This is a genomic window from Pseudomonas sp. E45-MNA-CIBAN-0222 (assembly GCF_040310405.1).
GTDB lineage: Bacteria > Pseudomonadota > Gammaproteobacteria > Pseudomonadales > Pseudomonadaceae > Stutzerimonas > Stutzerimonas stutzeri_AC.
The window spans coordinates 458267-515937 of record NZ_JBEOPU010000001.1 but is presented as its reverse complement, the minus strand read 5'-3'; the positions used below and the strand labels follow the sequence as shown (position 1 = coordinate 515937).

Sequence of the window (57671 nt, the reverse complement as noted above, 5' to 3'; positions counted from 1 at the left end):
GCGTCGGTGATCACACTGCGTTTCTCGCTGGACGTGGCGCTGGACGTGGCCGAGCAGGAGGTGCAAGCGGCCATCAATGGGGCAAACAATCTGTTGCCCAACGATTTGCCCGCGCCACCGGTGTACAACAAGGTCAACCCTGCGGACACGCCGGTACTGACACTGGCTGTCACGTCCGAGTCGCTGCCGCTGCCAAAGCTGCATGACCTGGTCGACACGCGAATGGCGCAGAAACTGGCGCAGATCAGCGGTGTCGGCATGGTCAGCATTGCCGGCGGCCAGCGCCCGGCAGTGCGCATCCGCACCAATCCCGAGGCGCTGGCGGCCTATGGGCTGTCGCTGGCAGACGTGCGTTCGCTGATCACCAGCTCCAACGTCAACCAGCCAAAAGGCAACTTCGATGGCCCGACCCGGGTGTCGATGCTCGATGCCAACGACCAGCTGAAGACGCCAGAGGAATACGCCGAGCTGATTCTCACCTATCAGGACGGTGCGGCCCTGCGCCTGAAGGATGTAGCCGACATTGTCGACGGCGCCGAAAACGAGCGCCTTGCCGCCTGGGCCAACGAGAGCCAGGCGGTGCTGCTCAATGTTCAGCGCCAGCCCGGAGCCAACGTCATCGACGTGGTCGAACGCATCCAGGCGCTTTTGCCTGAAGTGACCGCCAGCATGCCGGCCGGGCTCGACGTGGTGGTTCTAACCGACCGCACCCAAACCATCCGCGCCGCCGTCACCGATGTGCAGCATGAATTGATGCTCGCCACCTTTCTGGTGGTAATGGTGACCTTCGTCTTCCTAAAGAAGCTATCGGCCACGGTGATCCCGTCGATCGCTGTGCCGCTGTCGCTGGTCGGCACCTTTGCGGTGATGTACGTCTGCGGCTTCTCCCTGAACAACCTGACATTGATGGCGCTGACCATCGCCACCGGCTTCGTGGTGGACGATGCCATCGTCATGCTGGAGAACATCGCGCGGCACCTGGAGGAGGGCGAGACGCCGCTCAACGCGGCGCTCAAGGGCGCGCGACAGATCGGCTTCACGCTGATCTCTCTGACGTTCTCGCTGATCGCCGTATTGATCCCGCTGCTGTTCATGCAGGATGTGGTCGGCCGGCTGTTCCGCGAGTTCGCCATCACCCTGGCGGTAGCGATTCTGATCTCGCTGGTGGTCTCGTTGACGCTGACGCCGATGATGTGCGCCAAGCTGCTCAAGCCGCAAACCGCCGCTGAGGCCAAGCCGGACTGGGTCGAGCGATTGATTGGCGGTTACTCGCGTTGGCTGACCTGGGTATTGCGTCACCAGACGTTGACGCTGCTGGTCGCTGTGGCGACGCTTGGCCTGACCGTCGTGCTCTATCTCGCCGTGCCCAAGGGTTTCTTCCCGGTTCAGGACACAGGGGTGATTCAGGGCATCAGCGAGGCGCCGCAGTCGATTTCCTTCCGCGCCATGAGCGAGCGTCAGCAGGCGTTGGCGCGAGTGATCCTAGCCGACCCTGCGGTGGATAGCCTGTCGTCCTACATCGGCGTGGATGGCGATAACGTCACGCTCAACAGTGGCCGTCTGCTGATCAACCTCAAGGCTCACGGCGAACGCGACCTCACCGCCAGCCAGATCATCGACCGTTTGCGCCCGGAACTGGCGAAGGTGCCGGGCATCGAGCTGTATCTGCAGCCGGTGCAGGACCTGTCCATCGAGGATCGCGTCAGCCGTACGCAATTTCAGTTCAGCCTGGAAACGCCGGACAGCGAGTTGCTGCAGGAGTGGACGCCGCGCCTGGTCGAGGCCCTGCGTGAACGGCCGGAACTGACCGACGTGGCCAGCGACCTGCAGAGCAACGGTCTGCAGATATACCTGGACATCGACCGCGACGCTGCGGCGCGCCTCGGTATTCAGGTCGCGGACATCACCGATGCGCTGTACGACGCCTTCGGCCAGCGGCAGATATCCACCATCTTCACCCAGGCCAGCCAGTACCGTGTGGTGCTGGAAGCAGAAGCGGGCAATCGCCTCGGTCCGCAGGCGCTGGAGCAACTGTTCGTGCAGAGCGAAGGCGGCACGCCGGTGCGGTTATCGAGCCTGGCAAATATCGAGCAACGCAACGCACCGCTGCTGATCAACCATATCGGCCAGTTTCCGGCGGTGACGTTGTCATTCAATCTCGCTACTGGCGTATCGCTGGGTGAGGCAGTGGAGGTCATCGAAGCGGTGGAGCAGGAGATCGGCCTGCCAGCAGGTATTCAGACGCGCTTCCAGGGCGCTGCAGAGGCATTCCGCGCCTCGCTGTCGAGTACGCTGCTGCTGATTCTCGCTGCGGTGGTGACGATGTACATCGTGCTGGGGGTGCTCTACGAGAGCTATATCCATCCGATCACCATCCTCTCAACGCTGCCTTCGGCGGCGGTCGGTGCCTTGCTGGCCTTGCTGCTGACCGGTAACGACCTGGGGCTGATTGCGATCATCGGCATCATCCTGCTGATCGGCATCGTCAAGAAGAACGCGATCATGATGATCGACTTCGCCCTGGAGGCCGAACGACATCAGGGCATGAGCCCACAGGATGCGATCTACCGTGCGGCACTGCTGCGTTTCCGACCGATCCTGATGACCACATTGGCGGCGCTGTTCGGCGCGATCCCATTGATGCTGGCCTCCGGTTCGGGTGCCGAGTTGCGCCAGCCGCTGGGCCTGGTGCTGGTCGGTGGACTGTTGCTCAGCCAGTTGCTGACTCTGTTCACCACGCCGGTGATCTACCTGTTCTTCGATCGGCTGGGGCAGCGCTTCGGTCGTCGTCGCGAGCCGCTGCTGGAGGCCGAAGCGTGAGCTGGCCGTTGATAGCGCGGAGGGGCGCATGAACCTGTCGGCACCCTTCATTGCCCGGCCTGTGGCGACGATGTTGATGAGCCTGGCGATCCTGTTGCTGGGCGGCGTCAGCTTTGGTCTGCTGCCGGTCTCCCCGTTGCCGAACATGGATTTTCCGGTAATCACCGTGCAGGCCAGCCTGCCTGGCGCCAGCCCGGAGATCATGGCGTCCAGCGTAGCGACACCGCTGGAGCGCTCGCTGGGCAGCATTGCGGGGGTGAGCCAGATGACCAGCCGCAGCAGCCAGGGGTCGACGCGGATCATCATCCAGTTCGACCTCGAGCGTGACATCAACGGTGCGGCCCGCGATGTGCAGGCCGCCATCAATGCCGCGCGCAACCTGCTGCCCAGCGGTATGCGCAGCATGCCCACCTACCGCAAGATCAATCCGTCGCAAGCGCCGATCATGGTGCTTTCGCTCACCTCTGACGTATTGGATAAGGCCGAGCTCTATGACCTTGGCTCCACCATCCTGGCGCAGAAGCTGTCGCAGGTGTCCGGTGTCGGCGAGATCCAGGTTGGCGGTAGTTCGCTGCCGGCGGTACGGGTGGAGTTGCAGCCGCAGCAGCTGGAGCAGTACGGCGTATCCCTGGATGAAGTGCGCCAGACCATCGCCAATGGCAATGTCCGCCGACCCAAGGGCATGGTCGAAACCGATGACCAGCACTGGCAGGTCCGCGCCAACGACCAGCTGCACCAGGCGGCTGACTACACGCCGCTGATCATCCGCTACCAGGATGGTGCCGCGCTGCGTCTCGGTGACGTGGCGCGGGTACGGGATTCAGTGGAGGATCGCTACAACAGCGGTTTTTTCAACAACGAACAGGCCGTGCTACTGATCGTCAATCGCCAGGCCGGCGCCAACATCATCGAGACCATCGAAGGCATTCGCCGAGAGCTTCCCGCACTGCAGGCAATCATGCCGGGCAGCGTCGATCTGAACGTTGCCATGGACCGCTCGCCGGTGATCCGCGCCACGTTGCACGAGGCCGAGCGCACCCTGCTGATCGCAGTGGGCCTGGTCATCGTGCTGGTGTTCCTTTTCCTTGGCCGCCTGCGCACGGCGCTGATCCCTGCGCTGGCCGTACCGGTTTCGCTGGTGGGCACCTTTGCTGTCATGTACCTGTTCGGATTTTCCCTGAACATTCTGTCGCTGATGGCGCTGATTCTTGCTGCGGGTCTGGTGGTGGATGACGCCATCGTGGTGCTGGAGAACATCGCACGGCATATCGATGATGGTGTGCCACCGCTGCAGGCTGCCTACATCGGCACCCGCGAGGTCGGCTTCACCTTGCTGTCGATGAACCTCTCGCTAGTGGTGGTGTTCGTTTCGATTCTGTACATGGGCGGCATCGTCGAGCGGTTGTTCCGGGAGTTTTCCATCACCTTGGCCGCGGCGATCCTGGTATCGCTGCTGGTTTCGCTGACGCTTACGCCGATGCTCTGCGCGCGCTGGCTGAAACCAAACGAGCCCGAGAAGGACGGGCGCCTGCAGCGCTGGAGCCATCAGGCGCATCAGTGGTTGCTGCGCCATTACGACCGGTCGCTGAGTTGGGCGCTGCGCCATCGTCGCATCACCCTGTTGAGCCTGCTGGCGACCATTGCGCTGAACGTGGTGCTGTATGTGCAAGTGCCCAAGACGTTTCTGCCGCAGCAGGATACCGGGCAGCTCACCGGCTTCATTCGTGGTGACGACGGCATGTCCTTTCAGGTCATGCAGCCGAAAATGGAGATCTTCCGCAAGGCGGTCCTGGCCGATCCGGCAGTTGAGAGCGTTGCCGGCTTCATCGGAGGGCAGGGCGGCATCAACAATGCGTTCATGATCGTCCGGCTCAAACCCTTGGCCGAGCGCGGTATCTCAGCGCAGAAAGTCATCGAACGGATTCGCAGCGCTCAGCCCAAGGTACCCGGCGGGCGAATGTTCCTCATGGCCGATCAGGACTTGCAGTTCGGTGGCGGACGGCAAAGCAGCTCGGCCTATGCTTACACATTGCTGGCCAGCGACTTGGCCGACCTGCGCACCTGGGTGCCGCGCGTTACCCAAGCGCTGTCAGCGTTGCCAGAGCTGACCAGCATTGATGCCAACGACGGTGAGGGCGCGCAACAGATCAGCCTCAAGGTTGACCGCGATGCAGCCAAGCGGCTGGGCATCGATATGAGCACTGTGACAACGCTGCTCAACAACGCCTTCAGCCAGCGGCAGATTTCGACGATCTATGAGTCGCTGAACCAGTATCAGGTGGTCATGGAAATCGACCCGAGCTACGCGCAATACCCGGAGGTGCTGGAGCAGATTCATGTGGTAACCGCTGATGGCCGCCGCGTGCCGCTGGCTGCTTTCGCCCGCTACGAGCGTAGCCTGGAGGAAGATCGCGTTAGCCACGATGGACAGTTCGCTGCCGAGAACATCGATTTCGACCTCGCTCCCGGGGTCAGTCTCGACCAGGCAACGCTGGCTATCGAGCGCGCCATCGCCGCGATCGGGATGCCGAGTGAGGTACAGGGCCGCCTCGGCGGTACCGGCAGTGCATTCGAGAGCACCCAGCAAGGGCAGCCGCTTATGATTCTCGGCGCTTTGCTACTGGTTTACATCGTTCTCGGCATCCTCTACGAGAGTTACATCCACCCGTTGACCATTCTCTCGACACTGCCGTCGGCAGGCGTGGGCGCCTTGCTGGCAATCATTCTTACTGGCGACCAGTTCAGTTTGATCTCGCTGCTTGGGTTGTTCCTGCTGATCGGCGTGGTGAAGAAGAACGCCATTCTGATGATCGACCTGGCGTTGCAGTTCGAGCGCCAGGACAAGCTGTCGCCCGCCGATTCGATCCACCGCGCCTGCCTGCTGCGTTTCCGGCCGATCCTGATGACCACCATGGCGGCGATCCTCGGTGCGTTGCCGCTACTGCTCGGCGGTGCGGAAGGGGCCGAGATGCGCCAGCCGCTGGGTCTGACTATCATCGGCGGTTTGCTGCTGAGCCAGATCCTCACGCTCTACACCACGCCGGTGGTCTATCTGTACCTGGATCGTCTGCGTCATCGTTTCAACAGCTGGCGCGGTGTGCGCACCGACGCCGCCCTGGAAAACTCGCTATGAACCCGTTGTCGCTGAATTTTGCATTGCGCCCCCTCGCTGTTGTCGCACTGGCCCTCTCGCTGGGTGCCTGCACGCTCGGGCCCGACTATCAACGGCCGGACCTGCCTTCGTCGGCAGCTTTCAAGCAGGCCGAAGGTTGGAAGCCCGCTGCGCCAGCCGATGCACTGCAACGCGGTGAATGGTGGCGACTGTACGGCGATGCCGAACTGGATGCGCTGGTCGGGCGGCTGAACGTTTCCAACCAGAATCTAGCTGCTGCCGAGGCGCAGTTTCGTCAGGCGCGCGCACTGGTTCGCGGCGCTCGCTCGCAGCTGTTTCCGATCCTTTCCGGCAGCGCAGGGGTGACCCGTTCTGCACAGGGTGGCGGCGGGTCCAATTCCACCACCAGTACCTACAGCAGCGGCGTGGGTGAGAGCTATGAAGCTGGGCTCAGTGCGTCGTGGGAGGCGGATATCTGGGGCCGCCTGCGGCGCAATCTGGAGGCTAACCGGGCGAACATGCAGGCCAGTGCCGCGGACCTCGCTGCGGTTCGGCTGAGCCTGCAGGCGGAATTGGTGCAAACCTATCTGCAGCTTCGGGTGATCGACGAACATCAGCGCCTGCTGGACCAGACGGTCGACGCCTACGCACGCTCGCTTCGGCTTACGGAGAATCAGTACCGGGCGGGCATCGCACCCAAGTCCGACGTCAGTCAGGCGCAGACGCAGCTCAAGAGCACTCAGGCCCAGGCCATCGATCTCAGGTGGCAGCGGGCGCAGATGGAGCACGCAATCGCGGTGCTCATCGGCGTGGCGCCATCGGAGCTGGGCATCGCTGTACGCGATGACATCCCGCCACTGCCGGCGATACCGCTCGCTGTGCCGTCGCAGTTGCTGGAGCGTCGGCCCGATATCGCTTCGGCCGAGCGCCAGGTGATGGCAGCCAATGCCAATATTGGTGTTGCGCAGGCCGCGTGGTATCCGGACCTGACCCTGTCGGCCAGCGGTGGCTACCGAAATAGCAGCTTCAGCGATCTGTTCAGTGTGCCCAACCGGTTCTGGTCACTCGGTCCGCAACTTGCGCTGACGCTGCTTGATTTCGGCGGCCGGCGCGCGGAGCTGGAGCGCGTAGAGGCGGGCTATGACCAGACCGTGGCAACCTATCGGCAAACCGTGCTCGACAGCTTCCGCGAAGTCGAGGATTACCTGGTGCAATTGCGGGTGCTTGAAGAGGAGGCCGTTGTGCAGCGTGAAGCACTGGAGTCCGCTCAGGAGTCGCTGCGGTTGATCGAAAACCAGTACCGGGCCGGCATGGTCGACTTTCTTAGCGTAGCCACGGTACAGACCACGGCGTTGAACAATGAGCGAACCAATTTGACGCTGCTGGGTGATCGGCTGACCGCCAGCGTGTTGTTGATTGCCGCATTGGGCGGTGGCTGGGACAGCCAGCAGCTGGATCAGGAGCCGGTGCTGTCGACAACGCCACCCGCGCGCTGAGCGTTTCAGCGAGCCTCATGCAGTTGAGCGAAAAAAGCCCCGCCAAATTGGCGGGGCTTTTCGTTATGCCGGGTAGGCCGTTCAGTTGTGTTGCTTGCGATTGACGGTTTCAGCAGCGTTGACGATATCCGCGCCGATAACGGGTTCGAACTCTTTCCATACCGGGCGCATTGCATCGCGCCAGCGCTGGCGTTCTTCGGGCGTCAGCGTGATGATCTCCGATGTGCCAGCCTGACGAATCCGCTCGCGATCCGCTTTGTTCAGCGCTTCGGCCTCCTGGTTCACCATGAAGGTAACCTCATCGACGATGGCTTCGAGCTCGGACCGAACCCTGTGCGGCATCCCCATCCAGAAGCGGGTGTTGCTCACCAGCATGTAGTCGACGACGCCGTGGTCGCTTTCGATGATGTACGGCTGAACGGTATGCATCTTCTTGCTGTAAATGTTCGACCAGGGGTTCTCCGCGCCCTGCACGGTACCGGAGCGCAATGCGTCGTAGACATTGGCGAACGGAATCTTCTGGGTGCTGGCGCCGACTGCACCGAACTGTGCTTCGAGCACAGCCGACGGCTGAATTCTGAAGCTCAACCCCGACGCATCGCTCGGCTGGCGCAGCATGCGCGTCGCCGATAGCTGCTTCATGCCGTTGTGCCAATAGGCCAGGCCCGTAATGTTCTTGTCTTCCATCGAGCGCAGCAGCTGGCGACCCTTGGAGCGTTTCTGGAAGCGATCGACGGCGTCGAGATCATCGAATAAGAAGGGCAGGTCGAATACCTGCAGCTGCTTGGTGTACTGCTCGAATTTGGCAAGCGAGGGAGCGAGCAACTGGACTTCATCGTTGCGCAGCGCTTCAAGCTCGTTGGCATCGCCGAATAGTGTCGAGTTGGGGTAGACCTCAACCCGCACCTGACCGGGCAGACGCTCTTCTGCAAGGCGCTTGAACATCAGCGCACCCTTGCCCTTGGGGGTGTCTTCGGCCACTACATGGGAAAACTTGATGACGATGGGCTCCGCATGGGCACAGGCGCTGGCGACCGCCAGCACAAGCCCAGCAAGAGTAATGATCGGCTTCATGAAAGACTCTTTGTTCTGGTTGGTTGGCAGTGCATCCGTGCGGACCGACCGCGAGGATACTTCTAGGCTTTCAGCCGCTCCTTATGCCAAAGATAAGTGACGACTGAAAGCGCTTTCCCGAACCAACCCGACGGGAGCAAGACCGTGTCACATTTTTGCTTGGCGAACCTCCAATTGCGCCCGCTCTGACGCTGTTGCGCCGCGTCTGCCACGGCAGATTACACAAGCGTTTTAGGGTTTCGCCGCGAAAACCGAGGACGGCGAACATCTTTTCGCCCGCATCGAAAAACCGCGGGTCATCAGCGGGGCAAATGAACCAAGGAGGGGAGGCGTTCAGGTCAGAATCAGTGTTGCGTTCCGCTCATGAACTAGGCAGTCGATCCGGTTGCGTGCCGCCGAGCAGGCAAAAAAATGCCCCGTGGCGATGCCATACCCGGGGCAGAAGAGATCAACCAGAAAGTCGATCCAACGAGAGGTAGGTATCAGGCGCTTGGCTTCCAGCCGCCGCCGAGGGCTTTGTAGATGGCAACCACGCCACGATAGAGCTCGACTTCAGCCTGCGCCTGGGCGTCCTCGGCCACTAGCCGTTCGCGCTCGGCATCCAGCAACACGAGGAAGTCCGCAGTGCCTTCGCGATAGCGAATCCCCGCCTGCTGTGCGGCGGCGCGGCTGGCCGTGGACTGTCGCAGCAATGAGAGCAGGCGCTGCTGGGCGTTGGCGTAATCACTGAATGCGTTCTCTGACTCTTCCAGTGCCAGCAATACCTGTTGCTCATAGCTGGCCAGCGCCGCATCGGCGTCCGCTTCGGCACCGCGCAAACGGGCACGCACGCTACCCAGATCGAACGCTGCCCAGCTGATGCTCGGCGCCACGCCCCAGGCCCGTGCCGCGCTGGAGCCGATCTGCGAGCCGCGCCCGGCAACGAAGCCGAGAAAGCCCGACAGACTCACCCGCGGAAACAGATCGGCCGTCGCCACACCTACATCGGCCGTGGCCGCGGCCAGCTGGCGTTCCGCCGCACGAATGTCCGGGCGCCGACGCAGCAGCTCGCCGGGATCGCCAATCGGTAGCGCCTTGGCGATTGCCGGCAGTTCGCGGGGCGAGAGGTCGACGCTGAGCTGATCGGCGCGCTGGCCGAGCAGGGTGGCGATGCGGTTGCGCGCACGCGCCTGCTGCGCCCTGAGCTGCGGCAGGCTGGCCTCGGTGGCCGCCAGACGGGCATCGGCACGCAGAACGTCGAGTTCGCTGCCGACGCCCGCTTCGCGCAGCTGTTCGGTCAGCTCATGGGAATTGCGCTGGTTGGCCAGGTTGTCGCGGGCGATGCGCTCACGCAGCTGGGCACCGCGCAGCTGACCGTAGGCATCTACCAGCTCGGCAATCAGGCTGACCTGGAGTTGGTATAGGTCAGCCTCGACGGCTTCGGCCTGCGCTTCGCTGGCTTCCAGGCGGCGCTGGATGCGGCCGAACAGGTCCAGCTCCCAGGCCATGTCCAGCCCCAGGTCATAGCGTTCGGCATTCACGCGCTGTTCGGTCACGCCCGGTTGCTGGGCCTTGCCGATATCGGCGCTGGCGCCCGCGGTGACAGTGGGCAGACGATCATTGCTGACGTCGTCTCGAATCGCCCGTGCCGACCGCAGGCGGGCATAGGCGATGCGCAGTTCGCGGTTCTCGGCCAGCGCTTCGCCGACCAGGGCGTCCAGCGTCGGGTCGTCGAACTGCTGCCACCAAGCCGCCTCGAAACGCGTGCGGTCGTAGTCGCCAGCCGAAGTACCGCCGATACGCGCCGGTTCCGGTTGCGGCGCCCGGTAATCCGGGCCAACCGCACAGGCGCTCAATGCCAGAGTGAGCAGGGAAAGGGCGAAGAACTTCATGCACGGACCTCCTTGTAAACCGCTTTGCGGGCTTCGCGTTTCTCGACGAAGGCACGAATCACCAGATAGAACACCGGGGTCAGCAGCAGACCGAAGAAGGTCACCCCGAGCATGCCGCTGAACACCGCGACCCCCATGGCGTGGCGCATCTCGGCGCCAGCTCCGCTGGAGAGCACCAGCGGCACCACGCCCATGATGAAGGCGAAGCTGGTCATCAGAATCGGCCGCAGACGCAGGCGACAGGCTTCGAGAATTGCGGCCAGCCGGTCCATGCCTTCCTCCTGCTTGTCCTTGGCGAACTCGACGATAAGGATCGCGTTCTTGCACGCCAGGCCCACCAACACGATCAGGCCGATCTGGGTGAACACGTTATTGTCGCCACCGGCCAGGATCACTCCGGTGATGGCGGACAGCAGCGTCATCGGCACGATCAGGATCACCGCCAGCGGCAGGCTCCAGCTCTCGTACTGCGCGGCCAGCACCAGGAAGGCCAGCAGCACGCAGAGCGGGAAGACGAATATCGCGGTGTTGCCGGCGAGGATCTGCTGGTAGGTCAGCTCGGTCCATTCGTAGCTCATGCCATTCGGCAACTCAGCCTTGAGCAGACGCTCCATGGCCGCCTCGGCCTGACCGGAGCTGTATCCCGGTGCGGCGGCACCGTTGATCTCTGCGGTGAGGAAGCCGTTGTAGTGCATCACCCGATCCGGACCGGCGCTGTCCGTGACGTTGACGAAGGTCGACAGCGGGACCATCTCGCCGCGGTTGTTGCGCACCTTCAGCTGGCCGATCTGCTCCGGTGCCAGGCGGAACTTCTGGTCCGCCTGGACGTTGACCTGATAGGTACGGCCGAAGCGGTTGAAGTCGTTGGCATACAGCGAGCCGAGATAGACCTGCATGGTGTCGAAGATCTCGTCGATCGGCACACCGTGGGTCTTGGCCTTCTCGCGGTCGATGTCGGCATCCACCTGCGGCACGTTGACCTGGTAACTGGTGAACAGGCCGGCCAGCTCCGGATAGTCGGCGCTCTTGGCGATGACGTTCTGCACCTGGGTGTACAGCTCCTCGTAGCCGAGGTTGCCGCGGTCCTGCACCTGCACGCGGAAGCCGCCGATGGTGCCCAGGCCCTGTACGGGTGGCGGCGGGAAGATCGCCAGGAAGGCCTCCTGAATGACGCCGAACTGACCGTTGAGCTCAGCGGCGATGGCACCCGCGGACAGGCTCTGGTCCCTGCGCTCGCTGAAGTCCTTCAGCGCGACGAAGACGATGCCGCTGTTGGGGCTGTTGGTGAAACCGTTGATCGACAGCCCCGGAAAGGCCACGGTGTTCTCCACGCCCGGGTGCTTGCCGGCGATTTCCGACATGCGCTTAATCACGTCCTCGGTGCGGTCCAGCGTGGCGGCGTCCGGCAGCTGGGCGAAGGCGACCAGGTACTGCTTGTCCTGCGGCGGCACGAAACCGGTCGGCGTGCTGGCGAAGCCCATGTAACCGAGGCCGACCAGGCCGACATAGACCACCAGCGCAATGCCGCTGCCGCGCAGGATGCGCCGCACCAGGCCGACGTAGCCATGGCTGGCGCGGTCGAACATGCGGTTGAACGGCGCGAACAGCCAGCCACCAAAAATTCGATCGAGAAGACGCGAGAAGCCGTCCTTTGGTGCGTCGTGCGACCTGAGGAGTGCGGCGGCCAGTGCCGGCGACAGGGTCAGCGAGTTGAAGGCCGAGATCACCGTGGAAATGGCGATGGTCAGCGCGAACTGCTGGTAGAACTGCCCGGTGAGGCCGGAAATGAACGCCGTCGGGATGAACACCGCGCAGAGCACCAGCGCCGTGGCGATGATCGGGCCGGTCACTTCCTTCATGGCCTGACGGGTCGCTTCCTCCGGCGACTTGCCGAGGCCGATGTTGCGCTCGACGTTTTCCACCACGACGATGGCGTCGTCCACCACAATGCCGATGGCCAGCACCAGGCCGAACAGCGACAGCGCGTTGAGCGAGAAACCGAGCAGGTGCATGACCGCGAAGGTGCCGATCAGCGACACCGGCACCGCGGCCAACGGAATGATCGAGGCGCGCCAGGTCTGCAGGAACAGAATCACCACCAGCACCACCAGCACGATGGCCTCGAGCAGGGTGTGCACCACCGCTTCGATGGAGCCGCGCACGAAGATGGTCGGGTCGTAGACGATCTCGTAGTCCACGCCTTCCGGGAAGTCGCGTTTCAGCTCTGCCATGCGTGCCCGTACCGAATCGGAGATTTCGATGGCGTTCGAACCCGGGCGCTGGAATACCGGAATGGCGACGGCGGGCTGGTTGTTCAGCAGCGAACGCAGCGCGTACTGGCTGGAGCCTAGCTCGACACGGGCGATATCCCTCAGGCGGGTGATCGAGCCGTCTTCACCGGCGCGGATGATGATGTTCTCGAATTCCTCCTCGGTGACCAGGCGGCCCTGGGTGTTGATCGACAGCTGGAAGTCCGTCGCGCCCGGTGCCGGCGGTGCGCCCAGAGAACCTGCAGCGACCTGGCGGTTCTGCTCGCAAATCGCGTTGACCACGTCCGATGCGGTGAGGTTGCGCGAGGCGACCTTCTCCGGGTCGAGCCAGACGCGCAGGGAGTAATCGCCCATGCCGAACAGCTGCACATCGCCGATGCCATCCAGCCGCGCCAGCTCGTCCTTGACGTTGAGTGCGGCGTAGTTGGACAGGTAGAGCATGTCGTAGCGCTGATCCGGCGAGGTCAGGTGCACCACCATGGTCAAGTCCGGCGAGGCCTTGTCCACGGTCACGCCGAGGCGCTGCACCTCGGTGGGCAAGGTCGGCATGGTGCGCGTGACGCGGTTCTGCACCTGCACCTGGGCGTTGTCGAGATCAGTGCCCAGGCCAAAGGTGATGGTCAGGGTCAGCTTTCCGTCGGCGGTCGCCTGGGACGACATGTAGAGCATGCCCTCGACGCCGGTGATGGCCTGCTCCAGCGGGGATGCGACGGTTTCGCCAATCACCTTGGGGTTGGCGCCGGGGAAGTTGGCGCGTACCACCACGGTGGGCGGGACGACTTCGGGGTATTCGCTGATCGGCAGCTGGAACAGCGAGATGGCCCCGCCGATGAGGATCACCAGCGACAGCACGGCGGCGAAAATCGGCCGCTTGATGAAGAATTGCGAGAAATTCATGGCGCACTCCGGGGTAGGGCGCGCGTCTGGCGCCCTGGCGGATCGATCGGATTGGCGCGGCAGGCGCGCCGGAGTTCAGGTCAGTTGGGGGAGAAGCTCAGCTGCTAGGACGCTGAGCCAGGCTACGCTCGACGACCTGCGGTTTCATCGCTTCGCTGATCGCACGGTTCTGCTGGCGCAATGTGGCCAGGGTCTCCGCGTCGGCCATCGGTACCGACTCCGGCTGCACCGGGCTGCCCGGGCGCACACGCTGCAGACCGTTCACCACGATGCTTTCGCCCTTGGCAAGGCCGCTGCGGACGATGCGCAGCCCTTCGAGCTTGGGACCGAGCTCGACCGGGCGGTAGGCGACAGTGCCGTCTTCAGCCAGTACCAGGACGAACTTCTTGCCCAGATCCGTACCGACGGCGACGTCCTTGATCAGCACGGCGTCGTAGGTGGCGCTGCCGACCAGCTTCAGGCGTGCATACAGGCCGGGGGTGAAGCTGCCGTCGCGGTTGTCGAACACGGCGCGACCGCGGATGGTGCCGGTGCGCGGGTCGACCTGGTTGTCGACGAAGTCCATGTGGCCCAGGTGCGGGTGACCGTCCTCGCTGGACAGGCCGAGGTAGACCGGGGTCGCCTCGCCGCGGTCGCCGTTGCGCGCCAGCTCGCGGTACTTGAGGTAGGTACGCTCATCGGCCTCGAAATAGGCATAGACCTTGTCGGTGGAGACCAGCGTGGTCAGCAGCGCCTCGCCGGCGTTGACCAGGTTGCCGGCGGTGATCAGCGCCCGGCCGACGCGGCCGTCGATGGGCGCGGTCACGCGGGTGAAGGAGAGATCCAGCTGCGCGCGGTCCAGTTGCGCCTGAATCGCCGCGGTTGCCGAGCGGGCTTCGCTGGCGGCACTGACACGGGCGTCGGCGAGCTCGTCGGAAATCGCGTTCTTCTTGCGCAGGCGCTCACCGCGTTCGGCTTCGGCGACGGTGCGTTGCTGGTTGGCACGAGCCTGTTGCAGCTGCGCCTGCAGGCGCTTGACCTCAGCCTGGAACGGGCGCGGGTCGATCTGGAACAAGAGGTCGCCTTTCTTCACCAGCGCGCCTTCCTCAAAGGCCACCTTGTCGATGAAACCGGACACGCGCGGGCGGATCTCCACCGACTCCGGCGCTTCCAGGCGGCCAGTGAGTTCATCCCACTCGGTCACCTGTTGCTCGATGACTTCCGCGACGCTGACGGCGGGCGGCGGCATGCCCGACTGGGTGGCCTCCGGTGCCTTGCCACAAGCGGCGGTGATCAGCACCGTCAGGGCGATAAGGGGAAAACGCAAGGCGTTGAACGAACGTTCCATGCTTGACTCCGCAAGTCGGATTTGTTGATGGCAGGAGTCTGCGTGGTCAAGCCGTTCAGCAAAAATCGAACGAGGCGAAGGTGAATATCATTGGCGGTGATGGTTGCGCATTCGTTATCAGCGCAGCGCGAGGATATTGCTCACCTTTGCGTGGGAGCGGTATTGGCCGCGAATGAACCCTGCCGCGGCCGAAGCCTCGACGCGGCATTCCCGAGCGACCACGCTTGAAACCACGAAAAACGGTTAGCGCATCACTGGCGGGAGCAGGCCTGTCTACCCGGCACGCGCTGCGAAGCCCCAGGCGTCGGGCCTGTCAGAGACTATCCGGATCGCCGACGAACATCTGGATGCGCGAGCGCAGCCAGCGCTCGGCGGGGTCGTTGTCCTGGGCGCCGCGCCAGGCCATGGACAGCTCGAAATCCTGGCTGGTCTGAAAGGGCAGCGGTTCGGCGCGCACGCCACCGTTGGCCGCCAGCGCCGCGGCGGCGTAGTCCGGGACGGTGGCGATGATGTCGGTGCCGGCAAGCAGGCTGGCCAGGCCGTTGAACTGCGGCACCGCCAGGACCACCTTGCGCTTGCAGCCGTGCAGCGCCAGTTCCTCGTCGATATAGCCGTTGAGATCGCCGGCAAAGGAGACCATCGCATGCGGACGGCTGCAGTAGTCCTCCATGCTCAGCCGGCCGGGAATGCTGTCGGCACGCAGCAGCATCGGCTTGGGCCGGCGCAGTACCTTGCGTTTGGCATTGGCCGGCAGCTCCTCGGTGTAGCAGACGCCCACCGAGATCTCACCGGACGCCAGCAGGCCGGGCATCAACAGATAGTTGGCGCGGCGCACCACCAGCACCACGTCCGGCGCTTCGGCGCGCAGGCGGCGCAGCAGCGGCGGTAGCAGGGCGAACTCGACTTCATCGGTCAGGCCGATACGAAACACCTGGGTGCTGGTCGCCGGGTCGAAGGTCGAGGCGCGGCTAACGGCGGTGGAGATCGAGTCCAGCGCCGGTGAAAGCAGTTGGGCGATCTCCAGCGCGCGGGCGGTCGGCTCCATGCTGCGGCCGGTACGGACGAAGAGCGGATCGTCGAACAGCGTGCGCAGTCGTGCCAGGGCGGCACTGATCGCCGGCTGGCCGAGAAACAGCTTTTCCGCTGCGCGGGTCACGCTGCGCTCGTGCATCAGCGTTTCGAAGACGATCAGCAGATTGAGGTCAACACGGCGAAGGTCGTTGCGATTCATACCTGGTTCACGTCGAGCCTGCAGCCGGACCAGGAGGCGTCCGGCTCTGGAGGGTGGTCTGCATTCTAGACAGCTTCGGCTGCCAACGGCATGCCCGATCCCGCTTTCGAAATGCACAAAGCTGCAATGCGCCGGCAAGCATACATACGTAGTTCCATCATTACCGCGCATGGGAACTATCGATGGGAATCCACGCCGTTCACTGGAGTTGTGACGATACTGACGATAGAGTCCGTTCGCACAGTAGTAAGTGAGGGGTCGAAATGTCCCGCATCATCCGTTTTCATCAGTTCGGCCCGGCCGACGTGTTGCGCCACGAGGAACGCGCAATGCCGGTTGCCGGCCCAGGCGAGGTGCTGATTGGCGTGCGCGCCATCGGCGTCAGCTGGAATGACGTGCTCTGGCGCCAGGACCTCGCGCCACGACACGCGCGTCTGCCTGCCGGGCTCGGCAGCGAGGTGGCGGGCGAGGTGCTGGCGGTGGGTGAGGGCGTTCAGGGCTTCAGTGTCGGCGATCATGTTGCCGGCTTCCCGGCCCACGATCTCAATCAGTATCCGCTCTACGCCGAGCATGCGCTGTTGCCGCAGCAGGCGCTGGTGCGTTACCCGGACATGCTCAGTGCCAGTGAGGCGGCGATCCACTACACGCCGATGCTGGTCAGCTATTTCGCGCTGGTCGAACTGGCCCAGCTGGAACCCGGCCAGTACGTGCTGATCAACCAGGCGGCTCACTGTACCGGGCCGGCAGCCGTACAGCTGGCCAAGGCGTTGGGCGGCCGGGTGATCGCCACCTGCGACACCAGCGAGGACCGCGACTACCTGCGCGAGCTGGGCGCGGAGACGGTGATCGTCACCGAAGAGGAAGACCTGGTCGGCCGCCTGCAGAAGGTGACCGAAGGCCGCGGCGTCGACGTGGTGCTGGATGCCTGTGGCGGTTCGCAGATGAAACTGCTCGGCGACGTCATGGCGCCGCTGGGCAAGCTGATCCTCTATGGCATGAACGGCGGCAACGAAACGGCCCTGCCGGTGTGTGCGGCCTTCAAGAAGAACTTCAAGTTCTTCCTGCACTGCCTGTGCGACTTCACCGGGCAGCCGGAGCTGGGCATTGAGCAGAACCGTGAAGCCGTGGAGCGTGCGCTGCAGCATATCAACCAGCTCACCGTGGATCGGCTGATCTGGCCGCAGCTCGACCGCCAGTTCCCGTTCGAGCAGGCAGTCGAAGCCCACCAGTATGTCGAAAGCGGCGTACCCCGCGGCCGCGTCGTGCTGACGCTGAACTGACCCTTCGAGGGCCCTGTACAGGGCCCTCTCATCGCCCCGTAGAAACTTTTCTCGCGCCGTTCAAGTCCTCCGAAGACAGGCTCATAACCTTGACGGAGGATTTTCCATGGCTGAAGACAATCAGACCCTACCGCCGCAGGAGCAGCCCGAGCCCGGCAAGGAAGGGCTGATGAACCCGCGCCCGGAATACGGCGGCGAAGACTACAAGGCGGCGGGCAAGCTCGAAGGCAAGGTGGCGATCATCACCGGTGGTGACAGCGGCATCGGCCGCTCGGTGGCCGTGCTCTACGCCCGTGAGGGCGCCGACGTGGCAATTCTCTACCTCGACCAGCATCAGGACGCCGAGGAAACCCGCACTGTGGTCGAACAGTACGGCCGTCGCTGCCTGACCTTCGCCGGCGATGTGGCCGATCGCGACGTCTGCCGCAAGGTCATCGACGAGACCCTCGCCGCGTTCGGCAAGCTCGACATCCTGGTCAACAACGCCGCCGAGCAGCACCCGCAGGAAAAGCTCGAAGACATCAGCGAAGAGCAGTGGGAGAAGACCTTCCGCACCAACATCTTCGGCATGTTTCAGATGACCAAGGCGGCGCTACCGCATCTCGGTAAGGGCGCTTCGATCATCAACACCACATCGGTGACTGCCTACAAGGGCAGCCCGCAACTGCTGGACTATTCGGCCACCAAGGGCGCAATCACGGCCTTCACCCGTTCGCTGTCGTTGAACCTCGCCGAGCGCGGCATTCGTGTCAACGGCGTCGCGCCCGGACCGATCTGGACACCGTTGATTCCGTCGACCTTCGATGCCGACGAGGTCGCCGAATTCGGCTCCAACACGCCGATGAAGCGCCCCGGCCAGCCCGATGAAGTGGCGCCGGCGTATGTCTACCTGGCCAGTAGCGATGCAGCCTACGTGAGCGGCCAGGTGATCCACGTCAACGGCGGCACCGTGGTCAACGGCTGACCCATTGCCGGGCCAACGAATTGGCTCGGCCACATCAACGCTTGGAGAACGACCATGCCACGCACGATCTGGAAAGGCGCAGTCAGTTTCGGACTGGTACACATCCCGGTGGCGCTGGTACCGGCCACCACCCGCCAGGGCATCGACTTCGACTGGCTGGACAAACGCAGCATGGACCGGGTCGGCTACAAGCGCATCAACAAGACCACCGGCGAGGACATCGACAGCGAGAACATCGTCAAGGGCGTCGAGTACGAGAAGGGGCACTACGTCGTGATCAGTGACGACGAGATCAAGTCAGCGCATCCCAAGGCGACCCAGACCGTGGATATCGTCGCCTTTGTCGATGCCAAGGACATTTCCTTTCTCTACATCGACACGCCGTACTACCTGACGCCGGACCGCCGCGGCGAAAAGGTCTACGCCTTGCTGCGCGAGACGCTGATCCAGACTGGCAAGGTCGGTATCGCCAACGTGGTGCTGCGCAACAAGCAGCATCTGGCGGTGGTGATGCCGCTGGGCAAGGCGCTGGTGATGAACACCCTGCGCTGGGCCGATGAGGTGCGCGGGGTCGAATACCTGGAGCTGAAGGACGAAGCGCTCGATCCGGACCTGGCTGAGCGTGAGCTGGACATGGCCAAGCGCCTGGTCGAGGACATGACCGAGAAGTGGAAGCCGGAACAGTACAAGGACACCTTCCAGGATCAGATCATGGAGCTGGTGGAGAAGAAGGCCCGCGAAGGCAAGCTGGAAGCGGTCGGCGGACCGGAGGAAGCGGTGGATCGTCGTTCGGCGGATGTCATCGACCTTACCGAACTGCTCAAGCGCAGCCTCGCTGCCAAGCCGGGCAAGGCCAGCAAAGAGGACGACCACGAGGAGGAGGAAAAGGCGCCGGCCAAGCCCAAGACTGCGAGCAAGGCCAAAACGAGCAAATCTTCCTCGGCGGCTTCGCGCACGCGCAAGGCGCCAGCGGCGGGCAGCAAATCCAGCAAAAAGGCGAGCTGATCGGGGTAGCCCATGCCAGAGCAGCGCAAGAGCGCCGGCCGCCCGCTGGTGGGCGGCGTCGGCATCAGTAATCCGCAGCGAGTGATCGACAAGGCCAGCGGCGCGAGCAAGCTTGCGCTGGCCGAGTACTACCTGGCGGTCGCCGACCGATTGGTGCCGCAATTGGCTGGCAGGCCACTGTCCATCGTTCGTGCACCTGAAGGCGTCGACGGCGAAAGCTTTTTCCAACGCCATTGCGGTCGGTTGAAGATGCCGCACATGCGCGCACTGCCGAAAAACCTCGATCCCGAGCATGCGCGGCTGATCCAGGCGGACAACATCACCGCGGTCATCGAGGCCGTGCAGATGGGTACCGTCGAGTTCCACACCTGGAACGCGCGCAGTGATCGCGTCGAGCGGCCCGATCGAGTCATTTTCGATCTCGACCCCGATCCCGCGTTGCCCTGGTCGAGCATGGTGGAAGCGACCGAGCTGACGCTGCGGCTGCTGGACGACCTGGGATTGCAGGCCTTCCTCAAGACCAGCGGAGGCCGCGGCATGCATGTCGTGATGCCGCTCGATCGTCGGCACGACTGGGACCTGGCCCGGCAGTTCGCTCGCTCGGTCACCGAGCGGCTGGCGCGCGAGGCGCCGGAGCTGATCGTCGACAAGATGGGCCCGCAGAATCGGGTCGGGCGAATTTTCGTGGACTACCTGCGCAACCAGCGCGGGGCGAGCACCGTTGCCGCCTATTCGGTCAGGGCGCGTCCGGGGCTGGCGGTATCCGTGCCTGTCGAGCGTGAGGAGCTGGCGCAGCTGGAGAGAGCCGATCGCTGGAACATCGGCAACCTGGATGAGCGTTTGCGGGCATTACGCAGCGACCCGTGGGCCCGCTACGGCGCCGTTCGACAGGGGCTGACGCAGGCACTGCTCAAGCGCCTGGAGAAAGGTTGAGACATCAGTGTGGCGGCGAGCGATCAGGTCGTCTGGGGATCGTCGGTATCCGCCACGGTCTGGTTTCCATATGGCGCGCCGGGCTTGTGTTCGTCCAGCTCCTCGGCACAAGGCACCTGCGGCACATCGCCCGGCTTGTCATGCACGATCGGGTCGGGTTGCGGCACATCGGGTCGCACGTGAGTCATCGTCGTTCTCCTGGTGTTAGCCAGCTCAGCCTTGGCGGCCGTTCTGCATTGATCGGCTTACATGGGCGAGGTTCCGGCCAATCGTCGCTGCTCGCGGCGCTGGCGACATTCGGCGTGGTCGGGTTCGGCACCCGCTCACGGGGGGCTTGAAACCGGCAACTGCCGTATTGCGCTCCACCAGGCTCGACCGGTCGCCGGACGGGCTGGCTAACGGCCGCCCGGGGCTGAACTTTCCAGGGTCCCTTGGCTCGGAAGAAAGAGCCGACGAAAACCGTACCGGTCGCCTCCCGAACCGCACGTTGACGCGTCCAGAGGCGGCTCGGGCAGACCGAACCCACGCCCCAGGAGCCCCTTTCGATGAGTGATGCAAAGCCTACCGCGACGATTCACCCTCGACTCGAAGAAGCCCTGCAGATGCCGCGCATCGCCATCGAATCCACCTTGCCGGTGTTGGATGAAGGGCGCTTTGCTGCCAAGGCGGTCATCGGCCAGCCGGTAGTCGTAACCAGCAAGATTTTCGCCGACGGGCATGACCAGCTTGCCGCCGCCGTGTGCTGGCGTGAGAAGGGCGAAACCAGTTGGCGTCGCGCGCGACTGAAGCTGCTCGGCAATGACGCCTGGCAAGGCCAGTTCACCCCGACCCAGGTGGCCGAGCATGAGTTCGTCATCGAGGCCTGGTGGGATGTTTTCGAAACCTATCGCTACGAGTTGTCGAAAAAACACACCGCTGGCGTGCCGGTGCATCTGGAACTGGAAGAAGGGCGGCTGTTGCTGGAAAAGGCCACGGCCCGCGCCCAAGGTGAAAACCGCGCGGTGCTCGACGATCTGGTGCACCGCCTCGGTATAACCCACACCGACGATGAGCGCGTTTCGCTGTTGCTTGCGCCGGACACGGCTGCTGCGATGGCCACGGCGGATCCTCGCGAACATTGCAGTCGCAGTGCTGTGTATCCGCTGGATGTCGAGCGCCCGCTGGCGCAGTTCGCCAGCTGGTATGAGTTGTTCCCGCGCTCTGAAACCGACGACCCGAATCGCCACGGCACCTTCCGCGACGTGCACAAGCGCCTGCCCGCCATTCGCGACATGGGCTTCGACGTGCTGTATTTCCCCCCGATCCACCCGATCGGGCGCCAGCACCGCAAGGGGCCGAACAACAGCCTGCTGGCCGGTCCGAACGATCCGGGCAGCCCCTATGCCATCGGCAGCGAGGATGGCGGGCACGACGCCATTCATCCCGAACTGGGCACACTGGACGACTTCCATGAGCTGGTTGCAGCGGCGCGTGAACACGGCCTGGAAATCGCCCTCGATTTCGCCATCCAGTGCTCGCAGGATCACCCCTGGCTCAAGGAACACCCAGGCTGGTTCTCCTGGCGCCCGGACGGCACCATCAAATATGCGGAGAACCCTCCGAAGAAGTATCAGGACATCGTCAACGTCGACTTCTATGCCGAGGATGCCAAGCCGGCTCTGTGGCTGGCGCTGCGCGATGTGGTCTGGCACTGGGTTGAGCAGGGCGTGAAGATATTCCGGGTCGACAACCCGCACACCAAGCCGCTGCCGTTCTGGGAGTGGCTGATTGCCGATATCCGCGAGCGCGACCGCGACGTGATGTTCCTCTCCGAAGCGTTCACACGCCCCGGCATGATGGCGCGGCTGGGCAAGATCGGTTACAGCCAGAGCTACACCTATTTCACCTGGCGCAACACCAAGGCCGAGCTGAGCGAGTACCTCACCGAGCTGAACGAGCCGCCGCTGCGCGACTGCTACCGACCGAATTTTTTCGTCAATACACCGGATATCAATCCATTTTTCCTGCACGACTCTGGCCGTGCGGGCTTCCTGATTCGTGCCGCGCTGGCCACCATGGGTTCGGGCCTGTGGGGCATGTACTCGGGCTTTGAGCTGTGCGAGTCGGCGGCGATTCCGGGCAAGGAAGAGTATCTGGATTCCGAGAAGTACCAGATCCGTGTTCGCGACTATCACGCGCCGGGCAACATCGTTGCCGAGATCGCCCAGCTCAATCGCATCCGCCGGATGAATCCGGCGCTGCAAACGCACCTTGGCTTCAAGGCGTACGTCGCCTACAACGACAACATTCTCTACTTCGGTAAGCGCACCGCGGACCTGTCGAACTTCATTCTGGTGGCTATCAGCCTCGACCCGCACAACGCTCAGGAAGCGCATTTCGAACTGCCGCTGTGGGAACTCGGGCTGCCGGACGACGCGCATACCCAGGGTGAGGACTTGATGAATGGCCATCGCTGGACCTGGTACGGCAAGACTCAATGGATGCGTATCGATCCGGCGCACTTGCCATTCGGGATCTGGCGCCTAACGGCTCAACAGCCAGATCCGGACCTCAAGTAAATTCTAGGTTGCAGCTATTAATCCATATTGATCAATTAGTTATGTTGCTCTCTTAATGTGGATTCAGCTGCGGCTCCGCCGTTGCCCGCCGATTGCCCGCGGGCCTTCACACCGCTACAGGAATGAAGCACATGGCAAAACCGCGCAAACCCGCCGCCTTCATCAAGGACCCGCTCTGGTACAAGGATGCGGTGGTGTATCAGGTACACCTCAAGTCCTTCTACGATTCGAATGACGATGGGGTCGGTGACTTCGTTGGGTTGATCGAAAAGCTGGATTACATCGCCGACCTTGGCGTGAATACCATCTGGCTGCTGCCGTTCTACCCGTCACCGCGACGTGATGATGGTTACGACATTGCCGATTATCGCGGCGTGCATCCTGACTACGGAAACATGGCTGATGCCCGGCGTTTCATCGCTGAGGCGCACAAGCGTGGTCTGCGGGTAATTACCGAGTTGGTCATCAACCACACGTCGGATCAGCACCCCTGGTTCCAGCGCGCGCGCAAGGCCAAGAAGGGTTCTGCTGCTAGGGATTTCTACGTTTGGTCCGATACCGATAAGAAGTACGACGGCACGCGGATTATCTTCCTTGATACCGAAAGCTCCAATTGGACCTGGGACCCGGTAGCCAAACAGTATTTCTGGCACCGTTTCTATTCACACCAGCCGGATTTGAATTTCGACAATCCGCAGGTCATGAAAGCGGTATTGGCGGTAATGCGTTACTGGCTGGACATGGGTATCGACGGTCTTCGCCTGGACGCGATTCCCTATTTGGTCGAGCGCGACGGCACCAACAACGAGAACCTGCCGGAAACTCACGCGGTGCTCAAGGCGATCCGCGCCGAGATCGACGCCAACTATCCCGACCGCATGCTGCTGGCCGAAGCCAACCAGTGGCCCGAAGACACGCAGCTGTATTTCGGCGGAGAAGACGGCGGCCCGGGTGACGAATGCCACATGGCCTTCCACTTCCCGCTGATGCCGCGCATGTACATGGCCATCGCCCAGGAGGACCGCTTCCCGATCACCGACATCCTGCGCCAGACCCCGGACATCCCGGAGAACTGCCAGTGGGCGATCTTCCTGCGCAACCACGACGAGCTGACGCTGGAGATGGTGACCGACAAGGAGCGCGACTACCTGTGGAACTACTATGCCTCGGACAAGCGCGCACGGATCAACCTGGGCATACGCCGGCGCCTGGCGCCACTGCTGGAGCGGGATCGCCGGCGGATCGAGTTGCTCAACAGCCTGCTGCTCTCCATGCCCGGTACGCCGGTGATCTACTACGGCGACGAGATCGGCATGGGCGACAACATCTTCCTCGGCGACCGCGACGGCGTACGCACGCCGATGCAGTGGTCGGTGGACCGCAACGGCGGCTTCTCCCGCGCCGATCCACCGAACCTGGTTTTGCCGCCGGTGATGGACCCGCTCTACGGCTACTACACGATCAACGTCGAGGCCCAGCAGCGCGATCCGCATTCGCTGCTCAACTGGACGCGGCGGATGCTGACCATCCGCAAGCAGTTCAAGGCCTTCGGCCGCGGCACCCTGAAGATGCTCGCGCCGAGCAACCGCCGCATCCTCGCCTATATGCGTGAGTTCACCGGGGCGAATGGTGAATCGGAAATTATCTTCTGCGTGGCCAACGTTTCGCGATCTGCCCAGGCGGCGGAGCTGGAAATGTCGCAGTACGCCGGGATGGTGCCGGTGGAGATGGTCGGCGGCAGTGCATTCCCTCCGATCGGACAGTTGCCGTATCTACTGACCTTGCCGCCGTACGGCTTTTACTGGTTCCAGCTGGCGCCAACCAACCAGATGCCGAGCTGGCACCAGGAGCCGGTGGATACCATGCCGGACTTCCAGACGCTGGTGCTCAAGCGCCTGGATACCCTTACTGCCGCCAACCGGCGTATTCTGGAAACCGAATCGCTGCCGGCTTACCTCCCCAAACGGCGCTGGTTCGCCGCCAAGGATGTTGCGATCGAGTCGGTCCGTATCAGCTACTGCGTGCCATTCGGCGATCCGAACCGCCCGGTGCTGCTCAGCGAGCTGTGCGTGGAATCCGCCGGACGCAGCGATCTGTACCAGCTGCCGCTGGGTTTTCTTGCCGAGACCGATTTCGAAGCTGCTTTGCCGCAGCAACTGGCTCTGGCCCGCGTGCGGCGGGGACCGCAGGTCGGCTTGATGACGGACGCCTTCGCGCTGGAGCAGTTCAGCGCCGCAGTCATTCAGGGCCTGCGCGACGAGCTGGTACTGCCTTGCAACGACGGTGAGATCCGCTTCGTGCCGATGCCGCAACTGGCCGACCTGCAATTGCCGGGGCACCCCGAGGTGCGCTTTATCTCTGCGGAGCAGTCGAACAGCTCGGCGATCATCGACAACAAGGTGATGATCAAATTGCTCCGTCGCGTGGCACCGGGCGTCCACCCTGAACTGGAAATGGGCGGTTTCCTCACTGAACGCGGTTTCGCCCACATCTCCGGCATGCTCGGTCAGGTCAGCCGCATCAACAAGCAGGGCGAGCCGGTTGCCCTGATGGTGATCCAGCATTTCCTCGACAGCCAGGGCGATGCCTGGGTGTGGACGCTGAACAACCTCGACCGCGCGGTGCGTGACGAAATCGCCGGTGGCGTGTCGATGCACGAGAACCAGTTCAGCGCCCTCGACGAACTACAGGCCTTCAACCGCCTGCTCGGTCAGCAGCTCGGCGAGATGCACATGGCGCTTGCCACGCAGACCGAAGATCCGGCCTTCGCCTACGAAAGCACCAGCAAAGCCGACACCAAGCAGTGGGAGCAGAGCGTCAGCGCGCAGCTGGAACAGGCCCTGCAGCGCCTCGAGGAACATCGCTCGAGCTTCGATCGCAAGGAGGCTACCGCGCTCGGCCAACTGCTGGCGCGGCGCGACAAGCTGCTCGAACAAGTGCAACGTCTGGCTGCTAGAACCGTTGGTGGCGTGCGGACCCGTGTCCACGGCGACCTGCACCTCGGCCAGGTGCTGGTGGTGCAGGGTGATGCCTACTTCATCGACTTCGAAGGGGAGCCGGCCCGCTCGCTGGATGAGCGGCGCGCCAAACATAGTCCGTTCAGGGATGTCTCAGGCCTGCTGCGTTCGTTCGAGTACGCCGCTGCCATGACCATCCGCGGTGCGCAGGTCAGCGACAGCACGCCCGAGGCCGATCAGGCGCGGCAGCGTATCGCGGCGAGTTACCAGAGCAGTGCGCAGGCGGCCTTCCTCGAAGCCTACCGCGAGGCCACCGCCGAGTTGCCGCACGACTGGCGCGACGCGGATGGCGCGAATGCTGCACTGCTGCTGTTCAGCCTGGAAAAATGCGCTTACGAGATCGTTTACGAAGCGGAGAACCGACCAACCTGGTTGCCCGTCCCGCTACAGGGATTGCTGGCCCTGGCACAACAGCTTTTCGATGGAGGCTCCAATGACTGATCGTCCGGTTCTGACCATGCCAGGGGAAACCCTGATGCCCAGCGACGCCGATGTAGACGCCCTGGTGCGAGCCGAGCATGGCAACCCGTTTTCCATTCTCGGGCCGCATCCTGACGGCGGGGGAATCGTGATACGCGCCTACCTGCCCAATGCCCTGGGTGCCGAAGTGCTTGATCGCGATGAGCAACTGCTTGCCGTGATGGAGCAGGGGCAGGTGCCCGGATTCTTCTTTATCCGCCTGCCACATCAGCAACCCTACCTGCTGAAGATTCGCTGGGCCGGCGGCGAGCAGATCACTGAAGACCCCTACAGCTTCGGTCCGCAACTGGGCGAGCTGGACATGCACCTGTTTTCCGAAGGCAATCACCGGCAGATCGGCCGGGTATTCGGCTCGCAGGTGCTGGAAGTGGACGGTGTGCAGGGCGTGCGCTTCGCCGTGTGGGCGCCCAACGCGCGCCGAGTGTCGATAGTCGGCAGCTTCAATGGTTGGGACGGTCGCCGTCATCCGATGCGGCTGCGCTTTCCGTCCGGCGTGTGGGAGTTGTTCATCCCGCGACTGCAGCCGGGCGATACCTACAAATACGAGATTCTCGGGCCGAACGGCATCCTGCCGCTCAAGGCCGACCCGATCGCCCTGGCAACCGAGCACCCGCCGGGCACCGCTTCGGTCATCGCCCGGCCGCTGGACTACCAGTGGAAGGACCATTGCTGGTTGCAGCAGCGCGCCGCGCGCCAGTCGGTCAAGGCGCCGATGAGCATCTACGAGCTGCATGCGGGCTCCTGGCGACGTGACGGTGGTGACGATGGCCGCCTGTACGACTGGCACGAACTGGCCGAGCGCCTGATCCCCTACGTAGTGGACATGGGTTTCACCCACATCGAGCTGATGCCGATCATGGAGCATCCCTTCGGCGGCTCCTGGGGTTACCAGCTGCTCTCGCAGTTCGCGCCAAGTGCGCGCTACGGCAACGCTCATGATTTCGCCGAGTTCGTCGACGCCTGCCATAACGCCGGCATCGGTGTGATCCTCGACTGGGTGCCGGCGCACTTTCCCACCGACGCCCATGGCCTGGGCGAATTCGACGGCACCGCGCTGTACGAATACGCGCACCCGTTCGAGGGCTTCCATCAGGACTGGGATACCTACATCTACAACCTCGGCCGCACCGAGGTGCACGGCTTCATGCTCGCTTCGGCGCTGCACTGGCTGCGCGAATTCCACGTCGATGCCCTGCGTGTCGATGCGGTGGCGTCGATGCTCTATCGCGACTATTCGCGCAAGGACGGCGAGTGGATTCCCAACCGCCATGGCGGGCGCGAGAACCTCGAGGCGATCGACTTCCTGCGCCATCTGAACGACGTAGTGGCCACGGAAACCCCTGGCGCGCTGGTGATCGCCGAGGAATCGACAGCCTTTCCGGGCGTCAGCAAGCCCACCAGCGAAGGTGGCCTCGGCTTCTCCTACAAGTGGAACATGGGCTGGATGCACGACTCGCTGAAGTACATCCAGGAAGACCCGATCAATCGGCAGTACCACCACGACAAGATGACCTTCAGCATGGTCTACGCCTATTCCGAGCACTTCGTCCTGCCGATTTCCCACGACGAAGTGGTCCACGGCAAAGGCTCGCTGGTCGACAAGATGCCCGGGGATCGATGGCAGAAGTTCGCCAACCTGCGCGCCTACTTGTCGTTCATGTGGACGCACCCGGGCAAGAAGCTGCTGTTCATGGGCAGCGAGTTCGGCCAGTGGCGCGAGTGGAACCATGACCGCGAGCTGGACTGGCATCTGCTCGAAGAGGCCGATCACCGTGGCGTGCAGAACCTGGTGCGCGATCTGAACCGGCTGTACAGCCAGGAACCGGCGTTGCACGAATTGGACAGCGACCCGCAGGGCTTTCAGTGGCTGATCGGCGATGATCGCGCCAACAGCGTGTTCGCCTGGCTGCGCAAGAGCTCGACCGGGCATCCGCTGCTGGTGGTTGCCAACTTCACGCCGGTGGTACGTGAGGCCTACCGCATCGGCGTTCCGGTGGACGCCAAGTGGCTGGAGGTCTTCAACAGCGATGCAGGTTGCTACGGCGGCTCCAATACCGGAAACGGTGGCGGCATGCTCGCCGAGCCGATCGAGAGTCATGGCGAGAAGGTTTCGCTGTCGCTGACCTTACCCCCCCTTGGTGTACTGGTGTTGCGACCGCAGGTCTAGGGATACAAGCCAGGCCTAGAGACTGATAGCCAGGCAGGACGCAAGACGCCGCTCGGATGCTTCGAGCGGCGTCTTTGCGTTTGCGGGTAGTCATTTGCACGTCGGCATGCGCCATCGAGCAGCGTGTGGTTCGCAGCCGGGGCTGGGTAAGGCTAGCGACTTGCTGCTCGCATCCACGCAATCGGTGGGCTGAAGCCCACCCTACAGGGGGGCGTTGCGGGCTAGGCGGTTTGTAGAGTGGGTTTAGTCGGATAAGGGTGCAGCTTCGCTCCGCACCGGGGCGTTCGTAGGGTGGGCTCCAGCCCACCGATAAGGCTGACTACGTCGCCACAGGCGCCGCAACCGCTCGCTTAACCCGCTTCCTGCGACGCCGGCTGCTGCTCACCTGTCTGGTTGCTGCTGCGGAGCTTTTTCGCTCTCGCCTCTAGAACCACATAGACCAGCGTCGCCAGCAATAGAGGAATCAGGAAGTACACCACCCGATAGCCGATCAGACCGCCAACGATGGCGCCCTTGCTCATTTCGTCGGCGAGCATGGCGACGAACACGGCTTCGATTACCCCGAGCCCGGCAGGGATATGGGCTACCACGCCGGCAATGCTGCTGATCATTAGAATCCCGAGCACCTCGGGGTAGTCCGCCTTCTGAGAGAGCATGAAGTACACCACGAGCGCCATCAGTGACCAGTTCGCCGCCCCCAGAACCAACTGCACCAGCGCCAGACGCAGCGACGGCAGATGTATTTCGTGGCCGCGCACGGTCCAGGAGCGCTGCTTGGAAAATCCGCAGAGGCCCAGATAGACGACGCACGCCACGAGCAGCCCGGCGCCGACTATACGCAACGCGGTAAAGCCGATATCCCAGCTCGCCGGAGGCTCTATCCAGCCCATCAAGAAAATCATCCCGGCCAGCCACATGTAGCCCAGCCAGTTGGTGAGCACACTCAGCGTAAATACCCGGGTGATTTGCGACGGTCGCAACCCTAGCCTGGAGTACAAGCGGAAACGCAGGGCGATGCCGCCGACCCATGCGCTGAGGTTCAGGTTGAACGCGTAACAGACGAAGGTCACCGGGAGGATCTGTCGCACCGGTAGATCGTGGCGCGCATATCCTTTACCCAGCACGTCGAAAAAGCAGTACACGACATAGCTGCCCACAGCCGCGGCGCCCGCCATCCACAGCGTTTCTGCGCGATAGTTTCGCAGCGTACTGTAGACCTCCTGCCAGTCGAGGTTGCGCGCCAGACCGATCAGTAGAGCCGCCACTAGAGCGAAGAACACGTAGGTGAGGATTTTCTTGATCAGCGGCCAGCGCCGACGCCAACCGCTTTTCGCCTCGCCCTGGCTAGTCTGGGTCATGGCTGTTCTCGTTGAATGGGAGAGGGCACTGGATCCAGCGGCGGCGTTTCGACGTCGATCAGTTCCAGGCGTGGCTTGTGCTCGGGGAAAAGGCTTACCAACCCCGGGAAGTGCCGCAGGAAGTGGAAGATCAGAAACGCCAAGGGCGCTCGCCACCAGAAGCCACGAATGATTCGCTCCAGAGGAATGCGTTTGCAGTCGGCCTGCAGAAGGTGGTCAAGCCGCTCATGCAGCTGGCGGTTGAACACGTGGTCGCGAATGATCAGGTTCGCTTCCAGATTAAGTGACAGGCTCAGCGGATCGAGGTTGCTCGAACCGACAGTCGACCACTCGTAATCGGTCAGTGCGACCTTGCCGTGCAGCGGTCGGCGGCAGTATTCGTGAATCTCCACTCCGTCGCGCATCAGATAGTTGTAAAGCATTCGCGCACCGAACTTGGCGATCGGCATGTCCGGCTCGCCTTGCAGGATCAGGCGTACCCGTACTCCGCGCCTAGCTGCATTGCGTATTTCTCTCAATACGCGGTAGCCGGGGAAGAAATAAGCGTTAGCAATCAATAGCCTGGAGCGTGCATCTCGAATTGCTTGAAGGTAGTGCTCTTCGATGTCGTTGCGATGCTGGTCGTTGTCGCGGGTGACGAACAATGCTCGTGCCTCGCCGCGGCTGATGCCGCCATAGCCAGGTGTTTGCTGGCGCAGCCGGCGACGCCACCAGCGATGTGTCGGTTTGTCCGGCGCGATCTGGCTCAGGGCGAAATGATGGATATCCCGCACTACGGGACCTTCCACCTGCAGGGCATAGTCCTGCTTGGCGGCCGGGCCGAAGTCGCCCAGGTGATCGGCGGAAAAGTTGATGCCGCCAATGAAGGCAGTCTCGCCATCGACGACCACGATCTTGCGATGCATGCGGCGGAACACATTGAGCCGCCGCCCCAGCAGACGCTTGCCTGGGTCGAACATGTGAATGCGTACGCCGACCTGGGTCATGGCGGTGACGAAGTCGCCGGACAGGTCCGCCGAACCATAACCATCGACAGTGACATCGACGCTGGCACCGTTTTCGGCGGCCGCTATCAACGCCTTCTGCAGTTCGGTGCCTACCTTGTCCTGAAACAGGATGAAGGTTTCCAGCAGCACCTCTTTCTTGGCCTGGGCGATCACCTCGAACACTCGAGGAAAGAACTCTTCGCCGTTTTCCAGTAACTGAAGGCGATTACCGTCTCTCCAGTGGTAACTCATATATGTATCTCCACCGCTAGGGGCAGATGATCGGACAAGTGTGTCCAGGGTTTGTTACCAAGTATTTGTGGATTGTGGCTGCTGGCATTGCGCACATAAATTCGGTCCAGACGTAGCATTGGCCAACGCGCCGGGAAGGTTTTGGCCACCTGGCCGTGGGACACGGCGAACACTTCGTGCAGCCCTGCACAGCGATCCAGCGTTTGGGTGGCTTTCAGCCGCCAGTCGTTGAAATCACCGGCGACCACCACAGGCGCACCTTTTGGTAGCGAGTCGAGCAGGTCGCAAAGTAGCGCCAACTGCTGCTGGCGATGCGCCTCGCGCAGGCCGAGATGCACGCAGATGGCGTGAAATTCATCGTGCCCGGGCACTTGCAGCACGCTGTGCAGCAGCCCGCGCCGCTCCGGTCCGGCGATGGAGATGTCGAGGTTCTCATAGCGAATGATCGGGAATTTGGATAGCAGGGCGTTGCCGTGGTCGCCGTCGGGGTAGACCGCATTACGACCGTAGGCGAAATCGGTCCAGATGCTGTCGGCCAGAAACTCGTATTGCGGTGTGGAGGGCCAGTTATGAAAGCGCATCGCGTGCTTATCGTGGGTGCCAAGTACCTCCTGCAGGAACACCACGTCCGCTGAAACGCTACGCACGGCTTCACGCAGTTCCGGCAAAATGAACCGGCGGTTCAGGGCCGTGAAACCCTTGTGGGTGTTTACGGTGAGGAGGCGGATCGAGTTGACCGCCGTAGCCATGTGGGCATCGAGATCGGCACTTTCGATTGGGTGGTCTTTGTCCAGAGTCAAACTTCAGCTCCTTCTAGTTGGCCGGGCGTGGCCTGCAGGTGTTCATCCAGGCCGAGCCGGTGCAGCAGTTGCCGCGCGTCATAGGGTGCGCGGACCTTCACGTCGTTATCGAAATAGCAGTACACCTCACGGGAGCGGCGCGCCCGTGGTGTTTTCTTGCTGATCAGACGGGCATCGTCAGGCTGACGGCCTTCGCTCCAAAGCTGGATGCGATGGCTCCAGCTGGCCAAAGCCTCATCGGTGTAACCGCTGGTATAGAGCTCCTCGGCGCCATGCAGGCGGATGTAGATGAAATCGCTGGTGAGGTCTTCATAGTTGGGCCACTTGCCGGCGGTATCGGCCACCACCAGTGCGACCCGATACTTGCGCAGCAGGGCGATGAATTCGGGGTCGACGAAGCTTGTGTTGCGTATTTCGACGGCGTGCCGCATGCGCCGCTTGCGGTCGATGGACAGATAACTGCGGCCTTCCATGCGTGGCTCGCACTGTTTGGCGATTGCCAGCGCTGCTTCGGTGTCGTGGGGCAGCTGACGGAGAAACGTCCCGAACAGTTCTGCATCGAACTTGAACGACGGCGGAAACTGCCAGAGGATCGGGCCGAGCTTTTCCTTGAGCTGGAAAATGCCCGAGGCGAAGAAATTGGCGAGTGCTTTTTCAACCTCCTGGAGCCTGCGCACGTGGGTGATGTAGCGCGGTCCCTTGATGCTGAAGACAAAGCCTCTGGGCGTGTCGGCATACCAGTCGGCATAGCGCTCGGGCGTTTGCAGCGAGTAGAACGAGCCATTGATCTCTATGCTGCTCACCGCCCGCGAGGCAAAGCACAGCTCTTTCTTCTGCGTCAGCCCCTTGGGATAGAAGTCGCCACGCCATGGGGCATAGCGCCAGCCGGACATGCCGATATGAATGCTCGCCATACTGCCGCCCTACGTGAGGATCTGCTGGGTGAAGAGGGCGCTCGCCGCTGCGCCTTTTTCTTCGAGAAAAACGAGGTTGACCGCGTTCATAAACACTCCTAATCGCCGATGCGCGCATGAAAAACTCCGACGCACGAAGCGGCAGTGCGACCGGTGATGCACCGGTGTCCCGGCTTCAATCAGAGCGTCCCGCGAATAGCGGAAGCTCGATAAAGCGCGGCAACAATGCCTACGCGCCCATCTGTTCCGACTTTTGCGCGCTGCAGCGGTTCATCTTTTCTCGGGAGGCTGGGGGAGATTCGGCACGGCAGGCGCGAGTGCGATGGTGATCAGTAGGGCGCTGAACGTGCCCTGCAGGCGAAGGGCAAAGCTAGTCTGCTGTCAGGCTCCACGGCAGGTCGCCAGAAAATGCATCGACCAGATAATCGATCATTACCCGAACCTTGGCTGGTGGACGGCGATCGGGTGGGTAGACCACGTGAATCCCGCCGAGCTCGACGCAAGGCTGGTCCAGTTCAAGGGCAACCAACTCACCACTGCGCAGGGCTTTGGCGACAATGAACTGCGGCTTGTAGATCACGCCCTGGCCACCGACCGCGGCGGCCACCAGGGCTTCACCGTTATTGGCCACCAGGTCGCCGCTGACTGCGATCCGCACCTCGCCGTTGCGGCCAAAGGGCCAGACCTTGCCTGCGGCGAGGTTCGGCAGGCTGTAACCCAGGCAGTTGTGCTGCCCCAGATCGGCGACGCTGCGCGGCACTCCACGTTCGTCCAGGTAGCGCGGCGAGGCACAGACCAGCAACGGGCAGTCTGCAAGCCGCCGTGCCTGCATGGAGCTGTCCTGCAGCTGGCCGATACGAACGGCCATGTCCCAGCCGCCGTCGATCAGGTCGACCCGGCTGTCGGTTAGGCCTAGCTCCACTTTCACTGCCGGATGGCGGCGGCTGAACTCCGGAATGAGTGGGGCGATGAAGTGCGTGCCGAACGTCAGCGGCACATTCATTCGCAGCAGCCCGGTGGCCTCGATCCGTTGCGACGCTACGCTGGCTTCGGCTTCCTCGATCTCCGGCAGGATGCGCTGACAGGCCTCCAGATAGTTGCTGCCGGCCTCGGTCAGGCTCAGGCGACGCGTACTGCGGTGGAATAGCTTGACCCCAAGGCGCGCCTCCAGTGCGTCAACGTGCTTGCTGGCCATTGCCGGCGACATGTCCAGATGGCGCGCTGCCGCCGAGAGGCTGCCTGCCGTGGCAGCGCGAACGAATACGCGCATGCCGGTAATTCTATCGAGCATCGCGGCTCCTACTCAGAGTAAAAACTGTCTGTGCTTCTTAATGGGTTCTCTCACCCTTGAGTGTAGGTCATGCTTTGTCCCATGTCCTTCCCGGAGCCCGATCATGCCTGCCAGTGCCCAAGCTGCCGACCAAACCATGCCGACGCTGTTCGTGCCTCATGGCGCCGGGCCTTGCTTCTTCATGGACTGGAACCCGCCGACCGCCTGGAATGCCACGGCCGAGTTTCTCAATGGGATTGCTGCGACGCTACCGACAAAGCCCACGGCCATCGTGCTGGTATCCGGTCACTGGTTGCAGCCAACTTTCAGCGTAACCAGCGCTGCGCGACCCGGGTTGATCTACGACTATCACGGCTTTCCAGCGCATACCTATGAACTGCGCTACCCGGCATCAGGCGATCCGCAGCTTGCTACGCGCATCACAGCCTTGCTCGAAGGTACTTCGCTATGCGCCCACGAAGATCAACAGCGTGGCTTTGACCACGGCACGTTCATCCCGCTGAAACTCATGTTTCCCAATGCGGATATCCCGGTGGTGCAGCTCTCGTTGCGCAACGATCTCGATCCTCTCGCGCATATCCAGGCTGGCCGCGCGCTGCAGCCGCTGCGCGATGAAGGCGTACTGATCGTCGGTAGCGGTATGAGTTTTCACAACATGCGCGGCTATGGCGATCCACGCTTCGCTTCGATTTCCGATGAGTTCGATAACTGGCTTAGCGCAGCGGTGGAATCCACCCCGCAGCAGCGTGATGACGCTCTGCAGCACTGGGAAGCAGCACCCGCAGCAAGGCTATGTCATCCGTCTCGTGCCGAGGAGCATCTGATCCCGCTACTGGTGGCTGCGGGCGCCGCGGCGAACTCGAAAGGGCGCAGGGTCTTCAGCGACCGCGTCATGCATACCACGCTCTCGGCCTACCGGTTTGGCTGACGCGTATCCATCCAACAGGAGAAACGATCCATGTATCAGGCCCATGCCCGCATCGCTGCGCAAAACCCCGAGCGGCTGATCAAGCGCCTATGTAACCACTGGCGGCACAAATTTCCCGTGCAGCTGGACGAGCAGGGCGGAGTGATCGAACTGCCGCTCGGTCGCTGCAGTCTGCACGCCAGCGAGGGCTATCTGGACGCGCAGTTGGAGACTGCCGATCAAGCCAAGCTGCAGCAGTTGCAGAAGGTGGTCGCCGATCACCTGGAGCGCATGGCCGGCGACGAATCGCTGGTTATCGCCTGGAAAGCCGAGGCCGGTGTGCAGCCCGCTGCCGGGCGGGCGGAGAGCCGTACGCTCGATTCGCCAAGTCGCTACGGCACCGTTTCGCGGGTATTTCACTGGCTGATGGCGCTGCTGATCGTCTGGCAGTTTCTCAAACTGGGCGACCGCATCGCCGAAGGTGAGCACTGGGTCGGCGAGACGCTCGTGCCCTGGCACGTTTCCCTGGGCGCCGTGCTGATGGTTCTGGTAGTGCTGCGCATCGTCTGGTCACTGAGTCAGCTCAGGCAACGCCCGCAGCATGATCCGGCCACCGCGTGGCTGGTCAAGGGCGGCCATCTGGCTCTCTATGCCTGCATGCTGCTGATGCCGATTACCGGTGTGCTGTATCTGGTCGGCAATGGCTACGGCCTTAAGGTGTTTGGCCAGCAGCTGGTAGAGAAGGGCCCGGAAATCGCCTGGGCGGCTTCGGTTGGCGGAGTCCATTCACCACTGGCTTGGCTGACCGTTCTATTGGTGATCGGTCACATCGCCGCGGCGCTTTACCACCGCCTGGTCAAGCGAGACGACATCATGCAGCGCATGCTCTGACGCTTGCCCCGATTACTGGCTGCTCAGCGCAAAGTTGGGCAGCGATTCCACCGGCTGGGTGAAGCGGAAAGGAATCGACAACATCGAGCTGCCGTAGGGCTTCTGCACCACGAAGTGCAGGTGCGGACCGGTGCTGCGGCCGGTATTGCCGGACTTGCCGAGCAGCGTGCCGACTTTGACCTTCTGTCCTGGGCTGACCCGTACCGAACCGCGGCTCAGGTGCAGGTAGGCGCTGTGCGTGCCGTCATCATGTTCAATGCGTACGTAGTTGCCAGCCGGGTCGGGCAAGCGCCCACCCTGACCGTTGCGGACTTTCACCACGGTGCCCGCCCGTGCCGCCACGATGGGTGTGCCTACGGGCATGGCGATGTCCACTGCGTATCGGCCACTAGGCGAGTTGTGGCTGAAGTCGCCGCCAGCCCCTTGAGAAATTCGGAACGGCCCACCTTGCCAGGGCAGTGCATAGGCCGGCCCGGCAACTGATCCTGGCCGATCCGGTTCTGGCGAGAAGATCAGCGCGTAACTGAACGAATGCTTGAACATGATGGGCCCGCCAGCCTGGCGTTTGCTGAGCGTCGCCACCCGCACTCTGCTGTTGGCCGGCACAGTCTTGCGGATCACGCCTTTGCCGACGCCAGCGACGTTGACCATCCGGGTCAGTCGCAAGGTGACTTCCACGGGGACTTCAAGGGTGTTGCTGACATCCATCGCCTTGCCGCTGCCGGCGCGATTGATCAACAAGCGCACTGATCCTGGCTTGTCGGCGGCTTTCACCTGGGTGCTGGAGGCAAAGGCAGACGTCAGTGGGACGAGCCCGATCAGTAACAAAAGGGGATAGATAAGCGGTCGCAGAGAGAGCATGACGTGTGATCCATCACGGAAATGACAGGGCTGCCGGCGACGAGCAGAACGAATCCGTTAGTTGATTAGGGGGCCGCGCTGGTTTTGGGACTTGAGTCACGCGACGAGGTTCACTGCCGCGTGTCTTTTTTTGAGTGAATCCGCCAAACCCGCACCTGACATTGCGCCAGGTGCGGGTGTTCGATCAGGTCATTCTTCCGACTTGATCAACTCAAGCAGTAGCAAGGATCGTCCGGTTACGGCGTATTCATCATTGAAGTCGAAACGCTCGGGCCGTGCGGTTGGGTGGTTGGTGTCGATCAAGCGGTTCCAGTAGATGCCTTGCGGCACTTCCGGCAGCGTGAAATTCACCAGGTCGTGGTGGGCGTTGACGATCAGCAGCAAGGTAGCGTCGGACCCCGCGCGCTTGATTCCCGTTGGCTGAGCGCGCCCGTCCAGCAGCATGCCCATGCAACGGTTGTGCGCGTCTTCCCACTGCTCGATGGACAGCTCCTCGGCGTTCGGCGCCAGCCAGGTCACGTCCTTTACACCCAGCTCTTCGTTGTAGGCGCCAACCAGGAAGCGGCTGCGGCGCAGCATCGGATAGCGTTGGCGCAGGCGAATAAGCTTGCGGGTGAAGCCCAGCAGGCCGTAGCTGTCCTCGCTGATATCCCAGTTGACCCAACCGATCGGGCTGTCCTGGCAATACGCGTTGTTATTGCCGTGCTGGGTGCGGGCGAACTCGTCGCCAGCGACGATCATCGGCGTGCCTTGGGAGAACAGCAGCGTGGCCAGGAAGTTGCGCATCTGCCGGTAGCGCAGATCGATGATCTCCGGGTCATCGCTCGGGCCTTCTACGCCGTGGTTCCAGGACAGGTTGTTGTCACTGCCGTCGCGATTGCCCTCATCGTTGTCTTCGTTGTGCTTCTCGTTATAGGAAACCAGATCCTTGAGAGTGAAGCCATCGTGGGCAGTGATGAAGTTGACTGAGCTGAACGGCCGGCGTCCGCGCTGGTTGAACAGATCGCCAGAGCCGGTCAGGCGACTGGCGAAGTCGGCGAGCTGGCCGTCATCGCCTTTCCAGAAGGCACGAGTGGTATCGCGAAACTGATCGTTCCACTCCGCCCAGCCCGGTGGGAAACCGCCGACCTGATAACCGCCGGGACCACAGTCCCAGGGTTCGGAAATCAATTTGGTCTTGGCCAGGACCGGGTCCTGGCGGCAGGCGACCAGGAAGCCATGGCGTTCGTCGAAGCCGTCGTGTTCGCGGCCGAGGATGGTCGCCAGATCGAAACGGAAGCCATCCACATGCATCTCGGTGGCCCAGTAACGCAGCGAGTCGGTGACCATCTGCAGGACGCAGGGGTGACTCATGTCCAGCGTGTTGCCTGTGCCGGAGTCGTTGATGTAGTAGCGCTTGTTATCCGGCATCAGACGGTAATAGGAGGCGTTGTCGATACCGCGCATGGACAGGGTAGGGCCTCGCTCGTTGCCTTCAGCCGTGTGGTTGTAGACCACATCAAGAATGACCTCGAGGTCGGCGTTGTGCAGGTGCGCGACCATCTCCTTGAACTCGGTGATTTTGCCGCTGGCCAGATATTTGGGGTGCGGCGCGAAGAACGCGATGCTGTTGTAGCCCCAGTAGTTGGCCATGCCTTTCTCCAGCAGATGCTGGTCCTGAACGAAAGCATGGATCGGCAGGAATTCTATCGACGAAACCCCGAGCTTGCGAATGTAGTCGATCACTTCCGGCGTCTTGAAGCCGGCGAATGTGCCGCGCACATCGTCTGCGACAGCCGGATGCTCCATGGTGAATCCGCGTACATGGGTCTCGTAGATAATCGTCTGGTCCCATGGCACTTGGACCGGATGATCGCGACCCCAGGTGAATGCCGGGTCGATGATCTTGCACTTGGGCACGAACGGCGCGCTGTCGCGCTCGTCGAAACTGAGGTCGCCGTCAGGGTGGCCAATGGTGTAGCCGAACAACGCTTCGGACCATTTCAGCTCGCCAACCAATTGCTTGGCATAGGGGTCGATCAGCAGCTTGTTGGGGTTGAAGCGGTGGCCGTTTTCCGGGTCATACGGGCCGTAGACTCGATACCCGTAGATCTGGCCAGGATGCGCATCCGGCAGATAGCCATGCCAGATTTCATCGGTGTACTCGGGCAGCTCGATACGCTCGAGCTCGATTTCCCCACTGGGGTCGAACAGACAAAGCTCAACCTTGGTCGCGTGGGCGGAGAAAATGGCGAAATTAACCCCCAGACCGTCCCAGGTTGCCCCGAGCGGGAAGGGCGAACCTTCGCTAATCCTGGACGGGGTCGAAACCTGTGGCGTATAGGGCTTTTTCTTACTCATGAAATCTCCATGGGCGGATTCTGCAAGGCGAACCGAGACGAGTGTCGGCGCGGACGATCATTCGACCGATCCAACGCCGACAAGATGCTTGCCGCCGGTCAGCTTTCCTTCTTCTTCGCGCGCGGGGTGCGTGTTTTCTTGATGGCTTCAGGCGTACCCGCCTTGGCATCGGTGCCGGCCTTCGGCGCAGCACGGCTGGTGCGTGGCTTGGCAGCTGTCGCTGCCTTGGCCTCGGGTTTGGGTGTCGCGTCGGTGGGCTTGGTGGCGGCCTTGCGCGGGCGGCTGGCAGGCTTGGCAGCGGCCGCACCATATTCAGCCTCGACCAGCTTGCGGGCCATTGCCCAGTGGCGTTCTTCTTCGCCTTCCGGGCAACCCTCGGATTGCCAGATCTGGTAAGCGAACTCGCGGATACGTTGCTCTTCTGAACTCATTGTTGGGATTCTCCTGTTGCTTTGGTAAACGTATGCAGGACGGACACCGACAGCCGATCCAGAACGTGCGCAGCCTCAAGGCTGCCTTGTTGGGATGTGACTGTCTCGCCGTCGAAAAGTCGCTCGAACTCGATACCGTCCAGCGCATCGGGCAATGCGATCCGAGTGTCGCCCCAGCGTTGTGCTGGCACCTGCGGTACGTCGTTATCGCCCAGTAACCCGGCCGCCAGACGCGGCACCACCACGACCAACCATTCGCCGTCCAGCTCGCGGGCGAACGCGAGCAGGTGCTGCGCGTGTTCACCATTTACGGCCAACGGCAAATAGCGGCCTTCGTTGAATAGAAGAGGATGGCGGCGACGCAGCTGCAGCGTGCGGCTGATCAATGCCTGCTTGATGCGACCGTCGTGCCAGCTTTGCAGAAGCTGGTCGGCTACGGCGGTGCTCTCGAGGCTGGCCTGGCGGGCGGTGAAGTCCACCGGGCGCCGGTTATCCGGATCGACCAGGCTGTAATCCCAGTACTCGGTGCCCTGATACAGATCGGGTACGCCGGGCGTGGTCATGCGTAGCAGGCTTTGAACCAGCCCGTTCAGCGCACCGGCAGGGGCCAGGTCCGCAGCAGCCGAGGCGATTTCGTTCCGTAATGGTGCGCCCTGACTGCCAAGCAGGAGGGCTTCGACGTAACCACGGCAGGCGCTCTCATAGGCGTTATTGGGATCGCTCCAGGTGGTACGCAGCTTGGCTTCGCGTACGGCTTTTTCCTGCCATTGCTTGATACGAGTGCAGTACTGCTCCATCGCTGCCGCATCATCGGCGCGCAGATCCAGTGGCCAGCTGCCTAGCAGGATCTGAAAGAGCATCAGCTCATCGGCGGGAGAGGGGGCGGGACCGTCGTCCAGCTGTTGCACGGTACTGGCTGCAAGGTCGCGCCAATGCCGGGCCTTGGCCGCGAACCACTCGGCCCGCTCACTGATCACGGCCATCCGAGCACGGGAGTCTTCACCTCGCTTGTGGTCGTGGGTGGCGGTGGTCAACAGGTTGCGTGGGAAGTGCTCGGCGCGCTGCGCGCATTCATCGTGAAAGGCTTGCAGCGGTGCACTGAAGTGCTGCGGATCGAAGCCGACGTCATTGCGCGACAACAGAATGCCGGAGCGATAGCAGGCAGTATCCTCCACAGCCTTGGCTGCAGCCGGTGAAGTCAGCTGCTGGAAACGCGTGCAGGCGTAACGGCGCAACTTACGTAGCGGCCCGCGCGGCAGTTTGCGCAGGCTTTCGCCGCCAAGCCAACGCTGCAGGTGATCGAGCAGCGGCCAATCCGCTTCGCCCAGCGTTGTGCGCGCGCCTTCCAGGGCCTGCTGGAAGAATGGCTCATCGGCCTCGCGACGACCTGGCGTAGCAATGTATGTGCGGTACACCGGGAAGTGGATGATCAACTCCAGTAACGCCCGACGGATCGCGCCGAGGGTAATATCGCGGGTCATCACATCGCCACGAGCGACCTGCAGCAAGGCTTGAGCGACGCTTTCGAAGTCTCCGGCCAGCGGGCCGGTCAGCACCAGCTGGCGTGCTTGCCGAGCTTCTTCCTGGAAGTCGGTGGTGCGTCCGCTGGTCTCGCTCCATAGCTCGCAGAGCACTGCTTCACCAGCCGGATCATGCTGCAGCAGCGACACCTGGTTCATGAACTCGTAACCGGTGGTGCCGTCCACGCCCCAGTCATCGTGCAGACGCTCACCACCCGCGAGGATCTTCTCGACATAAATCGGCACATGATCCTGCACGGCGTCCGCTGGACGCCCGGCGTTCAGCCGGTCGACGCGCCGACGCAGGCGTCGGCAATAGCCGCGCGGATCAGCCAGGCCGTCGATATGGTCGATACGCAGGCCATCGACCAGACCATCGCCGATCAGCTCGAAAATCTTCGCATGGGTTTCCTCGAACACCACTGGCCGTTCGACACGCAGGCCGCCCAGCTCGTTGATGTCGAAGAACCGCCGCCAGTTGATGTCATCACCGGCGGTCCGCCAGCTGGCCAGTCGGTAATTCTGCCGCTCGAGCAGGCTGTGCAGACGGCGGAAGCCGTCATCGGTCGTGGAATCATAGGTGCCGAGAGCCTGTTCCAGAGCCTGGCGGGTATCGGCGTTCTGCAATTGCTCGGCAAGTTCGGCTCGCAACAAACGCGCAGCCTGGTAGGGTGCCGGCTCCGTCTTCAGGGCATCGAAGTGCTGCGCCAGGGTGCGTAACTGCGGATGGTCGGCAGCACGCAACACTTCGCCGTAGCTCGGCGGGGTAATCGGGAAGCGATGCTCGTAGTGCTCGGCGTATAGCGATCCGTTGTCGATATCCAGGCGCAGCTTGATGGTGCCTTGCTGCAATGCCTCGCCGTAATCGCTGCCGAGGAAGGGAACCAGCAGCTGGCCTTCGAGCAGCGGATCGGGCGAATTCCACTCGATATCGAAGAACTGCGCGTAGGGGCTGCGGCTACCCCATTCAAGTACGTCCAGCCACCATGCGTTGCCGGCGCCGCCAACGGCCATATGGTTGGACACGATGTCGAGAATCAGGCCCATGCCTTTCGCACGCAGAGCGTCGACAAGGCGTTGCAGCGCGGGTTCGCCACCCAGCTCGGGGTTGATGCGGGTGGGGTCGATCACGTCGTAGCCGTGCATCGAGCCGGGGCGCGCGGTCAGCAGCGGCGACGCGTAAATGTGGCTGATGCCAAGTTCGGCGAAGTAGTCCACCAGCGCGGTGGCATCGTCGAGGGTGAAATCGCGGTGAAATTGCAGTCGCAGGGTTGCGGTAAGGGCTTTCATCGGTGCGCAGCTCCACGATGGTTACGGCGGGCTTGCGCAAATGACTCCAGTCGCCGGCGGCTAGCCGGGCTGTCGAGCAGCGTTGCACTGTCGCCGGGATAACGGCGACGCCAGTTGGGATGGGTTTCAACGATGCCGGGCATGTTGGTCTGCTCTTCCAGCCCGAGTGCATCCTCGACCGGCAGCAGCACCAGCGGCGCGGGGGTGTGAGCAAGGAAGCAGACAGCTGCGTCGACCGCTTGCTCGGCGCTCAGCAAATGTCCCGGGTTCTTGCCACTGTCTTCGCACAGCGCCTGATTCAGTCCGGCGCGCTCTTTTTCCCGTGCCTTCCATTGCTGCTCGCGATCCGATTCCCGCACCTGACCGACCTTGATGCGCCAGTCGATATCGTGGCCCTGCCACCAACCCGCCAGCGTGGGAATGTCATGCGTGGTGCTGGTTGCCAAGGCCTGAGCGGGATACTGCGCCGCGCGCTGGAAATTTCCGTCATGGTGCTCGAACAACAGTACGCGCATGCCAAGAATGCCCCGCGCGGCAAGGACGTCACGAAAACCGGGGGGAATCGTGCCGAGGTCCTCGCCTAGAATCACTGCCTGATGCCGCCAGGCTTCCAGACAAAGCAACCGCAACATGTCGTCGAACGGGAAGTTGAGGTAGACGCCATGCTTCGGGTTGGCCCCAGCGGGCATCACCCAGAGGCGCTTGAGGCCCAATACATGATCGATGCGCATACCTCCGGCGTGTGCGAGGTTGGCGCGCAGCATCTCGATGTAGGCGCGGAAACCATGCTGACGCAGGCCCCAAGGCGAGAATGCGGAGATGCCCCAGTTCTGCCCGTCACGGTTCATGACATCCGGAGGCGCACCGACACTGAGCGACGCCAGCAGCTCTGCCTGACGACTCCAGGCTTGGCTACCGCCGCCATCGGCACCGACTGCCAGGTCCGAGATCAGGCCGATGCGCATCCCGGCGCTGCGCGCGGCAACCTGGGCGCGCTCCAGTCCCCGAGCCATGAGCCATTGGCCGAAGGCGTGGTAGCTGACCTCATCGGCATGGTCGCGGGCGAACGCTTCAACCGCAGGGCTTGCAGGGTCGCGAAACTCTTCCGGCCAATCATTCCAGTGCTGCGTGTGGCCCTGCGCGTTGCGCAAATGGGTGTGCAGTGCTTCGAAACGGCAGTGGTTCTCCAGCGCCTCGCCACCGTTTGCACGGAAACTGTCGAAATCAGCCTGCAGCGCATTGCCACCGCTACTGAAGTCGTCGAACAACTGCCGCAACAGCCGATGACGCGACTGGGCCACGGCGGGCCAGTCGATCAGATCGAGTTGTTCCAGGCGCTGCAGCTCTTCAGCAAGCCCGCAGGTTTCGATGGCCTGGCGCAGCGGTCGCTCACCTAGAATCGAACCTGGTGCTGCATGTAATACGTTGAAGAACAACCGACTGGAGGGCGAGTACGGGCTGTACTGGTTGATATGCGCTCCAAACATGGCATGTACTGGGCTGATGCCCAGCGCGTCGGCGCCATGGGTTGCTGCATTGCGTACCAGCGTCTCCAGAGCCTGGGTATCGCCCAGACCGCCGTCGTTGGCGCGGCGCAGGCTGTACAGTTGGGCGGTCAGCCCCCAGGCGTCGGCTCCAGCAAGCTCAGCGACGGTCGGGCAGGAGCATGGAGCTATGGCGACGGTCAGCTGGTATTTGTCGATGGTCAACTGGTAGTAACCCGGCGTATCGATTGCCGGCAATTGCGCCTGCTCGTCGAGCATGCCGTGCTGGACATTGCCGTCTTCCGACGTCAGCTGAAATCGACTCAACGGCGGAAAAAAACCACCTAGCTCCAGTGCCGCGTGTTGGTAGCAGGTCAACAACGGGGGAACGCCGCCGTGGTTGTTCTTGTGCGCGAGAATTTCCAGGCTGGCATCGACATCTTCAGCCGTTTCTGCGGCCAGTCCGAGGCACGCGAGCACTTCGCGCAGTACGGCCGGCTCGACCCGCTGCTCACGGTTATCAGCATCGATCCAATCGATGGACAGGCCCGCAGCTTCGGCCAAGCAGATTAGGGATTCGTCGCTCATGTGGCTTTCTCCAGATACAGCTTGGCCATACGAGGCGCCAACTGGTCATGCGTGTCGCCGACCGTCTCACGGCTCGCGAACAGCAGCTCGGCGGTGGCGGACAAGGCGGGAAGTGGTGCGGGTTGCGCGCCGAGATTGAGCTCCAGCCGCAGCCGGCTGCCGTCGGCCAATCGCCAGTTAACGAGCACTGCCGCATCGGCCAGAACGCGTGCATCGAGGAACTGTGAGCCGGCTAGACGCGGCACGATCTCCGCATGGCGAATGCGTAGCAGCTGGCGATATAGCGCATGCCATTCGGCATGTTCCGGGTGGTGACGTGCGTCGAAGTCAGGCCGCGAATCCTCGAACGTGGACACTGCGTTCGGATCTGGAATCCGTTCGCGCGTGGCCTCGTCGGCGAATTCGGCAAATTCTGCGAATTCGTTACGGCGGCCTTCACGCACGGCATCGGCGAGCTCGCCGTGGTGGCTGGTGAAGAACAGGAAGGGTTGGCGTGAGCCCCATTCTTCGCCCATGAACAGCAGCGGGATCATGGGCGACAGCAGCAGCACGGCAGTCGCCGCGCGCAGTGCATCCGGGTCGGCTAGCGTGCTCAGGCGCTCGCCGAAGGCGCGGTTGCCGGTCTGATCGTGGTTTTGCAGGAACAGTACGAATGATGTCGGCGAGAGATGTCCGCTGGGCTCGCCACGAGTTTCGCCGCGGCGGTTGTTCTGCCCCTGATAGATGAAGCCTTCGCCGAGAAAACGCGCCAGTTTGGCGGTCGCGTCCTGGTTGTAATCGGCGTAGTAGCCCTGGCTTTCATCGGTCAGCAGGGTGTGCAGCACGTTATGGCCGTCATCGTTCCACTGCGCAGTGAACCCCTGGGTGAGCAGCGTTGAGCGGTTATCTTCGTTCTCCAGCACCAGATGTACATGACGGTCGGGCTCCACCGTTGCATGCACGCGCTCGGCAAGTTCAGTCAGGAAGCTGCGATCGGGGATGGCATGCACGGCGTCGAAACGCAGACCATCGAAGCGATAGTCCATCAGCCACATCAGCGTGTTGTCGATGAAAAAATCGCGCACTTCGCGGCGGCGGAAATCAATACCGTCGCCCCAGGGCGTTTGCTGGTCGTGGCGGAAAAAGTGCTTGGCATAGTGGCCGAGATAATTGCCGTCCGGGCCGAAGTGGTTATAAACCACGTCGAGGAAGACCATCAGTCCCAGCCCATGTGCGGTGTCGATGAGATGCTTGAGTTCTTCGGGGCTGCCATAGGCCGCCTCTGGCGCATAAGGCAGTACACCGTCGTAACCCCAGTTGCGGTCGCCAGGAAACTCCGCGATGGGCATCAGCTCGATCGCGGTGATGCCCAGCTCGGCAAGTTCAGCCAGATGCCGTTCCATTGCTGCGAAGCCGCCGTAGAGGCCGACGTGCATCTCGTACAGCACGGTTTCGTGCCATGGGCGGCCCAGCCAACTGCTGTTGCGCCACAGATAGTTGTTATGGGTGTCGACCACCAGGCTCGGCGCATGGACGTCGCCGGCCTGAGCGCGCGAGGCGGGGTCAGGTACGTGCAGATCATCGTCGATAAGAAACCGGTACAGCGTACCGGCGCCATAGGGAGCGTCGATGCTGTACCAGCCATCTTCTGTGGCGGTCATCGGCAGCGTTTGTGCGCCTACAACGATCAGACTGACGTTTTGCGCATCGGGCGCCCAGAGTCGGAAGCGGGTCGTCCCGTCATCCAGCAACTCCGGACCGTGATGCCCTATATGGGCACGCTGCTTCTGCATTTAACGACCTCTTCAGATTAAAAGACGGACCTCGCGACGCTCGCCGAGCAATTGCCGGTAAAGCGCGTCATAAGGTTCGATGGCGTGGCGCCAGAAAAATCCCGTCGCCATTGCCCGACAGCGCATTGCGCCGAGTAACTGCGGGTGCTGATGAATGGCTAGCGCCCGTTGAACAGCCTGGCGGTAGCTCGCCGTGTCTGGCTCGTCGAACAGAAAGCCGGTAACACCATCCTCGATGGAGTCGGCCAAACCGCCCGTGCGACGTGCGATCGGCAAGGAGGCATAACGCTGGGCATACATCTGGCTCAGGCCACACGGCTCATAGCGCGACGGCATCAGCAGGAAGTCGCTGCCTGCGAACAGCCGACGCGCATCGGTCTCGTTGAAGCCGATGTGTGCCGCAACGCGCCCAGGGTATTGGGCTGCCAGTTGGCGAACCCGGTTCTCGATGTGGTGATCGCCTTGCCCCAGGATTGCCAGCTGGCCGCCGCCTTCGACGATGGCGTGGGCCACATCGAGCGTCAGATCTACGCCTTTCTGGTGAACCAGGCGCGAAACCACGGCGAACAAAGGCGCCCCGCACTGTTCGAGGCCGAAGGATTCACGGATATAGGCGGCGTTCGCCTCCTTGCCGGTCCAGCGCCGCGCGCTGAAGCCGCTCACCAGATAGGGATCGGTTTCCGGCTCCCAGCTCTCGTCGATACCGTTAAGTAGCCCACTGAGCAGTCCCTGGCGGGCTTTCATGCTGAGGAACCCCTCCATGCCGCAGCCAAACTCCGGCGTGGTGATTTCCTCGGCATAGGTGGCGCTTACGGTGGTTACCCGGTTGGCATAAGCAATACCGGCCTTGAGTAGCGAAAGCTTGCCGTAGAACTCCATGCGTTCGGGGTCGCATGCGTCGGCGGGGATGCCCAGCTGGCGCCGCTGCGACATGTCGATATTGCCCTGATAGGCAAGGTTATGAATGGTGAAAACGCTCGGTGTATTCAGCCCACGCCAGCGCATGTATGCAGGCGTCAGCCCGGCTGGCCAATCGTGCGCATGCACCAGTTCCGGAGCCCAGCTGATGCAGGCGGTACCGGCGGCAATCTCCGCCGCAGCCAGGCCCAGACGGGCGAAGCGAATCGGATTGTCCGGCCAGTCATTGCCATGGCCATCGCCGTAGGGCGAGCCGTCGCGCTCGTAGAGCTCGGGGCAGATCAGTACATAGATGATCAGGCCATCGGGCATGTCCATCCGGCCGATTCGGCAGCCGGGTATATCGGCATAGCCATTGAGCGAGCCAACCGTGCGGATGGCATGCCCGGCGTTGATCACCTGTGAATAGCCGGGGATCAGCACGCGCACGTCGTGTCGTGCACCAAGCGCGCGGGGCAGTGCAGCAGACACATCGGCAAGGCCGCCGGTCTTGACCAGGTCGGTCAGTTCGGAGGTAACGAACAGGATTTTGCGTTTGTCGTCGTGGCTACTGCGAATCTGCAGGGCAGGGCGGGTAACCGGGGGTACAACAGGTTGGGCCTTCGGTAATCCGACAGGCCGGGCGTTCACAGCGGCAATACTCATCTCGATCTCCCCAGAGCCCCGGCGTTCCAGGTGCCGGCGCCAGCTACGAGCATATTTCTCCTATGCAACGATCTGATGACCGCCACATACCATGAACACGACCGGGCTGAACTTGCTTCTTGTAATTGAGTTGCCACGAGGGCACGTAGGACTGCACTGGCCCTACCAAAAACAAGACCGGGCGTCGCGGTAGAAGTTCTTAAAATCCGATCAACAGCCGCCGCAGGAACTCGCAACCAGACAACCTGTTCGGAATATAGAGTCGTTAAGCGATGACCCACGAAAATGGCGGAGCAAGAACCATGCAAGAGATTGAGAACATCGTTGCGTTTCTCCAGCGCGAAGCGCTTGTACTGGCCACCGCCGAATCCTGTACCTGTGGGCTGATGGCATCCCTGCTAGGTGACATTCCTGGGTGCGGAAAGGTGCTCGAATGCGGTTTCGTGGTGTACTCGCCGGAGGCCAAGAACCGCTTGCTAGAGGTGAATTTCGACACCATCGAGGAGTTCGGCCTTACCAGCGAGGAGGTGGCCCGCGAGATGGCCGTAGGCGCCCTTCGTGCCGCCAGCAGCGCCAACATGGCGATCGCCAATACCGGTGTTGCGGACGATGACCAGGAGGACGAGGGCGGTACTCAGTGCTATGCGTATGCACTGAAGCGGGGCGAACGGGTGTTGGTGATGAGCGAAACGGTGCAGTTCGAGGGTGGCCGTGTGGAAATACGCAAGCTGGCCGCCTGGCACGGTTTGATCCGATTGCCGGAAATGTACGTAGGGCTGCTGAAGAAGCTGCACGGTACTGCTAGCGCCTAGGTTTTACACAGGTGGTTGGCGCTCGGGCTCGACGTGCTCCGGCGGTGACATATCGACACGCTGTTTGTGCCCGACGCTTAGGTCTGCCCGGACCTGCGGCAGCGAGTGCGGGTATTGGCGCTGGATGAAGCCGAGCAGGTTCTCGCGAATGTGGCAGCGCAGATCCCAGTTGCGAGACGAATCCGGTGAGCTGACCAAGGCACGCAGCTGGATCGATTTCTCGCTGGTATCGGTCACCTGCAGCACGCATACCCTGCCGTCCCACAGCTCAGGGACTTCCTTGCAAAGGCGCCGCAACTCTTCGCGTAGCGGCTCGAGTGGCAGTGAATAATCGGCCCAGAGAAATACCGTGCCGATCAGGCTGGAGCCACGGCGCGTCCAATTCTGAAAGGGCTTCTCGATGAAGTACTGCAGCGGCACGACCAGCCGGCGGTCGTCCCAAATGCGGACGACTACATAGGTCCCGGTTATTTCCTCAATACGGCCCCATTCGCTCTCGACGATGACTACGTCATCGAGTCGGATCGGCTGGGTCATCGCGATCTGCAGGCCGGCAATTAGATTGGCCAGTACCGGCCTTGCAGCAAAGCCCACTGCCAGGCCTGCAAGACCCGCAGAGGCCAGCAGACTTGCGCCGAATTGGCGGGCACCGGGGAACGTCATCAGCATTGCCGCCGCGCCGATCAGCAGGACGAAGAACGTCAAGGTTCGCAGCAGGACACGTGACTGCGTCTGGATCTGCCTAGCGCGCAGGTTGTCGACCACATTCACCGGGTTTCTCAGCTCGATGAACTGTTGCAACCCCCGCAATAACCGCATCACCAGCCATGTCAGCGCAGCGATGATCAGCAGGGTAGTGACTCGCCGCGCTGCGTTTATCAACAGCAAATCGTCAGGGGCGGATGTCCAGACACCTTGCAACCCAATCAATGGCAGCAGCACCCGAATGGGTTTTTCCAGGTGCTCGGAGAGCTCGCGTGTGAACAGGAAAAGCCGCGCCAAGCGCAGCATCAGAGCCGTCAGCAGGCGGCCGAACAAGCTCAGTACCAACACAACGAACATGGCCGCTACGAGCGTGCGCAGTGCCGGTTGGCTGATGTACTGATCCCATTGCAAAAGGAAGGCAGGAAGTTCGATAGCAAGGGCTCCAGTTCGCCGTTCGTCAGGGCCAGTGACAGGCAGCGTGTGACAAAAGTTCAGGCTCGTCCACTCGCCTGGCGCGCCGGACGGATGGGGGGAACTCTCGTCGGCAGGGTCTTTCACAAAATACAAGCGCGCCGGAAAACACGGCCCGAATTTCCAGACCTGACGGAGAAGAACCATGCAGAGTGCACAGACCGGCAATGATGTACGTACCGAGCGCCTCATCGAGTGGCTTCGCGACGCCCACGCCATGGAAGCCCAGGCCGAGACCATGCTGAACAAGCAGGCGAGCCGTATCGAACATTACCCAGAGCTTAAAGCGCGTATCGAACAGCACATCGCTGAGACCCAGAACCAGGCGAAGCTGATCGAAGGGTGCCTGCAGCGCTACGACAAATCCTACTCAGGTCTAAAAGACCTGGGCGGCAAGATGATGGCGATGGGGCAGGCCATGGGCGGAATGATGGTCAATGACGAAATCGTCAAGGGCGCTCAGATGGGTTACGTGTTCGAGAACCTGGAAATCGCTTCCTACACCATCCTTATCGCCGCCGCCGAAGCGGTGGGTGATATGCAAACCAAGGAAGTTTGCGAGCGCATTCTGGTAGAGGAGGTCGCGATGGCTGATTGGCTGCGCGAGCACCTGCCGGAACTGACGCAGGCCTATCTAACTCGCGCTGTTGAGCCAAACGTGGAAGCCAAGCGCTAAGCGGGTAACGCCCGGCCTTTCTTGCCGGGCTTTCGTGACTTGATAAGGGCGGTGCGGCCACTAGATGGCGTGCACCCGTGGAAGCAATCAATGAAACCAAGACCGCTCGTCAAAACCCTGACCTTCGCCGTCCTGCATTTTGCTACAGCATTCATCGTCGTATATGCGCTCACCGGCAGTGTGGTGCTGGGCGGCGCCGTGGCGCTTATAGAGCCGCTGTGCAACACGGTGGTGTTCTATCTCCATGAGCGGGCCTGGCAACGTTTTGGACGCCAGAAGCCGGTCCAATCCCATAGCTATGGCCACGATGTGTTTCTGAAGTACATGGGTCGCGGACAAACCTCCAGCAGTCGGATTATCCGTACGCCGCGTTAAGCGGCTTCGTTCAACCGGCTCGCTCGAGGGTCTCGGCTTCAGCCAGCGTGCTGCGGGTCGCGAACATTTCTATACGCAGCTCTTGCGCCAAGCGCACCAGATTGGCTGCATCGCGACACTGGTCATAGGAAATCCCTAGAACGGTAAGTTCTTCGTCCGGTGGCTCGTGGAAAAGGCGCACGCTCAGCGAGCTGTCAGCATCGCGGCACTCGCACTGAAACGGCCGCAGATAGGTGTGCAAAATGGCTTCTATTTTGAACAGAGGAAGTCGCGTACTCATAAATCCTCCCTGAATCTGGAAGGTGGCTGAATCGCAGCGTAACGGCTGCTGCGCTCCCTGTTTGTCGTAGCGTCTTTCAACCGTAGCAGCCAGCCCCGGGTTGTAAATGCGGCGATATGTCCACCTGGCGGATTAATTCGCAAGGGCGCTCTGGCAGGCGCTTGCCGGCCATCGCCGTTTATCGGAAGGCCTGCGAGACAGGCGATCCTGAACTCATACCTGCAGGGGGTGACCAAACTAATACCAGACGCGCGTGCTAGCGCCAGCCCCTCGCGGAGACGCACATGAAAAGACTATTACTCACGGCAATCCTGAGTGCTTTGGTCGCTGCCCCTGCCATCGCCCAGTTTCCTGCAGGCACACCCAGGGATGGTACGGGTTCACGCCCGAGCACGATGGGTAATCCCACGCCTCAGGAGGAGGTGGAGACGCGCACGGATGAACAAGGCCGGACCGTAACCGAGGACGGCCGCCCCGTGGCGCCGCCAATGGGCGAGGACGAGAACTCGACTGATCCGAATCGCCATTCAGCGCCAGGCGGCCCGAACGATACCTCTACCGACGCCGGCAAGCTGGAGTAACGGCTGCGCACGAGGAGACCGGGTCATGGCGCTTGATGATTACCAGCGTATGCGTGACTTCGCCGCGACCCCTGAGCCCTCCGGCAAGGTACGGGCGAAATCGCGCAAGCGTGAGGCGCTGCAGTACGTCATCCAGAAACACGATGCCACGCGCTTGCATTACGACTTCCGCCTGGAACTGGACGGCACGCTGAAAAGTTGGGCAATTCCCAAAGGTCCTAGCCTGGACCCAAGGGTGCGCCGGCTCGCCGTGCACGTGGAAGATCACCCACTGGAATACGCCACGTTCGAAGGCAGCATTCCAAAGGGGCATTACGGCGCTGGCGATGTAATCGTCTGGGACCGTGGCATTTGGCTGCCCCTGGGCGACGCTCTGGACGGCTATCGCAAAGGCAAGTTGAAATTCACGCTGGAGGGCGAAAAGCTCGCAGGTAGCTGGAACCTGGTGCGTACGAATCTGGATGGCAAGAAGGAACAGTGGTTCCTAATCAAATCCCGGGACGAAGCTGCGCGCGACGAGAGCGACTACGATGTCGTTGTCGCTGAGCCGGATAGCGTGCTCAGTGATCGCGCGCTCGTACCGCGCAAACGCGGTGTCGCCAAGACTCCCACCCAAATGGCACCTGTCGAGCCGGTCAAAAAGCCGGTCAAGCGAACCACACGCAAGCATCGCTCAAGCGTAACGCTCGAAGGTGCAGTCGCTGCAGAGTTGCCAAATACGTTCAAGCCGCAGCTGGCGACGCTGGTCGATGCGGTACCTAATGGTGACTGGCACTACGAAATCAAGTTCGACGGTTATCGCATGCTGGCTCGGATCGAGTCAGGAGAGGTGCGTCTGTTTACCCGCAATGGCCATGACTGGACTGCCAAGATGCCAGAGCAAGCTGAAGCATTGGCAGGTTTGGGACTGCAGTCCGCCTGGCTGGATGGTGAGGTCGTAGTAGCGGACGAGGAGGGCACGCCGGACTTTCAGGCGTTGCAAAACGCTTTCGAGGTGGGGCGTAGCGGCAGCATTCTTTACTACCTGTTCGACCTGCCATTTCTGAACGGTATGGATTTGCGCCAGGTACCGCTGGAACACCGCCGTGCGGCACTGCAGGAGCTATTGGGCCGCAGCGATAGCGAGTTGCTGCGCTTTTCCGATGGCTTCACCGAGCAGCCCGACAGCATTCTCGAAAGCGCCTGTCAGATGAAGCTCGAAGGGCTGATCGGCAAGCGCGCCGGCAGCTCCTACGTCTCTCGACGTAGCGATAGCTGGGTGAAGATCAAATGCAGTAATCGCCAGGAGTTCATCATCGTCGGCTACACCCAGCCAAAAGGTACGCGCACCGGCTTTGGTGCGCTGCTGCTGGGGCTGCATGATGAAGAGGGTAAGCTGCGCTATGCCGGCAAGGTGGGCACCGGGTTCAATCACGCCACACTGCAGACACTGCACAAACAGCTGAAGAAATTGGAGACCGATGACAGCCCATTGTCCAAGGCACCGCCCGCGGCCGACACACGGGGCGCGCAGTGGCTCAAACCTCAGCTGATGTGTGAAGTCGCTTATGCCGAGATGACTCGCCAGGGCGTCGTCCGCCATTCGGTGTTTCATGGCTTGCGCTCGGATAAACCTGCCGAAGCCATTACCCATGAGCGAGCAAAGCCAGTCGCGCGTGCATCCAGGACGCCAGTCGCGAAGACGGCAGATCCTGTTGGCAGCGGGAAAGTCAGGATTTCCAATCCCGAGCGAGTGATTGACCCCAGCAGCGGCACGACCAAGATCGAACTGGCTCGGTACTACGCGCAGGTGGCCCCCTGGGCGCTGCCGCAACTGCGCGCACGCCCCCTCGCGCTGGTTCGTGCACCGGAGGGCATCAGCGGGGAGCTGTTCTTTCAGAAGCATGCCGACAAGCTGGCCATACCGCATATCACCCAGCTCGATCCCTCACTCGATCCGAAACATGGCGCGCTGATGGTTATCGAAAGCACCGAAGCGCTGGTCGGGGCCGCGCAGATGGGGACCATCGAGCTGCATAGCTGGAATGCCGTAGCGCCCGAACTGGAGCACCCAGACCGCTTTGTGCTCGACCTCGATCCTGACCCGGCGCTGCCCTGGAAGAGCATGATCGAAGCGACTCAGCTGACCCAGACGCTGCTGGACGAAATTGGCCTGGCATCGTTTCTCAAGACCAGCGGCGGCAAGGGCTTACACATTGTGGTGCCGCTCGACCCGGTGCACGACTGGGGCGAAGTGAAGGGCTTCAGCCAGGCTATCGCCAAGTACCTGGCCAAGTTGCTGCCTACACATTTTTCGGCAGTAAGCGGGCCGAAAAACCGGGTCGGGCGCATCTTCATTGACTACCTGCGCAATAGCCGCGGGGCCAGCACCGTTGCTGCGTATTCGGCGCGTGCTCGAGACGGCTTGCCGGTTTCCGTGCCGGTCTACCGGGAGGAGCTGGCGGAGCTGAAAGGCGCGAACAGGTGGACGGTTCGCAATCTCATGGAGCGGCTGCACGAACTCGGTGCTGATGACCCCTGGGCGGATATCGCGCAAACAAGCCAGCGAATCACCGCGCAGATGCGCAAGCAGCTAGGCATGCGCTAGCTGCCGCCGGACCTCCCCAACCGATTCACGACTCTGCGATCGGCACGTCTGCCTGGCCAGACGTTATGCCGCAGCGACGCTGGTGTGCAGACAACAGCCTAGAGTCTACGATTGGAATATACCCCCATGGGTATATAATGTGGGTCGCGGGCGCACGGACTTTGCTGCGCTGCCTATACACCGCTGTCGGCATTGCAGATCTTGCCGGCTTGAAATCCGATTAGCTTTTAGCGTGACGGAGAAACGAACATGAAGAGATTCCTAGCCGCAACCGCCTTATCCGGTTTTGCATGCCTCGCAGTCGCAGAGAGCCAGGCCGTTACGGTGATCCTCAGTGATAGCAGCAATATGACCCAGGGAATGGCCATGGTACTGGCCAATCAGATGCAGGCTCAGGGCGCTCAAGTCGACATCCTGCTGTGTGACCAAGGCGGCGATCTGGCCCTCAAGGATGCCGGAGGTGAAGCCTTGAAACCCAATGACGTGACGCCGGCGCAGCTATTGAGCGCTGCCCTGAAAAAGGGCGCGACCGCTTCGGTTTGCGCGTTGTACCTGCCCAATACAGGACATGCCGCCGAGCAGCTCAAGGATGGAGTCTCCGTCGCCAAACCAGACGCCATGGCGCGCGCCATGCTGGAGCCCCAGCGCAAGGTTTTTAGCTTCTAACGACAGTGATGCGAGCGGGCCTCCGCTCGCGTCATCGCGCATCAAGCGTTGCTGGGGGGCAGTCAGCACAAGCCCCGCGACCTGGACTTTCTAGGCCGCCAGCAACTGCTCCAAGCGCAAGCCGACTTGTTTCGCTTGCGCGGACATGTCCGCGATCAGCTCTATAAATCGATCCAGCGCAGCCACTTCTGTAGCCGGAAGGTTCGCCTCCAGCGAGATCAGCTTTTTCGCGGCTTCGTCGCGGCGTTGCCTGGAGGACAGTTCGATATTGATCAGTTCGTTAATCAGCGTCTGAACCAGAACGGCTTCGCGGCCGCGAAAGCGACTTTCTAGTAGCTCATCCAGCTTTTCCATGATGGCCATGACGTGCGTGATTGCATCTACGGCCCGTAGAAGGTGAACACGAAGCTCGTCTTGCAATGCCATCGGGATCGCCATTTGGCGCAGTGATACAAGACGCGCTGCTTCGCTGCTGCACTTTCCCAGCTCGCTTTGCACGTGAAGCAGGTCGATGATGTCGCCGCGCGGAATCGGCATGAACAATGTGGTGGGTAGATGCAGGCAGATATCTCGCGCGATCCTTTCGCCCTCCTGGCTCAGGTCCCGGATCTGCCGTTCTGCCTTCTGGACGGCGACCCAGTCTTCATCCAATGCACTTCGCAGCAGGGGGATGAGCAATTTCACAGCGCTGTGTAGCTGGGCAAAATGGTAGCGCTGTTGCTTGAAAGGGGAGCGGGCTACAAGCCCGCACAGGGCGTGGTTAGTCATACAAAGTCTCCGGTAATCGAGCACAAACGGTTGTTGCTCGATTGAGGCCCTGTCTTGTTGCAATTGGATGAAACCTGGATGGCCACATCTGCAATTGAATTGGTAGTTGGAACGATCTAGACGCGATCTGAGGGCTAGTATCGAACTGCCAGTCTCAGGCCGCGATGTTATTGATCGTTCAGTGCTGCGAGGTCGTGATCTTGAGTATTGGTTTCGTGCAGGGTTGCTTGCCGTATCGGCATTCCTAGCGACGCATCAGTGCTGCGCTATGGCCTCGTGCAATAAAGCGGGCGGGTTGGCCGTGCTGGGTACCCATTCATAACCGAAGTGGCACGCCAGCCGTCGCGATATCCCAAGCCCAAAGGGTAGGGTGCGGCAATTTGCCACGGAGATTTTGCGGCATTATATTGCGATGCCAGCATCGCAACGGCACTTGTACTTATCAGGGTTCTGGGCGGTGTGCCGGTACACCATCAACAATTAGGCAGGCCGTAGTTCGAAGCTGAGAGGTTGCGCCGACCGCCGCGCTCGGCCATGATCGGCGGCTGCTTTAGTACGGCCTGCGGCCTCTGCCACCCATAAGTCGAGTACCTCCCTTGTAGAGACCAACCAACACGGTTCTTCCACGCCTTGGCGCTCCGAGGCATGAGTCTCGTCGTTTCTTGCAAAGCGCTGGATGCGTCGTGTGTTTATATGGATATGGTTTTCTATGAGTTCTGGAAAGTACGGATTTCTCCCTTCTTGGCTCTGTGCCATCGCTGTTGCTGCCGTCTTCACTAGCACCTGGTGGCTTTATCCTGATCGAGCCGTCTCTGGTTTTGCTGTGACGACAGGCCCCGTTGGGCTGATCGATGCTGCGGCACCGTTCTACAGCACCCGTTTTGCGTCTTCTGACATAGATGAGTTCGTTCATGCGTCTTCGGTGACTTCATTGCCGGACGGCGGATTGATGGCCGTATGGTTTGCAGGCTCGAGAGAGGGCGCCGCGGATGTACAGGTCCGGGGCGCCCGCTACGACGACCTTACGGGGGAGTGGGGCAGCGAGCTGGTTCTGGCAACGCGGGAGTCGACCCAGGAAGCGACTCAGAAACACATACGCAAATTGGGTAATCCGGTAATCGCGCTGGCACCGGATAACAAACTGTGGCTGTTCTATGTGTCGGTATCGATTGGGGGCTGGGCTGGAAGCGCCATAAACGCCATGTACTCGGACGACCTTGGCGAGACCTGGTCGACGCCAAAGCAGCTAATTACTACTCCCTTCCTGAATATCAGCACGCTGGTGCGCAACGCCCCGGTATTCCATAGCGACGGCACAATCGGGCTGCCCGTTTACCACGAGTTTCTCGGCAAGTTTGCCGAGTATCTATATATCAGCCCAAGCGGCGACGTAATTGGAAAAAGCCGAATCAGCAAGGGCATGGATTCGCTGCAGCCCACGGTTGTGCCGATGGATGAACAAAGGGCTATTGCGATGTTGCGTTATGCGGGGGCTGCCCACCATAAGGTGCTTGCAAGTCGTACGGAGGACGCAGGGCGAACCTGGAGCGAGCCTTATCCCATTGATCCGGCCAATCCCAACTCCTCCCTCGCTGCGGTCGCCACGCCGAATCATGGGCTGCTGGTTGCTCTGAACGATCTTGAGGACGGGCGCTTCCGTCTTCGCCTGATGGAAACCAACTCTGGCCTAGAGCTCTGGAAGCCAGTATTCGACCTTGACGAATCGCCAGATCCAGAAGGCAATCCGTTTAGCCCGCAGGCATATAGAGAGATCATCGGCGACAAATTCCGCCTTTCCAGCGGTGCGCGACGCCTGCCGCTGGTAGATGAGTTTCTTGCCAATCTGGATAGGCGGGTTTGTAGCGCCCACGGCTGCGACTTCGAATACGAGTACCCGTACTTCATTCGCAGTGCCGATGGCCTCTACCATTTGGTTTACTCCTGGAACAACACTTTCATCAAACACGTCAGCTTCAATGATGCCTGGCTTGAGGAGCAGC

40 protein-coding genes (2 of these 40 running past the window's edge) are annotated in these 57671 nt (G+C 61.9%); 19 read left to right on the top strand and 21 right to left on the bottom strand.

The window, feature by feature from the left end; genetic code table 11:
* The 3 genes in view from AAEZ08_RS02305 to AAEZ08_RS02295 are tightly spaced (at most 28 nt apart) and all read left to right on the top strand, a layout consistent with a single transcriptional unit that may run on beyond the window.
* A protein-coding gene (locus AAEZ08_RS02305) for an MdtB/MuxB family multidrug efflux RND transporter permease subunit (RefSeq protein ID WP_003285049.1) crosses the window boundary here: on the top strand, positions 1 to 2820 show its 3' portion. 261 nt of this gene lie to the left of the window's left edge; 2820 of the gene's 3081 nt are visible here — the last part of the coding sequence; its start codon lies off the left edge, out of view; it ends in the stop codon at positions 2818 to 2820.
* Positions 2821 to 2848: 28 nt separating this feature from the next.
* Positions 2849 to 5953, top strand: coding sequence for an efflux RND transporter permease subunit (locus tag AAEZ08_RS02300; RefSeq protein ID WP_181066593.1), 3105 nt, complete (start codon positions 2849 to 2851; stop codon positions 5951 to 5953).
* Positions 5950 to 7428: an efflux transporter outer membrane subunit gene (locus AAEZ08_RS02295; protein ID WP_500123625.1), complete on the top strand. Its 1479-nt coding sequence runs from the start codon at positions 5950 to 5952 to the stop codon at positions 7426 to 7428. Before AAEZ08_RS02300 ends, AAEZ08_RS02295 begins: the two co-directional genes overlap by 4 nt.
* Positions 7429 to 7509: 81 nt before the next feature.
* Here AAEZ08_RS02295 and AAEZ08_RS02290 read toward each other — a convergent pair whose 3' ends face one another.
* The 5 genes from AAEZ08_RS02290 to AAEZ08_RS02270 all read right to left on the bottom strand — a co-directional run bounded on the left by AAEZ08_RS02290 (position 7510) and on the right by AAEZ08_RS02270 (position 16098).
* Positions 7510 to 8502, bottom strand: coding sequence for a TRAP transporter substrate-binding protein (locus AAEZ08_RS02290; protein WP_058065839.1), 993 nt, complete (start codon positions 8500 to 8502; stop codon positions 7510 to 7512).
* 482 nt (positions 8503 to 8984) lie between these two features.
* Entirely contained in the window at positions 8985 to 10373 is a 1389-nt protein-coding gene (locus AAEZ08_RS02285) for an efflux transporter outer membrane subunit (RefSeq protein ID WP_500123624.1), read from the bottom strand.
* Positions 10370 to 13540 (bottom strand): efflux RND transporter permease subunit, encoded by a 3171-nt coding sequence (locus AAEZ08_RS02280; protein WP_500123623.1) that lies wholly within the window; start codon positions 13538 to 13540, stop codon positions 10370 to 10372. The genes AAEZ08_RS02285 and AAEZ08_RS02280 overlap by 4 nt, the downstream gene beginning before the upstream one ends.
* A gap of 97 nt (positions 13541 to 13637) precedes the next feature.
* Positions 13638 to 14867, bottom strand: a complete 1230-nt coding sequence (gene mexE, locus AAEZ08_RS02275; RefSeq protein ID WP_042928125.1) for a multidrug efflux RND transporter periplasmic adaptor subunit MexE — start codon at positions 14865 to 14867, stop codon at positions 13638 to 13640.
* A 313-nt stretch (positions 14868 to 15180) separates the two neighbouring features.
* The gene (locus AAEZ08_RS02270; protein WP_014820192.1) at positions 15181 to 16098 is read right to left on the bottom strand and encodes a LysR substrate-binding domain-containing protein; all 918 of its coding nucleotides are present in this window, start codon (positions 16096 to 16098) and stop codon (positions 15181 to 15183) included.
* Between the two features lie 263 nt (positions 16099 to 16361).
* Between AAEZ08_RS02270 and AAEZ08_RS02265 the strand changes: the two genes are divergently transcribed.
* The 4 genes from AAEZ08_RS02265 to ligD (AAEZ08_RS02250) all read left to right on the top strand — a co-directional run bounded on the left by AAEZ08_RS02265 (position 16362) and on the right by ligD (AAEZ08_RS02250) (position 20280).
* On the top strand, positions 16362 to 17378 hold the full coding sequence (locus tag AAEZ08_RS02265) for a zinc-dependent alcohol dehydrogenase family protein (RefSeq protein WP_041013760.1): 1017 nt from the start codon (positions 16362 to 16364) through the stop codon (positions 17376 to 17378).
* A 106-nt stretch (positions 17379 to 17484) separates the two neighbouring features.
* Positions 17485 to 18342, top strand: a complete 858-nt coding sequence (locus tag AAEZ08_RS02260; RefSeq protein ID WP_500123622.1) for an SDR family oxidoreductase — start codon at positions 17485 to 17487, stop codon at positions 18340 to 18342.
* Between the two features lie 54 nt (positions 18343 to 18396).
* Positions 18397 to 19347, top strand: a complete 951-nt coding sequence (gene ku / locus AAEZ08_RS02255) for a non-homologous end joining protein Ku (protein ID WP_500123621.1) — start codon at positions 18397 to 18399, stop codon at positions 19345 to 19347.
* A gap of 12 nt (positions 19348 to 19359) precedes the next feature.
* A complete protein-coding gene (ligD, locus tag AAEZ08_RS02250) occupies positions 19360 to 20280 on the top strand; it encodes a non-homologous end-joining DNA ligase (RefSeq protein ID WP_500123620.1) in 921 nt (306 codons plus the stop codon).
* A 23-nt stretch (positions 20281 to 20303) separates the two neighbouring features.
* On the opposite strand, the gene AAEZ08_RS02245 is transcribed toward ligD (AAEZ08_RS02250), so the two are convergent.
* Positions 20304 to 20468 carry a hypothetical protein gene (locus tag AAEZ08_RS02245; RefSeq protein ID WP_003285031.1) on the bottom strand — a complete coding sequence of 55 codons (165 nt, stop codon included), beginning with the start codon at positions 20466 to 20468 and terminating at the stop codon, positions 20304 to 20306.
* Positions 20469 to 20825: 357 nt separating this feature from the next.
* Here AAEZ08_RS02245 and AAEZ08_RS02240 point away from each other — a divergent pair, with 357 nt between their 5' ends.
* From AAEZ08_RS02240 to glgB, 3 genes are all read left to right on the top strand, one after another.
* Positions 20826 to 22838: an alpha-1,4-glucan--maltose-1-phosphate maltosyltransferase gene (locus AAEZ08_RS02240; RefSeq protein WP_500123619.1), complete on the top strand. Its 2013-nt coding sequence runs from the start codon at positions 20826 to 20828 to the stop codon at positions 22836 to 22838.
* A 131-nt stretch (positions 22839 to 22969) separates the two neighbouring features.
* Complete coding sequence (treS, locus tag AAEZ08_RS02235; RefSeq protein ID WP_500123618.1) at positions 22970 to 26296, top strand: maltose alpha-D-glucosyltransferase; 3327 nt, start codon at positions 22970 to 22972, stop codon at positions 26294 to 26296.
* Complete coding sequence (glgB, locus tag AAEZ08_RS02230) at positions 26289 to 28502, top strand: 1,4-alpha-glucan branching protein GlgB (RefSeq protein ID WP_500123617.1); 2214 nt, start codon at positions 26289 to 26291, stop codon at positions 28500 to 28502. Before treS ends, glgB begins: the two co-directional genes overlap by 8 nt.
* Before the next feature lie 350 nt (positions 28503 to 28852).
* Here glgB and AAEZ08_RS02225 read toward each other — a convergent pair whose 3' ends face one another.
* From AAEZ08_RS02225 to AAEZ08_RS02205, 5 genes are all read right to left on the bottom strand, one after another.
* Positions 28853 to 29860: a lysylphosphatidylglycerol synthase domain-containing protein gene (locus AAEZ08_RS02225; protein WP_003285025.1), complete on the bottom strand. Its 1008-nt coding sequence runs from the start codon at positions 29858 to 29860 to the stop codon at positions 28853 to 28855.
* On the bottom strand, positions 29857 to 31098 hold the full coding sequence (gene clsB / locus AAEZ08_RS02220) for a cardiolipin synthase ClsB (protein ID WP_003285024.1): 1242 nt from the start codon (positions 31096 to 31098) through the stop codon (positions 29857 to 29859). The genes AAEZ08_RS02225 and clsB overlap by 4 nt, the downstream gene beginning before the upstream one ends.
* A complete protein-coding gene (locus AAEZ08_RS02215; RefSeq protein ID WP_102820131.1) occupies positions 31095 to 31898 on the bottom strand; it encodes an endonuclease/exonuclease/phosphatase family protein in 804 nt (267 codons plus the stop codon). Before AAEZ08_RS02215 ends, clsB begins: the two co-directional genes overlap by 4 nt.
* Positions 31895 to 32812: a DUF72 domain-containing protein gene (locus AAEZ08_RS02210; RefSeq protein ID WP_003285020.1), complete on the bottom strand. Its 918-nt coding sequence runs from the start codon at positions 32810 to 32812 to the stop codon at positions 31895 to 31897. The genes AAEZ08_RS02215 and AAEZ08_RS02210 overlap by 4 nt, the downstream gene beginning before the upstream one ends.
* A 370-nt stretch (positions 32813 to 33182) precedes the next feature.
* Entirely contained in the window at positions 33183 to 34103 is a 921-nt protein-coding gene (locus AAEZ08_RS02205) for a LysR family transcriptional regulator (protein WP_003285019.1), read from the bottom strand.
* A 103-nt stretch (positions 34104 to 34206) separates the two neighbouring features.
* Here AAEZ08_RS02205 and AAEZ08_RS02200 point away from each other — a divergent pair, with 103 nt between their 5' ends.
* Together AAEZ08_RS02200 and AAEZ08_RS02195 are read left to right on the top strand one after the other, a co-directional pair.
* A complete protein-coding gene (locus AAEZ08_RS02200; protein ID WP_500123616.1) occupies positions 34207 to 35031 on the top strand; it encodes a DODA-type extradiol aromatic ring-opening family dioxygenase in 825 nt (274 codons plus the stop codon).
* Between the two features lie 30 nt (positions 35032 to 35061).
* Positions 35062 to 35901, top strand: coding sequence for a DUF2218 domain-containing protein (locus tag AAEZ08_RS02195; protein WP_500123615.1), 840 nt, complete (start codon positions 35062 to 35064; stop codon positions 35899 to 35901).
* A gap of 12 nt (positions 35902 to 35913) precedes the next feature.
* Here AAEZ08_RS02195 and AAEZ08_RS02190 read toward each other — a convergent pair whose 3' ends face one another.
* The 7 genes from AAEZ08_RS02190 to glgA all read right to left on the bottom strand — a co-directional run bounded on the left by AAEZ08_RS02190 (position 35914) and on the right by glgA (position 47750).
* Entirely contained in the window at positions 35914 to 36762 is an 849-nt protein-coding gene (locus AAEZ08_RS02190; protein ID WP_058065855.1) for a M23 family metallopeptidase, read from the bottom strand.
* Between the two features lie 189 nt (positions 36763 to 36951).
* A complete protein-coding gene (gene glgX / locus AAEZ08_RS02185) occupies positions 36952 to 39102 on the bottom strand; it encodes a glycogen debranching protein GlgX (protein ID WP_003285013.1) in 2151 nt (716 codons plus the stop codon).
* A gap of 98 nt (positions 39103 to 39200) precedes the next feature.
* Positions 39201 to 39533 (bottom strand): DUF2934 domain-containing protein, encoded by a 333-nt coding sequence (locus AAEZ08_RS02180; RefSeq protein ID WP_003285012.1) that lies wholly within the window; start codon positions 39531 to 39533, stop codon positions 39201 to 39203.
* Positions 39530 to 42343 (bottom strand): malto-oligosyltrehalose synthase, encoded by a 2814-nt coding sequence (locus AAEZ08_RS02175; RefSeq protein WP_500123614.1) that lies wholly within the window; start codon positions 42341 to 42343, stop codon positions 39530 to 39532. The genes AAEZ08_RS02180 and AAEZ08_RS02175 overlap by 4 nt, the downstream gene beginning before the upstream one ends.
* Positions 42340 to 44415 carry a 4-alpha-glucanotransferase gene (gene malQ, locus AAEZ08_RS02170; protein WP_500123613.1) on the bottom strand — a complete coding sequence of 692 codons (2076 nt, stop codon included), beginning with the start codon at positions 44413 to 44415 and terminating at the stop codon, positions 42340 to 42342. Before malQ ends, AAEZ08_RS02175 begins: the two co-directional genes overlap by 4 nt.
* Positions 44412 to 46187: a malto-oligosyltrehalose trehalohydrolase gene (gene treZ, locus AAEZ08_RS02165; protein WP_500123612.1), complete on the bottom strand. Its 1776-nt coding sequence runs from the start codon at positions 46185 to 46187 to the stop codon at positions 44412 to 44414. Before treZ ends, malQ begins: the two co-directional genes overlap by 4 nt.
* A 12-nt stretch (positions 46188 to 46199) precedes the next feature.
* Positions 46200 to 47750 (bottom strand): glycogen synthase GlgA, encoded by a 1551-nt coding sequence (glgA, locus tag AAEZ08_RS02160; RefSeq protein WP_500123611.1) that lies wholly within the window; start codon positions 47748 to 47750, stop codon positions 46200 to 46202.
* Positions 47751 to 48052: 302 nt separating this feature from the next.
* On the opposite strand from glgA, the gene AAEZ08_RS02155 reads away from it, so the two are divergent.
* Positions 48053 to 48562: a CinA family protein gene (locus tag AAEZ08_RS02155; RefSeq protein WP_003285003.1), complete on the top strand. Its 510-nt coding sequence runs from the start codon at positions 48053 to 48055 to the stop codon at positions 48560 to 48562.
* Positions 48563 to 48565: 3 nt separating this feature from the next.
* Here the strand turns inward: AAEZ08_RS02155 and AAEZ08_RS02150 are convergent, their stop codons facing one another.
* Positions 48566 to 49678, bottom strand: coding sequence for a mechanosensitive ion channel family protein (locus AAEZ08_RS02150; RefSeq protein WP_003285001.1), 1113 nt, complete (start codon positions 49676 to 49678; stop codon positions 48566 to 48568).
* A 205-nt stretch (positions 49679 to 49883) separates the two neighbouring features.
* Between AAEZ08_RS02150 and AAEZ08_RS02145 the strand changes: the two genes are divergently transcribed.
* Positions 49884 to 50414: a ferritin-like domain-containing protein gene (locus AAEZ08_RS02145; protein ID WP_003285000.1), complete on the top strand. Its 531-nt coding sequence runs from the start codon at positions 49884 to 49886 to the stop codon at positions 50412 to 50414.
* Between the two features lie 90 nt (positions 50415 to 50504).
* Positions 50505 to 50789 carry a DUF2061 domain-containing protein gene (locus AAEZ08_RS02140; RefSeq protein ID WP_003284999.1) on the top strand — a complete coding sequence of 95 codons (285 nt, stop codon included), beginning with the start codon at positions 50505 to 50507 and terminating at the stop codon, positions 50787 to 50789.
* A gap of 10 nt (positions 50790 to 50799) precedes the next feature.
* Here AAEZ08_RS02140 and AAEZ08_RS02135 read toward each other — a convergent pair whose 3' ends face one another.
* On the bottom strand, positions 50800 to 51069 hold the full coding sequence (locus tag AAEZ08_RS02135) for a DUF1652 domain-containing protein (protein WP_003284998.1): 270 nt from the start codon (positions 51067 to 51069) through the stop codon (positions 50800 to 50802).
* Positions 51070 to 51353: 284 nt separating this feature from the next.
* On the opposite strand from AAEZ08_RS02135, the gene AAEZ08_RS02130 reads away from it, so the two are divergent.
* The 3 genes from AAEZ08_RS02130 to AAEZ08_RS02120 all read left to right on the top strand — a co-directional run bounded on the left by AAEZ08_RS02130 (position 51354) and on the right by AAEZ08_RS02120 (position 54903).
* Positions 51354 to 51650, top strand: a complete 297-nt coding sequence (locus AAEZ08_RS02130) for a hypothetical protein (protein WP_003284997.1) — start codon at positions 51354 to 51356, stop codon at positions 51648 to 51650.
* Positions 51651 to 51675: 25 nt separating this feature from the next.
* Complete coding sequence (ligD, locus tag AAEZ08_RS02125; RefSeq protein WP_500123610.1) at positions 51676 to 54237, top strand: DNA ligase D; 2562 nt, start codon at positions 51676 to 51678, stop codon at positions 54235 to 54237.
* Positions 54238 to 54486: 249 nt separating this feature from the next.
* A complete protein-coding gene (locus tag AAEZ08_RS02120) occupies positions 54487 to 54903 on the top strand; it encodes a DsrE family protein (protein WP_003284995.1) in 417 nt (138 codons plus the stop codon).
* A 90-nt stretch (positions 54904 to 54993) separates the two neighbouring features.
* Here AAEZ08_RS02120 and AAEZ08_RS02115 read toward each other — a convergent pair whose 3' ends face one another.
* Positions 54994 to 55671 (bottom strand): DUF47 family protein, encoded by a 678-nt coding sequence (locus tag AAEZ08_RS02115; RefSeq protein WP_003284994.1) that lies wholly within the window; start codon positions 55669 to 55671, stop codon positions 54994 to 54996.
* A gap of 709 nt (positions 55672 to 56380) precedes the next feature.
* Here AAEZ08_RS02115 and AAEZ08_RS02110 point away from each other — a divergent pair.
* On the top strand, positions 56381 to 57671 hold the 5' portion of the coding sequence (locus tag AAEZ08_RS02110; RefSeq protein WP_500123609.1) for a sialidase family protein. The gene runs 5 nt beyond the window's last position; 1291 of the gene's 1296 nt are visible here — the first part of the coding sequence; the start codon lies at positions 56381 to 56383; the stop codon falls past the right edge of the window.

Bases quoted from the DNA above. Each gene is read 5' to 3' on its own strand.
- AAEZ08_RS02300 (WP_181066593.1), top strand. From the start codon at position 2,849: ATGAACCTGTCGGCACCCTTCATTGCCCGGCCTGTGGCGACGATGTTG.
- AAEZ08_RS02295 (WP_500123625.1), top strand. From the start codon at position 5,950: ATGAACCCGTTGTCGCTGAATTTTGCATTGCGCCCCCTCGCTGTTGTC.
- AAEZ08_RS02290 (WP_058065839.1), bottom strand. From the start codon at position 8,502: ATGAAGCCGATCATTACTCTTGCTGGGCTTGTGCTGGCGGTCGCCAGC.
- AAEZ08_RS02285 (WP_500123624.1), bottom strand. From the start codon at position 10,373: ATGAAGTTCTTCGCCCTTTCCCTGCTCACTCTGGCATTGAGCGCCTGT.
- AAEZ08_RS02280 (WP_500123623.1), bottom strand. From the start codon at position 13,540: ATGAATTTCTCGCAATTCTTCATCAAGCGGCCGATTTTCGCCGCCGTG.
- mexE (WP_042928125.1), bottom strand. From the start codon at position 14,867: ATGGAACGTTCGTTCAACGCCTTGCGTTTTCCCCTTATCGCCCTGACG.
- AAEZ08_RS02270 (WP_014820192.1), bottom strand. From the start codon at position 16,098: ATGAATCGCAACGACCTTCGCCGTGTTGACCTCAATCTGCTGATCGTC.
- AAEZ08_RS02265 (WP_041013760.1), top strand. From the start codon at position 16,362: ATGTCCCGCATCATCCGTTTTCATCAGTTCGGCCCGGCCGACGTGTTG.
- AAEZ08_RS02260 (WP_500123622.1), top strand. From the start codon at position 17,485: ATGGCTGAAGACAATCAGACCCTACCGCCGCAGGAGCAGCCCGAGCCC.
- ku (WP_500123621.1), top strand. From the start codon at position 18,397: ATGCCACGCACGATCTGGAAAGGCGCAGTCAGTTTCGGACTGGTACAC.
- ligD (WP_500123620.1), top strand. From the start codon at position 19,360: ATGCCAGAGCAGCGCAAGAGCGCCGGCCGCCCGCTGGTGGGCGGCGTC.
- AAEZ08_RS02245 (WP_003285031.1), bottom strand. From the start codon at position 20,468: ATGACTCACGTGCGACCCGATGTGCCGCAACCCGACCCGATCGTGCAT.
- AAEZ08_RS02240 (WP_500123619.1), top strand. From the start codon at position 20,826: ATGAGTGATGCAAAGCCTACCGCGACGATTCACCCTCGACTCGAAGAA.
- treS (WP_500123618.1), top strand. From the start codon at position 22,970: ATGGCAAAACCGCGCAAACCCGCCGCCTTCATCAAGGACCCGCTCTGG.
- glgB (WP_500123617.1), top strand. From the start codon at position 26,289: ATGACTGATCGTCCGGTTCTGACCATGCCAGGGGAAACCCTGATGCCC.
- AAEZ08_RS02225 (WP_003285025.1), bottom strand. From the start codon at position 29,860: ATGACCCAGACTAGCCAGGGCGAGGCGAAAAGCGGTTGGCGTCGGCGC.
- clsB (WP_003285024.1), bottom strand. From the start codon at position 31,098: ATGAGTTACCACTGGAGAGACGGTAATCGCCTTCAGTTACTGGAAAAC.
- AAEZ08_RS02210 (WP_003285020.1), bottom strand. From the start codon at position 32,812: ATGGCGAGCATTCATATCGGCATGTCCGGCTGGCGCTATGCCCCATGG.
- AAEZ08_RS02205 (WP_003285019.1), bottom strand. From the start codon at position 34,103: ATGCTCGATAGAATTACCGGCATGCGCGTATTCGTTCGCGCTGCCACG.
- AAEZ08_RS02200 (WP_500123616.1), top strand. From the start codon at position 34,207: ATGCCTGCCAGTGCCCAAGCTGCCGACCAAACCATGCCGACGCTGTTC.
- AAEZ08_RS02195 (WP_500123615.1), top strand. From the start codon at position 35,062: ATGTATCAGGCCCATGCCCGCATCGCTGCGCAAAACCCCGAGCGGCTG.
- AAEZ08_RS02190 (WP_058065855.1), bottom strand. From the start codon at position 36,762: ATGCTCTCTCTGCGACCGCTTATCTATCCCCTTTTGTTACTGATCGGG.
- glgX (WP_003285013.1), bottom strand. From the start codon at position 39,102: ATGAGTAAGAAAAAGCCCTATACGCCACAGGTTTCGACCCCGTCCAGG.
- AAEZ08_RS02180 (WP_003285012.1), bottom strand. From the start codon at position 39,533: ATGAGTTCAGAAGAGCAACGTATCCGCGAGTTCGCTTACCAGATCTGG.
- AAEZ08_RS02175 (WP_500123614.1), bottom strand. From the start codon at position 42,343: ATGAAAGCCCTTACCGCAACCCTGCGACTGCAATTTCACCGCGATTTC.
- malQ (WP_500123613.1), bottom strand. From the start codon at position 44,415: ATGAGCGACGAATCCCTAATCTGCTTGGCCGAAGCTGCGGGCCTGTCC.
- treZ (WP_500123612.1), bottom strand. From the start codon at position 46,187: ATGCAGAAGCAGCGTGCCCATATAGGGCATCACGGTCCGGAGTTGCTG.
- glgA (WP_500123611.1), bottom strand. From the start codon at position 47,750: ATGAGTATTGCCGCTGTGAACGCCCGGCCTGTCGGATTACCGAAGGCC.
- AAEZ08_RS02155 (WP_003285003.1), top strand. From the start codon at position 48,053: ATGCAAGAGATTGAGAACATCGTTGCGTTTCTCCAGCGCGAAGCGCTT.
- AAEZ08_RS02145 (WP_003285000.1), top strand. From the start codon at position 49,884: ATGCAGAGTGCACAGACCGGCAATGATGTACGTACCGAGCGCCTCATC.
- AAEZ08_RS02140 (WP_003284999.1), top strand. From the start codon at position 50,505: ATGAAACCAAGACCGCTCGTCAAAACCCTGACCTTCGCCGTCCTGCAT.
- AAEZ08_RS02135 (WP_003284998.1), bottom strand. From the start codon at position 51,069: ATGAGTACGCGACTTCCTCTGTTCAAAATAGAAGCCATTTTGCACACC.
- AAEZ08_RS02130 (WP_003284997.1), top strand. From the start codon at position 51,354: ATGAAAAGACTATTACTCACGGCAATCCTGAGTGCTTTGGTCGCTGCC.
- ligD (WP_500123610.1), top strand. From the start codon at position 51,676: ATGGCGCTTGATGATTACCAGCGTATGCGTGACTTCGCCGCGACCCCT.
- AAEZ08_RS02120 (WP_003284995.1), top strand. From the start codon at position 54,487: ATGAAGAGATTCCTAGCCGCAACCGCCTTATCCGGTTTTGCATGCCTC.
- AAEZ08_RS02115 (WP_003284994.1), bottom strand. From the start codon at position 55,671: ATGACTAACCACGCCCTGTGCGGGCTTGTAGCCCGCTCCCCTTTCAAG.